Origin of the sequence: Fibrella rubiginis (assembly GCF_017353185.1) — a bacterium.
In the GTDB taxonomy this organism is placed as follows: Bacteria; Bacteroidota; Bacteroidia; order Cytophagales; family Spirosomataceae; genus Fibrella; species Fibrella rubiginis.
In genome coordinates, this window is record NZ_JAFMYV010000011.1 from 230,687 (window position 1) to 274,576 (window position 43,890).

At 53.2% G+C, this 43,890-nt stretch carries 41 protein-coding genes (1 of these 41 running past the window's edge); 17 read left to right on the forward strand and 24 right to left on the reverse strand.

Features of this window, described 5'->3' with window-relative positions; translation table 11 throughout:
* On the forward strand, positions 1-1,429 hold the 3' portion of the coding sequence (locus J2I47_RS20600; RefSeq protein WP_207366492.1) for an IPT/TIG domain-containing protein. The gene continues 623 nt to the left of window position 1, outside the view; only the last 1,429 of its 2,052 coding nucleotides appear in the window; the start codon falls outside the window, past its left edge; the stop codon is at positions 1,427-1,429.
* 134 nt (positions 1,430-1,563) lie between these two features.
* On the opposite strand, the gene J2I47_RS20605 is transcribed toward J2I47_RS20600, so the two are convergent.
* A complete protein-coding gene (locus J2I47_RS20605) occupies positions 1,564-2,892 on the reverse strand; it encodes a vanadium-dependent haloperoxidase (RefSeq protein ID WP_207366541.1) in 1,329 nt (442 codons plus the stop codon).
* A 260-nt stretch (positions 2,893-3,152) separates the two neighbouring features.
* Between J2I47_RS20605 and J2I47_RS20610 the strand changes: the two genes are divergently transcribed.
* The 3 genes from J2I47_RS20610 (at position 3,153) to J2I47_RS20620 (ending at position 5,991) form a co-directional block, all read left to right on the forward strand.
* Positions 3,153-4,097: an alpha/beta hydrolase gene (locus tag J2I47_RS20610; protein ID WP_207366493.1), complete on the forward strand. Its 945-nt coding sequence runs from the start codon at positions 3,153-3,155 to the stop codon at positions 4,095-4,097.
* 85 nt (positions 4,098-4,182) lie between these two features.
* Positions 4,183-4,965: a type III pantothenate kinase gene (locus J2I47_RS20615; RefSeq protein WP_207366494.1), complete on the forward strand. Its 783-nt coding sequence runs from the start codon at positions 4,183-4,185 to the stop codon at positions 4,963-4,965.
* A 321-nt stretch (positions 4,966-5,286) separates the two neighbouring features.
* Positions 5,287-5,991 carry a hypothetical protein gene (locus tag J2I47_RS20620; protein WP_207366495.1) on the forward strand — a complete coding sequence of 235 codons (705 nt, stop codon included), beginning with the start codon at positions 5,287-5,289 and terminating at the stop codon, positions 5,989-5,991.
* Between the two features lie 9 nt (positions 5,992-6,000).
* On the opposite strand, the gene J2I47_RS20625 is transcribed toward J2I47_RS20620, so the two are convergent.
* Complete coding sequence (locus tag J2I47_RS20625) at positions 6,001-6,192, reverse strand: type II toxin-antitoxin system antitoxin (RefSeq protein ID WP_207366496.1); 192 nt, start codon at positions 6,190-6,192, stop codon at positions 6,001-6,003.
* Between the two features lie 105 nt (positions 6,193-6,297).
* Entirely contained in the window at positions 6,298-7,149 is an 852-nt protein-coding gene (locus J2I47_RS20630) for an SPFH domain-containing protein (RefSeq protein ID WP_207366497.1), read from the reverse strand.
* 210 nt (positions 7,150-7,359) lie between these two features.
* On the opposite strand from J2I47_RS20630, the gene lysS reads away from it, so the two are divergent.
* The gene (gene lysS, locus J2I47_RS20635; RefSeq protein WP_229374822.1) at positions 7,360-9,144 is read left to right on the forward strand and encodes a lysine--tRNA ligase; all 1,785 of its coding nucleotides are present in this window, start codon (positions 7,360-7,362) and stop codon (positions 9,142-9,144) included.
* A 196-nt stretch (positions 9,145-9,340) separates the two neighbouring features.
* Here lysS and J2I47_RS20640 read toward each other — a convergent pair whose 3' ends face one another.
* A complete protein-coding gene (locus J2I47_RS20640; RefSeq protein ID WP_207366499.1) occupies positions 9,341-9,538 on the reverse strand; it encodes a cold-shock protein in 198 nt (65 codons plus the stop codon).
* 332 nt (positions 9,539-9,870) lie between these two features.
* Between J2I47_RS20640 and J2I47_RS20645 the strand changes: the two genes are divergently transcribed.
* A complete protein-coding gene (locus J2I47_RS20645) occupies positions 9,871-10,104 on the forward strand; it encodes a PspC domain-containing protein (protein WP_229374824.1) in 234 nt (77 codons plus the stop codon).
* Between the two features lie 111 nt (positions 10,105-10,215).
* Here J2I47_RS20645 and J2I47_RS20650 read toward each other — a convergent pair whose 3' ends face one another.
* Both J2I47_RS20650 and J2I47_RS20655 read right to left on the reverse strand, forming a co-directional pair.
* Positions 10,216-10,731: a DUF2480 family protein gene (locus tag J2I47_RS20650; protein ID WP_207366500.1), complete on the reverse strand. Its 516-nt coding sequence runs from the start codon at positions 10,729-10,731 to the stop codon at positions 10,216-10,218.
* Between the two features lie 84 nt (positions 10,732-10,815).
* On the reverse strand, positions 10,816-11,247 hold the full coding sequence (locus J2I47_RS20655) for a DUF2141 domain-containing protein (protein WP_207366501.1): 432 nt from the start codon (positions 11,245-11,247) through the stop codon (positions 10,816-10,818).
* Positions 11,248-11,406: 159 nt separating this feature from the next.
* Between J2I47_RS20655 and J2I47_RS20660 the strand changes: the two genes are divergently transcribed.
* From J2I47_RS20660 to J2I47_RS20670, 3 genes are all read left to right on the forward strand, one after another.
* Positions 11,407-13,131: a GMC oxidoreductase gene (locus J2I47_RS20660; protein WP_207366502.1), complete on the forward strand. Its 1,725-nt coding sequence runs from the start codon at positions 11,407-11,409 to the stop codon at positions 13,129-13,131.
* Positions 13,128-13,718, forward strand: coding sequence for a gluconate 2-dehydrogenase subunit 3 family protein (locus tag J2I47_RS20665; RefSeq protein WP_207366503.1), 591 nt, complete (start codon positions 13,128-13,130; stop codon positions 13,716-13,718). Before J2I47_RS20660 ends, J2I47_RS20665 begins: the two co-directional genes overlap by 4 nt.
* Positions 13,719-13,811: 93 nt before the next feature.
* Positions 13,812-17,132: a S41 family peptidase gene (locus J2I47_RS20670; protein ID WP_207366504.1), complete on the forward strand. Its 3,321-nt coding sequence runs from the start codon at positions 13,812-13,814 to the stop codon at positions 17,130-17,132.
* Between the two features lie 125 nt (positions 17,133-17,257).
* Here the strand turns inward: J2I47_RS20670 and J2I47_RS20675 are convergent, their stop codons facing one another.
* From J2I47_RS20675 to J2I47_RS20685, 3 genes are read right to left on the reverse strand one after another with little or no spacing between them, the layout of a single operon-like run.
* Complete coding sequence (locus J2I47_RS20675; protein ID WP_207366505.1) at positions 17,258-18,523, reverse strand: hypothetical protein; 1,266 nt, start codon at positions 18,521-18,523, stop codon at positions 17,258-17,260.
* Complete coding sequence (locus J2I47_RS20680; RefSeq protein WP_207366506.1) at positions 18,504-19,076, reverse strand: RNA polymerase sigma factor; 573 nt, start codon at positions 19,074-19,076, stop codon at positions 18,504-18,506. The genes J2I47_RS20675 and J2I47_RS20680 overlap by 20 nt, the downstream gene beginning before the upstream one ends.
* Positions 19,069-20,169, reverse strand: a complete 1,101-nt coding sequence (locus tag J2I47_RS20685; protein WP_207366507.1) for a hypothetical protein — start codon at positions 20,167-20,169, stop codon at positions 19,069-19,071. Before J2I47_RS20685 ends, J2I47_RS20680 begins: the two co-directional genes overlap by 8 nt.
* A gap of 184 nt (positions 20,170-20,353) precedes the next feature.
* Here J2I47_RS20685 and J2I47_RS20690 point away from each other — a divergent pair, with 184 nt between their 5' ends.
* A complete protein-coding gene (locus J2I47_RS20690) occupies positions 20,354-21,133 on the forward strand; it encodes a 3-keto-disaccharide hydrolase (protein ID WP_207366508.1) in 780 nt (259 codons plus the stop codon).
* A 195-nt stretch (positions 21,134-21,328) separates the two neighbouring features.
* Here J2I47_RS20690 and J2I47_RS20695 read toward each other — a convergent pair whose 3' ends face one another.
* Together J2I47_RS20695 and tpiA are read right to left on the reverse strand one after the other, a co-directional pair.
* Entirely contained in the window at positions 21,329-21,835 is a 507-nt protein-coding gene (locus tag J2I47_RS20695; protein ID WP_207366509.1) for a cupin domain-containing protein, read from the reverse strand.
* Positions 21,835-22,593 (reverse strand): triose-phosphate isomerase, encoded by a 759-nt coding sequence (gene tpiA, locus J2I47_RS20700; protein ID WP_207366510.1) that lies wholly within the window; start codon positions 22,591-22,593, stop codon positions 21,835-21,837. Before tpiA ends, J2I47_RS20695 begins: the two co-directional genes overlap by 1 nt.
* Positions 22,594-22,773: 180 nt before the next feature.
* Between tpiA and J2I47_RS20705 the strand changes: the two genes are divergently transcribed.
* Positions 22,774-24,057: an aspartyl protease family protein gene (locus J2I47_RS20705; protein ID WP_207366511.1), complete on the forward strand. Its 1,284-nt coding sequence runs from the start codon at positions 22,774-22,776 to the stop codon at positions 24,055-24,057.
* A gap of 156 nt (positions 24,058-24,213) precedes the next feature.
* Here the strand turns inward: J2I47_RS20705 and rpmB are convergent, their stop codons facing one another.
* Both rpmB and J2I47_RS20715 read right to left on the reverse strand, forming a co-directional pair.
* Entirely contained in the window at positions 24,214-24,453 is a 240-nt protein-coding gene (rpmB, locus tag J2I47_RS20710) for a 50S ribosomal protein L28 (RefSeq protein ID WP_207366512.1), read from the reverse strand.
* A gap of 60 nt (positions 24,454-24,513) precedes the next feature.
* On the reverse strand, positions 24,514-24,684 hold the full coding sequence (locus J2I47_RS20715) for a C1orf53 family protein (protein ID WP_207366513.1): 171 nt from the start codon (positions 24,682-24,684) through the stop codon (positions 24,514-24,516).
* A 110-nt stretch (positions 24,685-24,794) separates the two neighbouring features.
* Here J2I47_RS20715 and rocD point away from each other — a divergent pair, with 110 nt between their 5' ends.
* Together rocD and J2I47_RS20725 are read left to right on the forward strand one after the other, a co-directional pair.
* Positions 24,795-26,042: an ornithine--oxo-acid transaminase gene (gene rocD, locus J2I47_RS20720; protein WP_207366514.1), complete on the forward strand. Its 1,248-nt coding sequence runs from the start codon at positions 24,795-24,797 to the stop codon at positions 26,040-26,042.
* Positions 26,043-26,125: 83 nt separating this feature from the next.
* Complete coding sequence (locus J2I47_RS20725; protein ID WP_207366515.1) at positions 26,126-27,538, forward strand: phosphatase PAP2 family protein; 1,413 nt, start codon at positions 26,126-26,128, stop codon at positions 27,536-27,538.
* Here the strand turns inward: J2I47_RS20725 and J2I47_RS20730 are convergent.
* The 9 genes from J2I47_RS20730 to J2I47_RS20770 form a co-directional block, all read right to left on the reverse strand.
* Positions 27,513-28,520, reverse strand: coding sequence for a M48 family metalloprotease (locus J2I47_RS20730; protein WP_207366516.1), 1,008 nt, complete (start codon positions 28,518-28,520; stop codon positions 27,513-27,515). The two genes, J2I47_RS20725 and J2I47_RS20730, sit on opposite strands and share 26 nt — an antisense overlap.
* Before the next feature lie 151 nt (positions 28,521-28,671).
* The gene (tatC, locus tag J2I47_RS20735) at positions 28,672-29,559 is read right to left on the reverse strand and encodes a twin-arginine translocase subunit TatC (protein WP_207366517.1); all 888 of its coding nucleotides are present in this window, start codon (positions 29,557-29,559) and stop codon (positions 28,672-28,674) included.
* A gap of 102 nt (positions 29,560-29,661) precedes the next feature.
* Positions 29,662-30,966 (reverse strand): serine hydroxymethyltransferase, encoded by a 1,305-nt coding sequence (glyA, locus tag J2I47_RS20740; protein WP_207366543.1) that lies wholly within the window; start codon positions 30,964-30,966, stop codon positions 29,662-29,664.
* Positions 30,967-31,255: 289 nt separating this feature from the next.
* Positions 31,256-31,723, reverse strand: coding sequence for a 30S ribosomal protein S7 (rpsG, locus tag J2I47_RS20745; RefSeq protein ID WP_207334607.1), 468 nt, complete (start codon positions 31,721-31,723; stop codon positions 31,256-31,258).
* Between the two features lie 159 nt (positions 31,724-31,882).
* Positions 31,883-32,305, reverse strand: a complete 423-nt coding sequence (gene rpsL, locus J2I47_RS20750; protein WP_207334608.1) for a 30S ribosomal protein S12 — start codon at positions 32,303-32,305, stop codon at positions 31,883-31,885.
* A 180-nt stretch (positions 32,306-32,485) separates the two neighbouring features.
* Entirely contained in the window at positions 32,486-32,809 is a 324-nt protein-coding gene (locus J2I47_RS20755; protein ID WP_207366518.1) for a DUF3467 domain-containing protein, read from the reverse strand.
* Positions 32,810-33,107: 298 nt separating this feature from the next.
* Positions 33,108-34,712 carry an Rne/Rng family ribonuclease gene (locus J2I47_RS20760; RefSeq protein ID WP_207366519.1) on the reverse strand — a complete coding sequence of 535 codons (1,605 nt, stop codon included), beginning with the start codon at positions 34,710-34,712 and terminating at the stop codon, positions 33,108-33,110.
* Between the two features lie 461 nt (positions 34,713-35,173).
* Positions 35,174-36,040, reverse strand: coding sequence for a tetratricopeptide repeat protein (locus J2I47_RS20765; protein WP_207366520.1), 867 nt, complete (start codon positions 36,038-36,040; stop codon positions 35,174-35,176).
* 76 nt (positions 36,041-36,116) lie between these two features.
* Positions 36,117-36,419, reverse strand: coding sequence for an HU family DNA-binding protein (locus J2I47_RS20770; RefSeq protein ID WP_207366521.1), 303 nt, complete (start codon positions 36,417-36,419; stop codon positions 36,117-36,119).
* 139 nt (positions 36,420-36,558) lie between these two features.
* Here J2I47_RS20770 and mutY point away from each other — a divergent pair, with 139 nt between their 5' ends.
* The 3 genes from mutY to gldE all read left to right on the forward strand — a co-directional run bounded on the left by mutY (position 36,559) and on the right by gldE (position 39,594).
* Positions 36,559-37,674, forward strand: coding sequence for an A/G-specific adenine glycosylase (mutY, locus tag J2I47_RS20775; RefSeq protein ID WP_229374826.1), 1,116 nt, complete (start codon positions 36,559-36,561; stop codon positions 37,672-37,674).
* Positions 37,675-37,740: 66 nt separating this feature from the next.
* Positions 37,741-38,253 carry a single-stranded DNA-binding protein gene (locus tag J2I47_RS20780; protein ID WP_207366523.1) on the forward strand — a complete coding sequence of 171 codons (513 nt, stop codon included), beginning with the start codon at positions 37,741-37,743 and terminating at the stop codon, positions 38,251-38,253.
* A 3-nt stretch (positions 38,254-38,256) separates the two neighbouring features.
* Positions 38,257-39,594: a gliding motility-associated protein GldE gene (gldE, locus tag J2I47_RS20785; protein WP_207366524.1), complete on the forward strand. Its 1,338-nt coding sequence runs from the start codon at positions 38,257-38,259 to the stop codon at positions 39,592-39,594.
* Positions 39,595-39,706: 112 nt separating this feature from the next.
* Here the strand turns inward: gldE and J2I47_RS20790 are convergent, their stop codons facing one another.
* Positions 39,707-41,002: a DUF2851 family protein gene (locus J2I47_RS20790; RefSeq protein ID WP_229374828.1), complete on the reverse strand. Its 1,296-nt coding sequence runs from the start codon at positions 41,000-41,002 to the stop codon at positions 39,707-39,709.
* A complete protein-coding gene (locus tag J2I47_RS20795) occupies positions 40,999-42,813 on the reverse strand; it encodes a glycosyltransferase (RefSeq protein ID WP_207366525.1) in 1,815 nt (604 codons plus the stop codon). Before J2I47_RS20795 ends, J2I47_RS20790 begins: the two co-directional genes overlap by 4 nt.
* A 184-nt stretch (positions 42,814-42,997) precedes the next feature.
* Between J2I47_RS20795 and purU the strand changes: the two genes are divergently transcribed.
* Positions 42,998-43,858, forward strand: a complete 861-nt coding sequence (gene purU, locus J2I47_RS20800; protein WP_207366526.1) for a formyltetrahydrofolate deformylase — start codon at positions 42,998-43,000, stop codon at positions 43,856-43,858.
* Positions 43,859-43,890 lie beyond the last annotated feature (32 nt).

Genomic DNA, 43,890 nt, shown 5'->3' on the forward strand with positions numbered 1-43,890 from the left:
GGAGGTTGTCATCACGGGCCGATACTTTACCGACGGCACCGTGCGGATCAATCGTGCGCTGGTAGACCCCGCCACCATCCGCATTACCGACACTGAGATTAAAGGTGTCATTCCCAAAGAAGCCAGCACAGGCCGCATCTCGGTCACTACGTTCGACAAGCTCATTGGCACCAGCGCCGACAGTATGTACATCGCTAACCAGCCAACCATCACTACTGGCGGTCTGGGGCAAACGGAGGGCATTGTGGGCGATAAATTTCTCATTACGGGCCTGAGCTTCCTCGACGTAACGAGCGTGACCTTCGGCACGACAGCGGCTACGTTCCGCGTAGTGAGCGACACCCAGGTGGAGGTGACAGTGCCTGCCCGCACGCTACCCGGCGAAGTAGCCATCACGCTTAGCGGATTGGGTGGCTCGGTGAGCAGCCAGCCGTTCCTGTATATTTTGCCACCAGCTAACCTGACGTTTTCACCACTGCGCCGTGGTAAAAACAAGCTGGTGTCGGTGACAGGGCAAAACCTCACACGCATCACCCAGGTAACGCTCAACGGCAAGCCTGTGAGCGTTCACACACGCACAGAAGGCACTGATCTTCAATTTTTTGTGCCAACAGATGCCACTTCCGGTCCCATTGCCGTAACGAATCGTGCGGGCACCACCACCTCGACCAAGTCGCTCACCGTGGTGCAAACACCTGTGGTCACCGATTACCCCCGACGGGCGGCCGTGGGGCGGCGGATGGTGCTGAAAGGGCAGAACCTGAAAGATGGGGTAGTGCAGTTTGCCGGTGCCGCCGCCCCTGCCGTCAACGATGGCCGCAACGAGGATACCGAACTATGGGTGATCGTGCCCAACGACGCACAGACGGGTCAGTTTACTGTTACCACCGACGCGCCCGAAGTGTTTCCGTCTGAGTTGTTTACCCCCATCCGGCCCGTGACAAATATTGCCTTCACGCCCGCAAGCGGCAAAGCAGGGGCCGAAATCGTGGTGACGGGTCAGGTGATCGACGACGTGACCGACGTCCGGTTTGGGGGCGGGGCTTCACTATCTGCGTCGTTCCGCAAAGAAGCTACGTCACTGCGGGTGATCATTCCCGCCAACGCCACCGACGGCACCATCTGCCTTACAAACCCGGCCGGGATTGCCTGCTCGGTAGCTAAATTCAACGTGTATCAGTTGGTAAGCGGGCTGGCCTTTACGCCAAAAACCGGCAAAACAGGTACAGAAATAACCTTCACCGGCCAACACCTGTCCGACGTGACAGAGGTACGTTTCGGGGCGGGCAACTCATCTCCCGCTACGTTCCGACTGGTAGGTAACACCCTGGTTGCCACGCTACCTCCCGACGCTACCACCGGCACCGTTTGCCTCACCACCCCCGCCGGCACGATCTGTACGCTGGAGGCATTTGGGGTGACGAATTAGTTTAACGTTTAATGTCTAACGTCTAGGCGACCCCGTCTAAAGTTGGCTGACGCACGCACCTGTACTCTGGCGTCAGCCAACTTTAGACGGGGTCGCCTAGACGTTAGACATTAAACGTTAAACGTTAAACTAATTCATTGCATCGCCTTCCAGCGCAGGGCGTTGATGTTCTGCCCAATAAGGCGTCCTTCTTTCAGGCCGGCTTCGTTGTCCTGCCGGGTGTGAATGCCACCCAGAATGCGCGACCAACCCGACTCTTCGGCGGCTTCCCAGAATGACCGGTAAGACCGTGCTTTAAAATCGGTGTTCCGTTTGGCATCCCGCATCCGACCTACGTGCGAATCGTCGGTGAAGGAGAACGCAGAGCCATATAGGTCGGTAAGCACAATAGCCGTAGCGGCTGACTGCGTTGAATGGCCGGACGAGAATCCCGGAAATGGTGGAGCTGGCCAAAACGGCACCCAGTTGGGGTCGATGGTGCGGCGCACAAAGGTGTAGGGCCGTTCGTTGTTGTAGGCAAATTTGCACTTCCAGCAGGCCACAAACGCATCAGAAACGGCAATACCTACGCGGGCAAATGTTTCGGCCGTTTTGGCCAGATTGGCCTTGTCGGCCAGAACGGCAATGCGGGCCAGGTTGTATGAATGGCCGGGTGGTGTGAAGGTCTCGCTGGGGTCGTCGGCCCACCAAACGGCAATCTCTTTTTCCTCCTGTGTCAGGCTCGTATTCTTGGCATATACCTCCAGATACTGCGCAAAATAGCTCGACGTAGTTAGTGTAGACATGGGCAGCGGTATGGGCATAGGCAGCGTTTGAGTGCTGCTCAGAAATGTCCGGTTCTTACCCCAGTAGGGCTGCATCGGTATTTTACGGCCATTCTCGGTTGGTTGCCAGGCACCCGGATCTGTCGGTACTACATAGTCGGTGGGGAAATTGCGGCTGTAGCCTTCGTGACCACCGTCCGTTTTCGACCAGTCGAACACAGCGGCACCAACGGCTTTCCCATAGGCCAACGAGCGGGCATCCTGTTCCGTATCAGAGCTTTTGAACTGGTCGGTATAGAGCGTTTCCAGCGAGTCGATACGCTTTTTGTAGGCAGCGCTCGTGTTTGCGAACAGCCCGCGCAGCACCTCGGCCTGGGCGGCGTTGGCACTCAGTGCCCAGTTGTAGGTCTTGTTAGCTTCAGTAACGGGCAAACTGGTCAGGCCCTGCAGTTGCCGGGCCAATGACTGGTTGGCCGGCATGCCGGCCACCACGGCTTCGTACATGGCAATACCCGCATACCCAAACGTACGCGAAGCCACAGGTGGCGTAAAGCCGGGGCTGTTGCGAATCAGTTTCAGGTGCATATCGCTCCAGCCAAGGGGCACCTGATTGCTATAGGTGGTAGCGTTCGTTACCTGGGGCGTCACTGGCGTTGTGATTTCACCCGGACGACACGCCTGAAGCACTACCACAGCCATAAGTATGACGGGCAGTGCGCGTTTTTTTCGGGCAACTGACTGAGCAGATGGCCGTAAAGGGAAAGGTGGTTGTTGCGTCATAAAAAGAGTTTGTACGTTGCCTGTGTTCATCGGCAGGATACAGTCAGTCAACTATTTAGCAAAAACGAGGCCAAAAGCAGACTGACCTTCTGCGCCTTTTCTCTTGGACCCGGTAAAAGAAAATACAACGAAAAGGCCTTAATTCGCGCTCTACGTTATCCCTAACCTGCTTTTGCACGATGCTACGATACCTGTTCCTATGCCTGTTGACGGCCTATAGCCTGAGTGGCCTGGCGCAATCACGGCGGCGGTTAAACGCCATGCCTACCGTTACGACCAATGCCCCTGTGCCGGTGATGACGGCTCCGCAGCCACACCTGCTGGAAGGCGTTACACTCAATAGCTCCCTGCTGAACCGGGGCGTGCGCTATTCGGTCATTCTACCCCCAGACTACTACACTTCCAACCGCCGTTACCCGGTGGTTTATCTTCTCCACGGCTATTCGGATGATGAAACCGGCTGGACGCAGTTTGGCGAAGCCGACCACATCATCGACGAAGGTGTGCGCAAGGGGACCCTGCCTTCCATGATTGTGGTCATGCCCGACGCCGGCGTAACCTGGTACATGAACGACTACCAGAACAAGACCCGCTACGAAGACATGTTTGTGACCGAGTTCATCCCGCATATCGACTCAACGTACCGCACCCGCACGAAGCGCGAATTTCGGGGTATATCGGGCCTGTCGATGGGGGGCCACGGGTCGCTGCTGCTGGCTATGCACCACCCCGATCTGTTTGGGTCATGTGCGGCCCTGAGCGCGGCAGTGTTTACGGATAAAGACATCGTGAACACGCCTGAAGACCGGTACAACAACGTATTTAGCTTTCTGTTTAGCGGTCCCGTTACGGGCGAAGCCCGACTGACAGCACACTACAAACGCAACAGCCCCATGGTGCTGGCAGCCTCGGCACCAGAGGGTGATCTTAAGAAAGTGCGCTGGTACCTCGACTGTGGCGACGACGATTTCCTGTCTGCCGCCAATGCGCAATTGCACATGACGCTGCTGGACCGCAAAATTCCCCATGAATACCGCGTTCGCGACGGTGCCCACACCTGGAGCTACTGGCGCACTGGCCTCCCCGACGCGCTGGACTTCATTGGCAAGAGTTTTCACCGGTAAAAAGAAGTAAGAAGCAAGATAGAAGAGCCAAGGCTTTCGTTCAACCCTCTTGTCTCTCACTTCTTGTTTCTTGTTCCTCCTTCCAATGACCCTCACCATCGACATCGGTAATTCGGATATTGTGGTTGGCTATTATGCCGATGATGCCTGGCAACACGTTTGGCGCGTACCCAGCCGCCCGGCTCAGTCGGCCGCGTTTTATCAGCGCCAACTACGTATGTGGCTGCTGGAGGCCGACCTGCCCCTAAGCAGTGTTCACCGGTCGGTGATTAGCAGCGTAGTGCCAGCCCTCACCAGCAACGTGCGCGAAGCTGTGGCCGAACTGTTTGCGGTGATGCCCGTGGTGGTGGGACCTGGCGTGTATCCATACCTACCCGTTGAGGTGGTGCGCCCGCAGGAAGTTGGCACCGATCTGGTAGCCAACGCCGTGGCTGCACTGTCGCAGTTTAAACAGAACTGTGTGGTGGTCGATTTTGGCACGGCATTAACATTTACAACGGTGTCGGCTACGGGCAAAATGCTGGGCATTGCCATCACACCCGGCCTGAAAACGGCTATTCGGTCGTTGTTTGCCAACACGGCGCAACTGCCCGAAGTACCCATTGAAATGCCCGCCTCAGCGTTGGGCACCAATACCGTGCTGGCGATTCAGGCAGGGGTAGTCATGGGCTACGAAAGTCTGGTGCGTGGCATGATTGCCCGCATCCGCGCTGAGCTAAATGGCGACTGCATTGCCGTGGCTACGGGCGGGCTTTCGCAGGCCATTCCAAGTCTGCACAATGAGTTTGTGGCCGTAGTGCCCTCACTTACCCTCGACGGCATACGGCTCATCGGCGACTACGTACCCGCCGAGGGACATCGGGTCTGAGGCATCATCACCTCGTTTGTTATTCTACTACATCGTAGAGATCGCTCCCCAACTACATGATAGACAAGTGTTTAGTAAATTTATTTTGCGCATAGCAGCTTTATTTCTGCCTGGTTAATCAACTGGCTCAGGCCGCACTAAAAGCAGAATTTTAAGCCATAGAGGCCCTTTTTGCCGCACGTTCACAAACTTGTTGGCACAGAGTAGCAGGCCATACAATAAGGTGCCTTTTTGCTGGCACGACTTTCTTTATCCCTGTTGACGTACACCTGATACGATACTACCTCTGGCGGTATCGGTATATAAAAACGCTCAACAACTATGAAACATGTTTTTCTTCTGCTCCTGATCTGGAGCCTGTCGCTGACTGCTGCATGGGGCAGTAATGATGTCTGGAACAACGGCTACGTAACCTTGCCGGATGGCCAGAGAATAGAAGGTCAGCTCAACTACAACTGGAAGGCCGAGGTATTGCGGGTAAAAATCTCCGACGGCACAGCCAAAGCCTACTCGGCCAGTCGCGTTCGTTCATTTGCTTACTTCGATGACGAGCAGAACCTCCTGCGGCGATTCAGCGCCATAGCTTTCGCTGGTCCCGACGATACGCGGCGGTTTGTATTTATGGAAGAATGTACCGTTGGTAAGCTATCGGTGTATCGTCGGTTGCACCACGCGCACGAATTTATCAAGATGGGCCGCCCGTCTCTGTTCGGCAGCGACCGGGAGATGATCAAGGATTATGACAATTTTGACTATATAGTCCTGGATGATACGCAAGTAACAGACCTCCAGCATTTTAGCACGGACCTTTGGCCTCAAATGCAAAGTGAGTTTAGTGGGCCTCTCGGCGATTACGTTAAAACACGCCAACTGGACATTACGTCTACTGTGGCAAAGCTAATGCTCATCAATCAGTACAATTACCTGAAAATCAAGGCCGATGAAAATGCAGTAGCCACAGAGGAAGAAACTCCGGAAAGTGGATCGGTAGAGCCAGCGGCAGGTATTAACAGCGCACAGGAATAGCCCCCCACGTCAACTGGCGGGTTCGTCTTTTTCGGTATCTCTCGTGTCTTTCGGCAAACTCTTTTTGCGCTTCCGTAGGGCCTCAGCCAGCAGGTATTCGATTTGTCCGTTCACACTCCTGAACTCGGCCTGCGCCCAGCGTTCCAGTTCAGCCAGCGTTTCGGGGCTAATCCGCAACAGAAATCCTTTCTTTTCAGCCATAAGTAAAAGAGTGGTAAGCGGTGAGTGATGAACGGTGAGTTTGCTTACGCCAAAGCAATTATGTAGGCGTAAGCAAACTCACCGTTCATCACTCACCACTTACCACTAATAAAGCGATCCTGCATTCACCACAGGATTAACATTCTTTTCGCCGCAGAGCACCACCAGCAGGTTGCTGACCATGGCGGCTTTGCGCTCTTCATCGAGTTCCACCACATTCTTTTCGGCCAGCCGGGCCAGGGCCATTTCTACCATGCCCACGGCCCCTTCCACAATCAGCCGCCGGGCCGATACCACCGCCGACGCCTGCTGCCGCTGCAACATAGCCCCCGCAATTTCGGGCGAGTATGCCAGGTGGCTAATGCGGGCTTCGTGAACCTCCACTCCGGCGCGGGCCAGGCGTTCATTCAGCTCCTGTTCCAGGTATTCGTTGATCTGTCCCGTACTGTCGCGTAGCGTTACCGACGATGTTTCATCTTCCATGTGGTCGTAGGCGTAAGAACCTGCCAGGCTGCGCACCGCCGCTTCGGCCTGAATCTGCACATACTGCACGTAGTTGTCTACGTCGTAAAGTGCCCGCGCCGTATCAACCACGCGCCATACCACCACGGCGGCAATCTCGATGGGATTGCCCATTTTGTCGTTCACTTTCAGCGTTTGCCCGTTCAGGTTGCGCGCCCGCAGACTAATGGCTTCTGCTTTGTAAAGCGGGTTGATCCAGCGCAGGCCCGTTTCTTTCAACGTCCCCACGTAATCGCCGAAGAACGTGGCGGCTACACCCTGATTGGGATAAATGATGCAGAGACCTTTAAACAGAAAAAGGGCCAGTAGCGTTAGCAGGCCCGCTAAAATGACGCTTTCGAGTTGGGTGAACAGGTATATGCCCAGCAAGAGGCAGAGGAGGGCCGCTGCCAAAAATAAATAACCCGAAGCAGAGGTAATCGATTTTTCAGTCATGGTTCAGATGTGTTATCAAAAGGATAGCACAATAGTATTGCTTAACAACAAACTAACCCGCTGATTTTTAGACCAGCGGGTTAGTTTGTTGTTGGACGGTAACAGGAGAGTTACTTCAGGAAATAAGTGCTTTTTCGGAAATCGGGGGTAGCTAACGTACTTTTGCACCCTGATTTTTCGATACTATTGCCGGGGTGCCGGTATCTTTTGATGCTAAGCGAACAAGAAGTAAACAGACGAAACAAACGCGAAGAACTGATGCGGATGGGTATTGACCCCTACCCCGCCGACCTCTTCGACGTGACCCATACCATTACCCAAATCCGCGACGCCTTTGCCGACAAAGCCGGACAGGAAACACAGGGCGGCTACGAATCACACCTCGACTTTGCCGGAGACTCTACCTGGGGGACCGTGCGGCTGGCCGGTCGGCTTATGGGATTCCGCATCATGGGCGCGGCAGCCTTCGCCGAAATGCAGGATAGCACCAGTCGGATGCAGCTCTATTTCAAGCGCGACGACATTTGCCCCGGCGACGACAAATCGATGTACAACACGGTGTTCAAGAAGCTTCTCGACATCGGTGATATCATTGGCGTGGAAGGCAATGTGTTTACTACCCAAACTGGCGAGCTGTCTATTTATGTGCGGTCGTTTAAGGTGCTGACCAAGTCACTGCGGCCCCTGCCGGTGGTGAAAGAAGTAGTGAATGAAGACACCGGCGAGAAAGAAACCTACGACGCCTTCACCGATCCTGAGCTGCGCTACCGCCAACGCTACGTAGACCTGATCGTGAATCCGCAGGTGCGCGAGGTGTTCATCAAACGCTCAAAGCTGGTCAACTCAATCCGGCAGTACCTAAGCGGCAAAGGGTATCTGGAAGTGGAAACCCCCATTTTGCAGCCCATCCACGGCGGAGCTACGGCGCGGCCGTTCCAGACGCACCATAATACGCTCGACATGACGCTGTACCTGCGCATTGCCAACGAGCTGTACCTTAAGCGGTTGATTGTAGGCGGCTACGACGGTGTATTCGAATTTGCCAAAGACTTCCGTAATGAGGGTATGGACCGGACCCACAACCCGGAGTTTACGCAGGTGGAGTTTTACGTAGCCTATAAAGACTACAACTGGATGATGGACACCATTGAAGAGATGGTGGAAAAAGTGGCCATCGACGTAGCGGGCACCACCCAGGTGACCGTCGGCGATAACGTCATCGACTTCAAACGTCCCTGGAAACGATACACCATGTTCGAGGCCATTCAGGCATATACCGGCGTGGATGTGTCGGCGATGAATGAAGCCGAACTGCGCCAAACCGCCGAAAGCCGTGGCATCAAAACCGACGCGTCGATGGGTAAATCGAAGCTGATTGATGAGTTGTTTGGCGAGGCTTGTGAGCCGAACATGATTCAGCCCACGTTCATTACGGATTACCCCGTCGAGATGTCGCCGCTGACCAAAAAGCACCGTAGCAAACCGGGGCTGGTGGAACGGTTTGAGGCTATCTGCAATGGCAAAGAAATCGCCAACGCCTATTCTGAGTTGAACGACCCCATTGATCAGCGGGCACGGTTTGAAGAGCAGCTTGAACTGGCCAAACGCGGCGACGACGAAGCGATGGCGATGGATGAAGACTTTTTGCGGGCGCTGGAATATGGTATGCCTCCCACGGCGGGTGTCGGCCTGGGTATTGATCGGCTGGCGATGATTATGACCAATCAGGCCAGCATTCAGGAAGTACTGTTTTTCCCGCAGATGCGCCCCGAAAAGAAAGAAGACATCTCGACCGAAGCCGATTTCGTGGCGGCGGGCGTTCCCGAAGCGTGGGTGCCGGCCCTGCAGAAGTTGGGTTACCAGACCGTAGCGCAACTCCACACAGCCAGCCCCAATAAGCTCTTCAACGACCTCGGTGGGGTGCGTAAGAAGCTAAAAATGACCGACGTACCCATGCCAAGTATGACGGAGGTACATCAATGGACGGGGCATTGAAGGGGGGTTTAAGGTTTAACGTCTAAGGTTGCTTCGCCCATGTCAGACGGAGCGTTGCTCCGTTTATTCCAGCGTAAAAACGGAGCAACGCTCCGTCTGACATGGGCGAAGCAACCTTAGACGTTAAACCTTAAACCCTTTTAAAAGCAAAAAGCCCCCTACCTTGCGGTTGGGGGCTTTTTACGTTTAGGGCTGCTTAGTCAACCTTACGCACCTTAACGGCGTTGAGGCCTTTTTTGCCTTCAACGACATCAAACTCAACCCGGTCTTTTTCGCGGATAGTGGCACCGTTCAACCCGGTAATGTGAACGAAAATGTCACGGCCATCAGCGTCGTCAACGATAAAGCCGAAGCCTTTACTTTCGTTGAAGAATTTAACCACACCTGTTTGCATGATAATTGGTAGAAATTAAATTGGTAAAAATTGTCAACATAACGACTAACAAAGCACGCGAAACAGGAACCAATGCACACGCAAGACGGCGTACCGGGTAAAACGCACTGAACTTTGTAGAGAAAACGTGTCAAAAACCCTTCGGTTTATTCACGTTGACGAAACACAAACATAAAAAATTAGTTCAAGTGACAAAACGAAAGCTCGCCGAAAATGAGTAGTTTAGGCGAAGCACCGTTGGCCAAATGAGCATACGGTCCTAATAAGCGGCCACCAAGCGCTATTTTTGTACACAATCGGTTTGGCAAGCCAACATCAGCATACCACAGACAATGGATCAGGGAATCAATAAGCTTCGTTATTTCGTCGAGCAGCAGGCCTTCGGTGTTTGCGCCCGGCTGGGTGCGCGGATGAACATTTCCGCCAGCAGCATCCGTCTATATTTTATTTATACCTCCTGCCTCACGCTCGGCTCGCCGGTGATCCTCTACCTGATCGCCGCTTTCTGGCTCGAAATGCGCACACACATACGCCGCAACGCTAATCCTACGGTTTGGGAGTTTTAGAGAGGTTAAGAAGCAAGAGCTAAGAGCTAAGAGCCAAGAAACAAGAGGGGCCTCGCCATGAGACATAATTGTCCAATGGCGAAGCCCCTCTTGTTTCTTGGCTCTTAGCTCTTAGCTCTTGCTTCTCTTAAAAAGCGGCACCGTACTACACGGCTCCCCAAATAATAGGCTCTGCACTACGGGGGCCAGTATCCGCGTGATTTCGACGTAGGCGGCTGTAGGTACGGGTACTTTGCTACAGCCTTTTACGACTACTTTCGCGCCCCGGTACGCCTCGGGATCAATGGTTGCAATGGCATCGAAATAAAGCTTTTCGGCCAGGTCATCCAATGTCCCGTAGACAACAGTATGGGCATGGGGTTGCAGTTGCAGGGTCAGCAGCATATAGGCCCAGGTAGGAATGATGGCGTCTTCGGTGCAGGTGATCGCCACGTTTTTGCCCGCATACTGGCTCCAGTCATGCTCTTTCAGAAAGGCCCGGAAATCTTTTTCCTTTAAAATAAGCCCCATAAAGAGGTTGTCTTTCAGGTCATAGACCACCCGCTCGCCGGGATGATAATAGTCTTCCAGATCAAGCGTGACCAGTCCACTGCTGGCTACCCGATTGATGATAACGTCTGCTTCCATATGCGGGAAACGACGGGGCAAGGGACATTGGTTCGGGACGTGTTTAGCGGAGTGGGCGCACAGCCCGTTGCCACCCGCTAAACATTACAAACTCAACAGCACAATTTTCAGCTCGGTATCTTCGGCCAGCGCGAAGGAGGCGGCCTCAAAACTGGGCGGCCCCATCAGCATCGCGATTTTCGAGAAGCCAAACGGCTCCGTTGGCCTGCTGCCCGCCATATCCATTTGTTTATTGTTGTTAACGTCCTGATAAAGCTGGGCGGCGTAGGTTCCGGTGGGGAGGTTAGCAAACGTGATCGTCACCGGCCCGCTGGCCGGTACGGCCACTATGGTATCTATCTCCGATTTACCCATAAAATTTTCGGCTTTCGTTACCAGGCCTACATGAATCGTACCCTGTCGTTGCTCCAGATTTTTTATGGTGAATGTCAACGTATGGGTTTTTGTCTGGGCCTGAACGGGCTTTGTTAACAGCAGTGATAGCAGGCAACTAAGGATGTAAAGGAGCGTTTTCATGGCAATACGTGCGTTTTTTGGTATGGTTCAAAAATAGACCTGCCCCCCACGCCAGCCAAACCGAAGGGACGAATAGCACGACTTTGGGGTAAACAGGAAGCCTATCCGTAGAAACCACCGTACTTTCCCTTCTGAGTACGTAATCTCCTACCGAATCAAATGGCTAACCTGAACACAACCGTCAACAAAACCCACCGTTACGATGCCATCGTCATTGGCTCAGGCATGAGTGGGGGCTGGGCGGCGAAAGAACTTTGCGAAAAAGGGCTGAAAACACTCGTGCTGGAAAAAGGCCGCATGGTCAATCACGTGGAAGACTACCCCACCATGATGAAAGACCACTGGGAGTTCGAACACCGGGGTGCCCTCAGCCATGACGACCAGCAGAAATACCATATCCAGACCCGCATTGGTTTTGTGGGTGAAGGCACCAAACATTTTTTCACCAACGATCTTGAAGACCCCTATATCGAGACCAAGCGCTTCGACTGGATTCGGGGCAACCACACCGGCGGGCGGTCGCTGACGTGGGGCAAGCACTGCTACCGCTGGAGCGACCTCGACTTCACCGCCAACGCCTGTGAAGGCATCGCCGTAGACTGGCCCATTCGTTATAAAGACATTGCCCCCTGGTATAGTTATGTAGAGAAATTCGTGGGCATCAGCGGCGAAAAACTTGGCCTCGATCACCTGCCCGACGGCGTGTTTCTGCCGCCGATCCCCCTTAACTGCCTGGAAACGCACTTTAAACAGGCCATGGTAAAGAAATACGGTAATCGGCACGTTACGCCGGGCCGGGTAGCCCACCTGACCGACCCGCAACCCTGGCACCTGGAACTGGGCCGGGGACAGTGCCAAAATCGGAATCGCTGTTCGCGGGGGTGCCCGTACGGGGCCTATTTCAGCAGCAATGCGGCCACGCTGCCTGCGGCCAACCGCACGGGCAACTTTGCCATCCGGCCGCATTCGGTGGTGCATTCGCTCATCTACGACGAGAAAACCAACAGGGCTACGGGTGTGCGGGTGGTTGATTCGGAGACGAAAGAAATGACCGAGTTCTACGCCAACCTCATTTTCTGCTGTGCCTCGTCGATGGCGACAACGCAGATTTTGCTCAATTCCACCTCTACGCGTTACCCCAATGGGTTGGGCAACGACAGTGGCGAATTGGGCCATAACATCATGGATCACCACTACCACGTGGGGGCCATGGGCAGCTACGACGGCTTCGAGGATCAGTATTACAAAGGTCGCAAGCCGGCGGGGCTGTTTATTCCCCGCTACGTGAATCTGGATGAACAATCGAAAAATCCGAATTTTTTGCGGGGCTACGACTACCAGGGGGCTGGCGCAGGCCGGGGCAACTGGGGCAGCGGCGTGAACACACCCGGCGTGGGAGCAGCGTTTAAAGAGTCCTTGTTTAAGCCGGGCGGCTGGGGTATGGGCCTGATGGGTTTCGGCGAAGTGCTACCTTACCACGACAACAAAGTGACGCTGCACCCTACCCAAAAAGACCAATGGGGCCTGCCCACGCTGGTTTTCGATGCCGAGTTCAAGCAGAACGAACTGGCCATGCGCAAGCAGATCATGGCCGATGCTGCCGAAATGCTGGAGGCGTCGGGATTCCGGAATATCAGCACCTTTGATTATTCAGGCGGTATTGGCGTGGGCGTTCACGAGATGGGCACTGCCCGCATGGGCCGCGACCCGAAAACGTCGGTGCTGAATGGCAACAACCAGGTCCACGGCGTACCCAACGTCTTCGTAACCGACGGGTCGTGCATGACGTCATCATCGTGCGTGAATCCATCTATTACCTACATGGCTCTCACTGCCCGCGCTGTTGATTTCGCCACCAAAGCCTTAAACAAAACCGACCTATGAACCGCCGCCTCGCCCTTAAAAACGCAGCCCTGTTTATGGGCTATACCGTGTCAGCCTCGGCCTTGACAGAGACATTTGTGGCGTGCTCGAAAACGGCCCACCTGACCTGGAAACCTATTTTTTTGTCCGACAGTCAGGCAAACACGATTGCCGAAATCACAGAAACGATTTTACCCAAAACGACCACGCCAGGCGCCAAAGAGCTGGGCGTGCCGCAGTTCGTCGACAAGATGTTACATGATTTGCTCGGCGAGAAAGACCAGGCTGATTTCCTGACCGGCCTGGCCGCAATGGAAGACCGTTGCGAAGCTGAAAACGGCAAATCCTTTGTGGAGTGCACCCCCGCCCAGCGTGAGGCATTTTTGCTGAAACTGGACCAGGAGGCCCCGCCCCTGCCACCCTCTTTGTGGGGCATCACGCTGAAACCGTCTGGTCCGCCCGCCTTCTTCCGCCGCCTCAAAAGCCTGACGCTGATGGGTTATTACACCAGCGAGAAAGTGGGTAAGACCATCCTGGCCTATGATCCGGTTCCGGGTACCTACATACCCTGTATGCCCCTGAATGGGCAGCATGCCTGGAATGAGTGAGCGCCTTCTACCGCTGATACTATAAGCAAACCACGATTGCGGAAGATGGTGTATTTTCGTTTTTCCTGATAATGCACTTCTCCCTCCGTGTGTATGACCCCCACTTTAGCTTCTTTTGCCCGTCGATCTCTGACGCTGCTTCTTGGCGTTTTGCTATCAGGTTACGCTGTAGCTCAGGCCACTGATGAGACCCTGTTGCTACGGCAACCCAGCCTGTCTAAAACCCACATAGCCTTTAGCTACGGTGGCGACCTCTGGGTAGCCAACCGCGACGGGTCGCAGCCCCGCCGCCTCACGGTGGCCCCCGGTCCCGAAACCGGTCCCTTGTTTTCGCCCGATGGGCAGCAGATTGCCTTCACTGCTACCTACGACGGCAATACCGACGTGTATGTGGTTGGCCTGAATGGCGGCATGCCTCGTCGCCTGACGTTCCACCCCAGCGCCGACGCAGTCAAGGGCTGGTCGGCCGATGGGCAGCGGGTCTTGTTTGTGTCCAATGCGCAGTCGGCGGTGGCGCGGTCGCCCAAGCTGTTTACCGTGTCGCTCAACGCCGAACTACCACAGGCCCTCCCTGTGCCGATGACGGGCAACTGGGCCAAACTATCGCCCGACGGCAAGGAACTGGCCTACAGCATCATCACCGACGCTTTCGGTACCTGGAAGCGCTACCGGGGCGGCATGACCACGCCTATCCGGCTGCTGAACCTACAAACACTTGATTTTGAGCTTATTCCGCACGAGAACGCGTCGGATGTGCAGCCTGTGTACGTAGGCAACACGGTCTATTTTCTCTCAGACCGTAACCGGACCATGAACGTCTTTGCCTACGACCGCGCCACTAAACAGGTACGACAGGTGACAAAGCACGATGATTTCGACGTAAAAAACCTGGGCACAGACGGGCAGCAACTGGTCTATGAACAGGCCGGGCGGCTGCACATGCTGGAGCCTGCAACCGGGCAAACACAGACCCTGCGCATTGCCATTCAGCCCGATATGCTCACGATGCGGCCCAGCTGGAAGCCCGTTGGCAGCATGGTTCGGGCCATGCACCTCTCACCCACGGGCGTGCGGGCGGTGGTGGAAGCCCGCGGCGACATTTATACGCTACCCTCGAAAAAAGGCGATTGGCGCAATCTTACCGGCAGCGATGGTGCCCACGACCGCAACCCGCTGTGGTCGCCCGACGGTAGCCGCATTGCCTACGTGTCTGACCAATCGGGCGAATACCAGTTGATGCTCCGCGATGCCAAAGGCGACAAACCGTCTGAAGCCATTTCGCTGGGCGACCCCTCGTTTTATACCCTCGACAAATGGTCGCCCGACGGAAAGAAGCTGCTTTATCAGGACAAGAAGCTGAACCTCTGGTACATGGACATGACCACGCGCAAGCCCGTTAAAATCACCACCGATACCTATGGTCCCAATTCAAGCATCGAAGCCGATTGGTCGCCGGACTCGAAATGGGTAGCTTTTTCGCGGAAAATGGATAACTACCTCAACCGCGTTCACCTCTATGAACTGGCGTCGGGTACCACCACGCCCGTAACCGACGGGGCCAGCCATACCGACGGTCTGGCGTTTAGTCGCGACGGTAAGTACCTGATGTTCACGGCCAGTACCAACGTAGGTGCTTCTTTTGCGTGGCTCGATATGGCTGGGCTTGACCGGCGCGGCCTGGTTACGCAGAGTATTTATGCCGTGGTGCTCAACGCCAAAGACCCCAGCCCGTTTTCGCCCGAATCGGACGAGGAAAAGGGAAGCGATACCCCCGCCAAACCCGCCGGCGACACCACGCTGAAAGCATCGAAAGCCAAAACCGCTACCCTTGCGGCACCCACCTCGGCCACAACCAGTGCGGTGGTAAACGTGCCCCGCACGGTGATCGATCTACCCAATATTGGTCAGCGGATTGTGGCCCTGCCGGTGCCAGCAGGCAGTATGGGCAAACTGACGGCCGCCGACGGTAGCAAACTCTTCTACGTTGGCTACACCCCCGCCGCCGCCAAACCGAGCCTCTACCGGTTCGATTTTAAAGAGCGCAAAAACGAGCTGCTGATGCCCGAAGTGGCTGATTATGTGGTCTCTGCCGATGGCAAAAAACTGCTCTACATGGCCGGCACAGACAAATACGGCATCATCGACGTGACGGGTAAACCCGCTCCCGGCGACGGCAAAGTAGACATGACGTCGTTGCAGGCCCTTATTGACCCCCGCCACGAATGGGCGCAGATGGTGAACGAGTTCTGGCGCATTGAGCGCGATTATTTCTACATGCCCAACTACCACGGGGCCGACTGGCAGGCGGTGAAAACCAAATATGCTCCCTTCCTGCCCCACGTAGCGCACCGCGCCGACCTGAACTACCTTATCGGCGAGATGATGGGCGAAATGGTGGTGGGGCATAACTACGTGCGCGGCGGCGACATTCCCGACAGCAAACCCGTTCCCGTTGGCATGCTGGGTGCTGACTATGAATTGGTTAACGGAAAATACCGGTTCAAAAAAGTGTTTAACGGCGAAAACTGGAACCCCTCCCTCCGTGCGCCCCTCACCGAACCGGGTGTGGGCGTACAGGCAGGCGACTACCTGCTGGCCATCAACGGGCGGCCCCTGTCGGCCACCGACAATGTGTATCAATTTCTCGAAAACACCGTAGATCGGCAAATGACGCTGACCGTTGGATCCAACCCCACCGGGGTGGGCAGTCGGCAGGTGACGGTAGTACCTATTGCCGAAGAAACTGGCCTCCGGTTGATGGATTGGGTGGAGGGCAACCGCCGCAAGGTGAGCGCGGCCACGGGTGGCAAAGTAGCCTATGTGTATTTGCCCAACACAGGTCAGCAGGGCTATGACTACTTCAACCGCTACTATTTCAGTCAGGTCGATAAGCAGGCCGTGATTGTCGACGAGCGGTTCAACGGCGGCGGCTTTGTGGCCGACTACGTGGTCGATATGCTAAACCGGCCACTGCTCAGCTACTGGTCGTCGCGGGAAGGCAAGCCATTTACCAGCCCTGCCGCGTCAATCTACGGGCCGAAAGTGATGCTGGTGAACGAATATGCCGGGTCGGGTGGTGATGCGCTACCTGCGTTTTTCCGCCGCCGGGGTTTGGGCACGATCATCGGCAAACGCACCTGGGGCGGTCTGGTGGGCATTTCGGGTTACCCTACACTAATGGACGGCGGCTCGGTGACGTCACCGAGCTTTGGTATCTACAGCCCCGACGGAAAATGGGAAATTGAAAACGCCGGCGTGGCTCCCGACATTGAGGTGGAGATGTTGCCCAAACTAAGCCAGAACGGTGCCGACCCCCAACTGGAAAAAGCCATCGAGGTAGTGCAGGCCCAACTCCAGAAAGCCCCTGTGGCCGGACTCCCCGCCCCCAAGCCAGACCGGAGAGCGGTGGAATAAAAGGGATTTTGGATTGCGGATTTGGGATTTCGGATTGTTGCTTACGCCCCCGACTGGAACCTGCGCTACATACGTTCGCGCCAGCAACAATCCGAAATCCCAAATCCGCAATCCAAAATCCCTTTTCACAGCCTCACCCCCAGCACCCGGATTGGTCTGCGTTCGAAATGGGTTTTCACGAAGCGGTTTTTGCGGGGGCTGTAGCGGTAATAATACTTGCCGACGCGGACGAATGTGCCCCTGGAGACCTGGCTGGGTTCGACATCGTCGTCCAGCGTATGCACCGAACCACCGGTTTGTCGGGCTATCTGGTATTGATCGTCCTGGAAAGCATGAGCATTATTGAGGGGCGGGCCACAGGCAATGACGTGAACAGGCTTGGTCAGGCCGGGCAGCAGGGGCATATCTTTCACGCCGCTGCCATTGTCGGCCAGCAAGATCAGGTGTCTGCTTTCGGGAAAGGTGCGTTGCGCATAGCGTAGCGCTTCAACTACGTTCTCGTCGCTGTTGCGGTTGTTCTGCGTGTTGCGGGCTGCCGCCAGCAGAGTGGGCAGCGCCGCACGGGGGTCCCGTTCACGAGTGGTGAAAAACGCACCCGGTGGGCCATTGAGGCGGGTTTCCTGCCCCAGGCTGTCGCAGTCGGTGAAGAAGACCACACCCCGTACCTGCGGGTTTTTGGCGTTGCGCCGAAACCAGGCATAAATCTGGGCGGCGTAGGGGTCCATACTAGTAGTTAAGTCGCAGACAATAACCGAGTTGGGCCATTGCCGAAGGTTACGCGACAACGCAGCAAACACCGTCGAATCGGCTTCAATAACCCCGGAAAGCAATTTGTCTTCCAGCGCCTGTTCAGGCGGCGACAAGGTTCGGTGAGCTACAGTTGGCCATTCGTGTGCTGCCGTTTTCACCATCCGAACACCAGTTATCTGCCCAACGTCGGCTGCAACGTAGGTTTCTTTTACCGCTATTTTTTCGGGCAGATTGGGTTGTTCAGGCTGTACCGAAACATCGGTATCAACTACGCGCCTCACCGTTTGGCGACGGATCACAACGGCCTTTGATACCGGTACTTTTTGAGGCACACTGACTGTTGCTACAGGTAGTGAATGGTCAGGAATTAATGTTCGTTCAGGAACCGAAACGGGCTTTTTCAGGACTACAGGGCTTATTTCCGGCCGTTTGCCAATTAACCCATACCAACCCAGGCCACCCAGCAGCCCAATCAATACCAGTGTCCAGAACCAGACCAGGGGCCGTTGTCGGTGCGGAAACAGTCGGGGACGAAGCAGCCGCCAGTCAACGGTTAGCTCGTCGATATCAATGTTGGGTTCGTAGTCGTCGAGCAACCGCCGCATCCGGTCGTTAAGGGGCTTATCGTTTAGCTCGTTCATGGCTTAGGTTCGTTTGAGAAGCCAGGGCGCGGCGTAGCAGTCGGTTGGCTTCGGTGAGGTGGGCGCGGGAGGTGCTTTCGGTGATGTGGAGTTGTTCGGCAATGTCACGGTGGGCGTAGCCGTCCAGCACGTTCAGGCTGAACACCATGCGGTAGGCCGGGGGCAGCGTGTGCAGCACCGCCAGGATATGATCGGCAGATAATTGCGCCAAAATAGCCTCGTCGTTCTGATACGGCTCGGCCACCGTTTGTTCAATCTGTTCGGTCGACACGGTGGTAGGAAGCTTCTTTTTTCGGTAATGGTCAATAGCCGTGTTGACCATGATTTTTCGCAGCCACGGCTTCACTGACGCTTCATTTTTAAGGTCGCTTATTCGACCAAAAGCCTTCAGGAAACCGTCGTTGAGTAGTTCGCGGGCATCTTCGCGGTCGTTGGCATAGGCCAGGCAAACCGACAGCGCGTACCCGTAGAACCGGGCGTAGAACGCACTCATAGCCGCCTCCTGCCGACGGCGACACCCTTCAATCAGGCTGGATGTGGTTGCGTTAGTCACAAGCGCCGTCGTAAGTATAGGTCTGCGTGTTCTTGCGAATGCGGGGTGTTGGTGGCACGGGGTAGCTGTTACGCTGGGTATCCGTTGTTTCTGCCAACTGCGTATATCCTGCTCCCGTCAGCTTATACTGCGTCTGGGCATCGCTGGTTAGGTAGAAGGTAGAGGTATTCAGATCATAACGCCAGTATGTTTTATAACTAGCCCATGCTGCTCTTTCCCCGTTTGGATTTGTTATGATCGGAAATCCTTTCATAACGGGCAACGACTGCGTCGTCAATTTCGCTGCCGACGGAACGTATTCGGTGTAATATTTCAGCTTGCCATTTTGCCAGTATTCGTCTTTGATAACCCGCCGTTGGCTGTCGTAGGTATATACGCTGGCGGAACCCGACAAGTCGTTTTCTGCCCGTGTAATCAGGCCGTTCTGTAGCGTATAGGGCCGCTTTTCAATCCCACTGGTCTTCAATACGTAGTCGGCGGCCTTGCCGTCTTTGTAAGTCCAGGTCGTGCTATAGCCGTCGGGATAGAGCGTTTGTTTTCGCAGCGAATCGGGCAGGTTCGGGTAGGTAGTCTGCTCAAGCAGTTGGGTAAGCTGACCACTAGCATCGTAGTTGTACTGACGCGTTATCTTCGCTTGTGAATTGTTGGGTGCCGTAACCATCCGTACCGATTGGCTCAATCGACCGGCTTCATACACATACGTTGTGCGTTCAATAATTTCTCCGCTATCGTACTCCGTTTTCCACTGTGATTTCGACAACTGGGTGATGGCATACCCCTCCGCATCATAGGCATAGCTCTCGTCATACGAGTAGGTGTTGATCACCTTCTTGCTGTCGCGCTGCTCATAATTGATCAACTGCTGAGCAAGATCGCCGTTGGCCGTGTATGCATAGGTGGTGCGGCGGGTGTTTGTCTGGAGCGTTGCTGCGCCTTCGGTGATCGTTTCCAACTCGTCTACCATTTTTATTCGACACAGCCCGTCGGCTTTCTTATCTACTGTTTGTTGTGTGCACTGGCTACCCAGACCAATGACGCACACAAACAATATAACCCGCTGAATATCAATTAGTGATTGCTTCTCCCTGTTCATAACACAGCCTTCTTAATTTGCTGCTGACTAAGACGCAAGTGATGGCGAAAACGCTGGGGTTAACCACGTAAACGTTGTAATGAATTTAAGTCAGCGTATTATAAATGCTTTAGTCGTTACTTTCACCTTCATAAACTAGCCACACAGGCCAGCTATAGATCCGTTTACCAACGCCTTTTCGCATATGAAAAAAGCCACTGTTTCCTCATTATTCGCCACTGCCCTTGCCCTCACGGTGACACTCACCGCCAACGCCCAGGTTGGCCTTGGTACCAAGGCCCCAAAAGGTGCTAAAGTTTACTTCGACGGCACGCGCCAAAGCCTCGACAAAAACTGGATGTATTGGCAGGGGCCGGGTTTTGCCGCCGCTATGCCCATTAAATGGCAGATCGTGAAAGACCCCGTTGATGGTGGTTCGGCCATGAGCAGTAATGACCCAACCTCGGCGGGCGGCAAATATGGCTCAGCCGATATTGTCACGAAAGACGAGTTTAAAGACGCCCGCATCCACGTTGAATTCCTGGTGCCCAAGGCAGGCGGCAACAGCGGCGTATACCTCCAGAACCGCTACGAAATTCAGATTTTTGATGGTGACACCACCACCCATGGTCTTGGCGCGGTAATTAATGAATCGCCCTCACCCTACTACGCCTACGCTGGTATAGGCAAGTGGAATGCCTATGACATCGTATTCCGTGCCGCCCGCTTCACCGATGGTAAACGCACCGAACCGGCGCAGGTGACGATGTATTTTAACGGCAAGAAAGTACACACCAAACAGACCATCAACCAGGTATGGGGAGGACCAAAATCGGGTGTTGATGGGGGTAATGACGGTGGCAAAGGCATCACCGACGCACCAGCAGGCCTTAAGCTACAGGCCGAAGGGCATGATGTAATGTACCGCAACATCTGGATCAAACCGCTGGACCTGAAGCAGAACAACACGGATATTGCGTTTTGATGATGCGGTGAAGTAGGTGAGTTAACTACTGCGGTGAGCCTCGCGCTGGTGTGGGCTGACGCGAGGCCCTTCGACAAGCTCAGGGTGACACCGACTTTGAATCAACTCAAGAGGATTGTCCTAGTGACCTGTCACCCTGAGCTTGTTGAAGGGCCTCGCGTCAGCCCACACCAGCGCGAGGCTCACACCTTTATATTACCGGAGTAACTGGATCACCCCACTATGTTGCGGATACTGCGCCAGCATAACCTCTGGCTCAGCCAACTCAAAATCGGCGAAATCGAAGCCGGGGGCTACTGTGCAGCCCACCAAAGAAAATGGCGGCGCATCGACGTCACCAATGGGTTTCGAACCAAACCAGCAACCTGCCGGTACTACAGCCTGAAACACCTCGCCCCGGTCCATCCGATTGCCCAGCCGGATCGTGTTTAGCTCACCCGTTTTGGGGGTAATGACATAAATCTGTAACGGACCACCGGCATAGAAATGCCACACCTCGTCGCTCTGAATTCGGTGCAGGGTAGACCGGTTATGGTTTTCGAGCAGAAAATAAATCGCCGTACTGAACGCGCGGTCACCACCAAACCGACGGGGCAGGGCCTCACGCGCCATCTGTTCAGTAGCCTGATACGTTTGCGCGTAGTAGCCGCCTTCCGGATGCGGTTGCAGGTTTAGCGCGGCGATATAACCGGCCGCAGTCATCAGGCGGCCTTCACTACCGTCAGAAAATCACGCGATTTCAGCGACGCCCCGCCAATAAGGCCTCCATCCACATCGGGTTGACCAAACAGTTCCTGGGCGTTTTGGGCGTTGGCGCTACCGCCGTAAAGGATGCTGGTGTTTTGGGCTACCTCATCACCAAATTGGCCTGCTAGGTGCTGCCGAAGCGCAAAGTGCATATCCTGCGCCTGCGCCGATGAGGCCGTTAACCCTGTTCCAATGGCCCAAATGGGTTCGTAAGCAATCACGACGTTGGCCATCTGCTCGGCCGAGAGGTGGAACAGGCTTTCGGTAAGTTGGTTTTTTACAAAGCCCACATAATCACCCGTTTCGCGCATCTCCCGCGACTCACCGCAGCAGAAGATGGGTATCAGGCCGTTTTCCAGCGCTATGTTTACTTTCTCGGCCAGTTGTGCATTGGTTTCGCCGAAATACTGCCGCCGCTCGCTGTGGCCCAGAATTACGTATTGTACCCCCACCGATTTCAGCATGGGTGCCGAAATTTCGCCCGTATACGCGCCCGCTGCTTTTTCGTGGCAGTTTTGGGCACCAAGAGCCAGTTTGTCGCCGGTCAGGTACGATTTGAAGGTAGTTAGGTACAGGGCTGGTGGACACACGACCACCGTAACCGGGGCGGTCACTTCAGCGCTGACCATATTTACCACTTCCGACACCAAGGCCAAACCTTCGTCGGCTGTTTTGTTCATTTTCCAGTTACCGGCAACAATTTTCTTCCGCATGTGGCTAAAAAAGCTAAGTAAATCTGTAGTTCATTCGCCCGGCAAAAGGGCCTGGGGTGGGCGAAAATACGTGTTTTAGTCCGAACCTGATAAAGCCATCTAAATCAGTAGAATACAGTGCAACTTTTTGTAGATTAATCTGATTTTTAATAGTAAATTTCTGGTATATATAAAGGAATCATGAAACGGGTCGGTTTGCTGCTGATGATGCTGGTCGTCTGGGGAATAGCCCAGGCAGGCAGGCACTCATTTGCTCCCCGCAAAGACCGCCCCGATCCCGACGTTGAGCGATTTGGGTACTACCTCGCCAAAGGCCATTCAGTAGTTCGGCTACCATTCGAATTACACTCTAACCTGATTATCCTGAAAATGCGGGTCAACGATTCAGACACGCTCAACTTCATTCTTGATACCGGTGTCAGCAACACCATCATTACCGACCCCCTTGCCCTACGCCGCCAACCTTTGAAGTTGACCCGGCAGGTAAAGCTCAGCGGTGTAGGCGAAGGTGTCCAGCTTACAGCCTCTGTCTCTATCGACAACCGGTTGAGTATGGGCATCCTGCGGGCCGCCCATCAGAACCTGGTTATTCTCAACGACGATGTGTTGCGACTGTCGGAGTACGTGGGCATTCCTATTCACGGCATTTTTGGCTATGAACTTTTCAGTCAGTTTGTGGTCACCATCGATTTCCGAACCCGCGAGCTGACATTGACTGAACCCAAAAAATACAGCTACAAAAAACGCTTCGGCGACCGCTACCCTATCCTCGTTCAAAATACCAAACCCTACCTCGACATTACCGCTCAGCTCAGCGGCGACCGCACCGTGCCTCTGCGTGTGGTCCTGGATACTGGCGCAGGCCACGCCCTTATGCTCGACGGCCAACAGCGGGAATGTGCCTTGCCCCGCCCCGAAAAAGTGATCCGGGCGCAACTGGGCCGGGGACTCAACGGGGTTATCAACGGGAGCCTGGGACGCATTGAAGGACTGAAACTAGGCCGACATCAACTGGTCGATGTCATTGCGTCGTTTCCCGACAGTGCTTCTTTTGGTATGAAGCTCGTGAACACGACCGACCGGCAGGGTAACATTGGCTGCGAGCTGTTACGGCGTTTCCGGGTTACGTTCAATTACCCCGAACAATACATCGTGCTAAAACCCGTCAGGAGCCTGCTACGCGAACGGTTTGAACACGACATGAGTGGACTGGAGCTAAAGGCCCGCGGCAATGATCTTCGCACATACGTCATTGAAAAGATTGCCAGTCAATCACCCGCCGAACTGGCTGGTCTGCAGGCAGGCGATGAACTATTGTTTGTAAACAGCGACTTAGCCGCTACACTGAGCATCAGCGATATCTACAAGACCCTGCAACGGGGCGAAGGCAAGGAAGTAACCATGGTGGTGCGCCGTTCGGGCCGGATTGTGGTGGCCAATTTTGCCCTGAAACGCATTATCTAATGATTAATGGCTAAGGTTTAGCGTTTGAAGTTGGCTTGCGCAGGCGTATCCTCGCGCTAGCCAACTTCAAACGCTAAACCTTAGCCATTAAAAAAGCCCCTTTCTGATTAGGAAAGAGGCCTTATTGGACGTGCACCATGCCGGTGCTACGGTCGCTTAGAGCGACAATGTGCCCTTTTTGTAGGCATCTACGAGCGTTGCTTCCAGACCTTTCTTGTTGATAGTCTTGATGGCCGACGTCGCAACTTTCAGCGTGATCCACTCCCCAGTCGATTCAACGAAGAACCGCTTCTTTTGAAGGTTGGGGAAAAATTTACGCCGCGTTCTGTTGTTGGCGTGCGACACGTTGTTTCCAACCTGCGTCCGCTTTCCGGTGATTTGACAAACTCTGGCCATAACTGTACTCGTTTTCCTTATGAGGGTGCAAAATTGCGGAAAAGGCTGTAAATGTGCAAACTATTTTTCCCTTTTAAAGCCGTACGGACAATGACGGCACCCGTTCTTACAGCAATAGCCACGCTTGGTGTGGTAAGCTGCTGTGAACACCACAAAGCCCGCTTCAGTGAAATAATAGTCCTCATCGGCTAACCCGGGCAGTTTTTGCTTCTTCTGCTGCGATTTGGTCATCTTGTACGGTTACGTTAAATTGGGTAATTTCAACCAGTCAACAGGCTGTTTATGACAATGGTTTTGACAAATTGGCTACACCCGGCATTTCCCCTCAAGAAATTTTTAGTATGACGTTATTCACGCCCACTTCCGTGGCCGAACAGGCTATTCAACTTGAAGACCAGTACGGTGCACACAATTATCATCCACTGCCCGTTGTGCTTGCGCGGGGTGAAGGTGTCTTTGTCTGGGATGTTGACGAGAAACGTTATTTCGACTTTCTGTCGGCCTATAGTGCTGTCAGTCAGGGACATTGCCATCCGCGCATTATTGCGGCCCTCATGCAGCAGGCTCAACGCCTTACGCTTACCTCACGGGCCTTTCATAACGACCAGCTTGGGCAAACCGAGCAGTACCTCTGCCAGTATTTCGGCTATGACAAAACATTGCTGATGAATTCGGGCGTGGAAGCGGGCGAAACGGCCTTGAAACTGACTCGTAAGTGGGCTTACAAAGTGAAAGGCATTGCGCAGGACCAGGCCGTTATGGTCTTTGCAGAAGGCAATTTCTGGGGCCGTACCCTGGCTGCCATCTCGTCATCTACCGATCCCAGCAGCACCAACGACTATGGTCCGCTGCTGCCTGGCTATCAGCTTGTACCCTATAATGACCTTGCCTCGCTGGAAAAAGCCTTTCAGGCTAACCCCAATATTGCGGGTTTCATGGTCGAACCCATCCAGGGCGAAGCAGGGGTACTAGTTCCCGACGAGGGCTATCTGCGTGGCGTACGTGATCTATGCACCCGTTACAACGTGCTCTTTATTGCCGACGAAGTACAGACTGGTATTGGCCGCACCGGTCGCCGCCTGGCGTGTGATCATGAAGAGGTAAAGCCCGATATATTGGTGCTCGGAAAAGCCCTTTCCGGGGGTGTCATGCCCGTTTCGGCGGTACTGGCTTCAGATGAAATCATGCTCACGATCCGCCCCGGCGAACACGGCAGCACGTTTGGCGGTAATCCGTTGGGCTGTGCTGTGGCCCGTGCCGCACTCGATGTCGTACAGGATGAGCAACTGGCTGAAAACGCCGAAGCCATGGGGCAGCTTTTCCGTCACCGCATGAACGCGCTTCGCGCCGACACCGATCTGATTCAACTAGTGCGTGGCAAAGGACTGCTCAATGCCGTTGTGATTAAGGAACGCCCCGAATATGGCGAAGAAACCGCCTGGGAATTGTGCCTGCGCTTCCGCGACAATGGCCTGCTCTGCAAACCTACCCACGGCGACAAGATTCGCTTCGCTCCTCCCCTGGTGATTACCGAAGCACAAATGAATGAAGCGTGTGACATCATTGAGAAGACAGTAAAGGGATTTTAGCCTAGAGTGAGGCAGTGTAACACCTTTACTGGCAAAATTTTTGCTGTTTAACGTTGAACACACGTATTCGTTTATGGTATAGTATGTCAACGTATACTCGCCAGATTGGACTTATTGCCATTTGTTTTGGCTGGTACCTTGCCAGTGCAACATCACCGAAGCCCAGCGCCACCCGCATCCTTTCCGACGCGTCAGTGGCTACAAGGTGGGCCGACCTGACAATACAGGTGGTCACGAAGGCGCCCCAAAATACGCCTACCTACTGCTCACGGGCGCTGGGGTATCTGGGGCTGACTATGTACGAAACCGTCGTGTATTCGTCAGCAACCCATCAGTCGGTCATCCGGAGCGTAGTAGACACGCTGGCGCTCCCCAAACCAAACTTGAGCAAAGACTACTGCTGGGAACTGGCCCTAAATGCCGGTCAGGCATTTATGCTTAAATCAATGTATGCCTACACCAGAAGAGCCCCACTCATTGACTCCCTGGCCGGCGTAATTCATGAGCAGTATGCAGCCTCATTGCCACCCGACGTGGTAGCGCGGTCAGAGCAGTTCGGACAGGCCGTGGCCGCCCGAATTTATGCATGGTCAGTGAGTGATGGCGGCCATCAGGGATGTGACAGAAACTTCCCCACCACCTATAACCGCCCAACTGGAACAGGCTTATGGGTGCCTCCAATCATAGGCCAGTCGAATACCAAAATACCCATGCATCCTGACTGGGGCAATAACCGCACCTTTTCCCGGCGCAACAGCCTGTTGCCATTGCCTAAACCCCTCACCTACTCAACCGACAGTAGCAGTGCCTATTACCGTCAGTATAAAGAGGTATATACCTGCCACAATACGTTGACAGAGAGTGAACGAAGCATGGTGATGTGGTGGGGTGATGACCCTACCCAGACCTGCACCCCTCCAGGCCATTCATATAATCTGGCAACGATAGCCATCCGGAATGGTAAGGCCGATTTGGTAAAAGCAACCGAAACCTATGCCCGTGTGGGCATGGCCGTGGCGGATGCATTTGTATGCTGCTGGAAAACAAAGTTCCATTATATGGTTGAGCGGCCCTCCTCGTTTATTCAGGCTAATCTGCACCTCAATCAGCTGACAGGTAAGTGGCTTCCGTTCTTTTTGGAACCGCCCTTTCCTTCTTTTTATTCAGGCCATGCGGTTCAGTCGGCTGCTACCGCCGCTGTGCTTACTGCGCTTTATGGAAAATCATTTTCGTTTACCGACGATACACACGCAAATCGGCCCCCAACTGACTACTACGTCCTTCGATCACTGACTGAGAACCCGTATTACCCAACTTACAACCAGAGGTTTGTCACCTACGAAGCACGTCATTACACCTCCTTTTGGGAGGCAGCCAAAGAATGTGCCTACTCAAGACTGCTAGGCGGTATACACACTCGCCACGACAATGAAGTAGGACTGGCCGAAGGCACCAAAATCGGCCACAACATCAACGCTTTTCGCTGGAAGCGGTAACCACTACGTCATTCACGTAATTTCCTTCTTCCTCTACGTCACCATCGGCGGTAAACAGCGTACCGAAGCCGGTGCGTTTGCCATTGCGAAACGTACCTACAAACCGGTCGCCATCGGCAAAGTAATAAGTGCCCTTACCATGAGGCTGATCATAGGCAAATTGCCCAGCGTAGCGGTCGCCGTTGGGGTAGTAATAGGTGCCATAACCCGTTCTTAGGTTCATAAGCACCCCACCCTTGTATTTAACCTGACCATTTTCATACCGTTGCGTTACCAGTGTGGGCACAATGCCGGCCACGGATTCAGCACCGCTTTTTCTTGGTTCTGATGATTCTTTGGCAGTTGCCGGTGCTGCCAGGCGACTGGGCGTCACTGGTTTGGTACGTGGATAAATGGCATCGGCCTCTGCCCACCCTTTCTGGATGGCCTCCAGTCGTGTGGCACGGGCAGGGTGTGTAGCTGATGCATATACAGCACCAATGGCCCGGATAGCTACCAGCGATTCGTCGAGCGTGGCGCCAAGCTGGTGCAGAACAAAGCCCGAAAACCGGTCTGCCTCCAGTTCTTTCTGGTGCGTGCTGCCGCCTGTGGTGAGGGTGTGGCCCTGCAAATGGTGTCCAATCTCATGCGCCATCACGCTGGTAGCAGTCCAGTCGGTTTCGGTGGCGTCTTCCAGTTGCTGCATAAACGCAGCATCATAGATGATGTAGCGCTGACCGTTTTGCACGGCGGCAAAGCAGTTTTGCGTATTGGCACATTCCATGACTTTGAAATTGCGCATCAGCCCGATAGGCTTCAAAATACGGTCTACCACCCGTCCGGCATGGGCAATGCTGGTCGCTTGCGGATCATAGCTGCATTCAATTGACGGGGTTCGCACACCCGTATAATTACAGACGAAAACGGTGGGTTGCGGCTTATTGGGTTGCGCCACAAGTAGACTGTTAACCAGTGTCAGCAATATCAACAAGGTATACTTCATGAATGAACGTTTTTTCGTCGGGTATACGTACCCGTATAGTAAAAACGAAACTTGCCGCTCGTTCATTATCGACTGATAATGGGTTTCGCCAGAACAAAAAAAGGGTCAGCAAACTCCGTTTGCTGACCCTCGGAAACAAATAAGTTGCCGACTAGCTGTTCATCAACTCTTGTGATTCTTTCAGCCGTGCCCGCTGAATAGAGGCTGACACCAGAATGCTTATTTCGTAAAGAATGACCAGCGGGAAAGCAACCAACAATTGGCTATACACGTCGGGCGATGGGGTGATGATGCCCGCCACGATTAGGATAACGATCCAGGCATGTTTGCGGAATGTGCGCATGAACGCCGGCGTCAACACACCCACTTTCGACAGCACAAAAGCAATCATGGGCATCTGAAACATCAGAGCACAACCCAGCGATAGCGTAGCCAGAATAGAAATGTAAGACGTGATATCGTACTGATTTTTGATCTCCGGCGATAGTTGCCAGTTGGCCAAAAAATTGATTGCCAGTGGCGAAGCAACGAAATAACCGAAGAGAAGGCCCGTCAGAAACAGAAAGGATACATAGAAAACAGCACCACGAGCAGCGCGTTTTTCGGTGATACGCAATCCCGGCTTAATAAATCGCCAGATTTCCCAGAAGGCATACGGAAAAGCAAATGCCAGACCAATGATAAACGAGATTGTGATGCCCATCGTGAAGTTGTCAGACATACCCAACGCCTGCAACTGGAAGTCCAGTTTTTTCACGCACAGATCAGCATAACCTGTCAAATCAGACAGGCGGCAAAGTTGGCGATACGCCCAAAAGTCGGGCCGCGACGGGGCCAGGATGACTTTATCAAAAATCTCGTGGATATAAATAAACGCGATGATAGCAAAAACGAAAATGGACGCAAATGCACGAATCAGATTCCACCGAAGTTCCTCCAAATGTTCAAGGAACGTCATTTCGGTACCATCGCTGCTTTCGCCCGCCTCGTCTTCGTCCTCGTCGTAACCCCGTTGGTCAAATGCCTGATCTAATGCCATAACTAATGAGTGATTGAGTGAATGAGTGAATGAGTGAATAGTTCGGTCTGCTGCGCGAGCCTTTTTTATTCACTCATTCGCTCATTCACTCATTCGCAATTATTACGCGTATAACGGAAATGCCTTCATCCAGGCATTAATTTCTGTCTTAATGGTACTGATTTTGGCCTCGTTATCGTGGTTAGTCAGTACCTCATCAATATAATGCACAATTTGGGTCATGTCGGTTTCTTTCATGCCCCGTGTAGTCATGGCCGCCGTGCCAACCCGCATTCCCGATGTAACCATGGGCGATTTGTCGTCAAACGGCACCATGTTTTTGTTGATCGTTATGTCGGCTTTGATCAGCGTGTTTTCGGCCAGTTTGCCCGTCAGGTTCGTAGCTTGTCCGCCTTTCGTTCGCAGGTCGATCAGCATCAGGTGGTTGTCTGTTCCACCCGAAATAATCTGGTAGCCTTTCTCCACAAATGCACTCGCCATGGCCTGAGCGTTGGCTTTCACCTGAACAGCATACTCGTAAAACTCGTCGGTCAGGGCCTCACCAAACGCAATAGCTTTCGCCGCAATAATGTGTTCCAGTGGACCACCCTGCGTGCCCGGAAACACCCCTGAATCGAGCAGCGACGACATCATCCGCAACTCACCTTTAGGCGTTTTGATGCCAAACGGGTTTTCGAAATCGTTGCGTAACATAATCAGGCCACCCCGCGTACCGCGCAACGTTTTGTGCGTGGTAGTAGTTACAATGTGCGCATGAGCCAGCGGGTCGTTCAGAAGCCCTTTGGCAATCAGCCCCGCCGGGTGGCTTACGTCGGCCAGCATAAGTGCCCCTACTGAATCGGCAATAGCACGCAGACGTTCGTAATCCCAGTCACGACTATAAGCCGAAGCACCACAAATGAGCATTTTGGGCTTTTCGCGGTGGGCGGTTTCTTCCACCACATCGTAATTGATAACTCCTGTTTCACGCTCTACACCGTAGAACGTTGGCCGGAAATATTTACCCGAAATGTTCACCGGCGACCCATGGGTCAGGTGCCCACCGTGGCTTAGGTCGAAGCCCAGAATGGTATCACCTGGCTTGAGAGCAGCCAGAAAAACGGCCGTGTTGGCGTTGGCACCAGAGTGCGGTTGCACGTTAGCCCACGAAGCGCCAAACAGTTCTTTCACCCGATCAATAGCAACCTGTTCTACCTCGTCAACTACTTCGCAGCCACCATAGTACCGCTTACCCGGTAGCCCCTCGGCGTATTTATTGGTCAACACACTGCCGGCGGCTTCCATCACTTGTGGTGATACAAAGTTTTCGGAGGCGATCAGTTCAATACCCGACTCCTGCCGGTGCTGTTCTTTGGCAATCAGATCAAAAATCTGGGTGTCGCGGGTACGAGAGGTAGTGGTTGTCATCTTTTGCATGAGTTTACAGTTTTCAGTTTGCCATTTTCAGTTTGCCATATCGACTATTTTTGCCTGGCTGCAAACGAACTGAAAACTGTAAAACTACAAACTGAAAACTGTTTCAAAGGTACGGCGTTTCGGGCAGATGCGATTTGGCCGGTATGAAAAAAGGCCTCTCGTTCATAACGAGAGGCCTTTTTGAAATGATACACTGCTTTGGTTCAAGTACGTGGCCAAGGGGTAAGACATTAGCAACAGATAACTAGCTGACTGCCATGTCTTTGGGCCAGTGTATTGACTAGAACCGGAAGTGTGAGAACGCTTTGTTAGCTTCGGCCATACGGTGCGTATCGTCTTTCTTTTTAACGGCAGCACCTTCGCCCTTGGCAGCGGCAACGATTTCGGCAGCGAGCCGATCAACCATTGTCTTTTCACCGCGTGAACGCGCAAAACGGATCAGCCATTTCATGCCTACCGAGACTTTCCGGTCAGCGCGTACTTCGGTAGGTACCTGGAAGGTAGCTCCACCAACACGACGGCTCTTTACTTCAACCGAGGGCATTACGTTGTTCAATGCTTTCTTCCACACGTCGAGGCCGTTTTCGCTGGTGCGTTTCCCCACCACTTCCAGGGCATCATAGAAGATTGCATACGACAGCGACTTCTTGCCTTCGTACATTAAGTTGTTAACAAATTTGGTTACCAGCACCTCCTTGTATTTAGGATCGGGCAATACGTAACGCTTGGGTGGTTTTGACTTTCTCATTTGTATGTCTTCAGATTGCTCTTACTCTGCCGTACTCTTGCAACGGGCAGTGGAAAAATTTACGACTTACGATGTACGAATTACGATTTGTTGCTTACGCCTGAGCTTACTTGCGTAAGCAACAAATCGTAATTCGTACATCGTAAGTCGTAAATCCCTTTACTTCTTCTTCTTAGCTGGAGCGCCTTTTTTGGCAACCGGAGCCTGACCTGGCTTGGGCCGTTTGGCACCGTACTTCGAGCGGCTTTGCAGACGGCCGCTCACGCCAGCCGTATCCAGGGCACCCCGAACAATGTGGTAACGAACACCCGGAAGGTCTTTCACCCGGCCACCGCGAATCAGCACGATCGAGTGCTCCTGCAGGTTGTGGCCTTCACCCGGAATGTAGGCGTTAACTTCTTTCCCGTTCGACAAACGAACACGGGCAACTTTCCGAAGAGCCGAGTTTGGCTTCTTTGGGGTGGTGGTGTACACGCGCGTGCATACACCCCGGCGCTGTGGGCAGGCGTCCAAGGCTGGTGATTTCGATTTGAAATCCAGCTTTTCGCGGCCCTTGCGGACTAACTGTTGTATGGTAGGCATTACTGTTTGTTTATAAGACTTGCCAGACGCAACCCCTTGCGCCTATCCCGAAAAATCGGACTGCAAAGGTAGCAAAAAAAGTTGGCAGTAGGCAGCGGCAATAAGCAGAAAAGCTGACGCAAGCCAATTCACGCATGCATAGATCTTTTCTGCCCACTGTTACTACCTATTGCCAACTTTTTACGCTTCCCCTACCGGCCCCCCGAAGCCGCCGCTGGGAAAACGAAATGTATCGTCGGGCTGGCTGATATTGCCGAAACTTTCTTCGTACTTACGAATATTTTCTTTCAGCGCCAAGAGCAAGCGTTTAGCGTGTTCGGGCGTCAGAATAATGCGTGATTTTACTTTAGCCTTCGGTACGCCGGGCATCAGCCGTATAAAATCGACAATGAATTCGCTATTTGAATGGGCAATCATGGCCAAATTGGCATAAACGCCTTCGGCAATTTCTTCGCTTAGCTCAACGTCGATTGAACCGTCGTTGTTAAAATTCTGCTGTTCCATCAGTCAAAAATAAGGTATAAATACCGGCAATAAAATAACCCTGACACCAGGGGTGTCAGGGCTGACCTTTACAAGTGGGGAAGGTTGAAACTATAAACAAGGAAGGCCAGAGCACAACCATTGTTTTCACATGAAAAATACTTGATATATCAAGTATGGTAACAAAGATACAAAATACTCGTTGAAGCACCAACGGCGGCACTCCGTTTTGAGGTAGCGGTAAGCCCGCAGTGATAGGCAGGCTTTTTCACACAAAAAAAGGAATCTGGTTAGGATTCCTTTTTTTGTTATCGCCTTTTTAGGCGTCCACCTGCGCTGGTGCAGACGTCATAGGAGCAGGAACAGCCGTACCTGCCAATTCAATCTCGTCGCCAGATTTATTCTGGAACTTAAATTCGGTGATTCCCAGCGAACTGTCCTTAACAAGCGTAACCCAGGTTTTGTATTTTAAAAACCATTGCCGCTGTTTTGAAAGCAACCCTTTGGTGAAATAGGCGTGTAGGAAAGGGTGCAGGACGATCTGAATGCCCCGCTCGTTTTGTTTAGTCAGGATATAGTCCAGGTTACCCTCAATTACATCCGTAATGAGTACACTGGCCTGAATGGTACCTGTACCGCCACAGGTGGGGCACACCTCCCGCGTCACAATGTTCATTTCGGGCCGCACCCGCTGCCGGGTGATCTGCATCAAACCAAATTTGGTTAGGGGCAGAATCGTAAACTTCGACCGATCGCCTTTCATCTCTTCGCGCATAATGTCGAAGATCATCTTCTTGTTATCGGCTTTCTTCATGTCGATGAAGTCGATAACAATGATCCCTCCCATATCGCGCAACCGAAGCTGACGGGCAATTTCGCGGGCGGCTTCGCGGTTCACGCTGATAGCAGTAGCCTCCTGATCTTCTTCCGAGTTGGATTTATTACCGCTGTTGACGTCGATAACGTGCAGCGCTTCGGTATGCTCGATGATCAGGTACCCACCACCCGGCAAACTAACCGACCGGCCGAAGAGCGACTTGATTTGTTTTTCCAGCCCAAGGGCCTCAAACATTTTTGTCTTGCCCGTAAAGAGTTTGACAATTTTCTCTTTCTCCGGGGCAATTGTATGGATGAACTCGCGCGTTTGATTGAAGCTCTCCTGCGTATCAACGGTGATACTGTCAAAGGATTCGTTCAGCATGTCACGCAGGATCGACGAGGCGCGGTTCATTTCGCTCAACACCCGGTCACGGGGTTTAGCGTCGCGGAGGGTCTGCATGGCGCGGTCCCACTTGTCAATCGAATTCTGAAGGTCGCTATCGAGTTCCTCCACCTCTTTTCCCTGCGCCACCGTTCGCACGATGACACCGAAATTTTGGGGTTTGATAGACGACATCAGTCGCAAAAGGCGGTTTCGTTCGCCCCGGTCGGTTATTTTCTTAGAGAGGTTTACCCCGTTTGAAAAAGGCACCAGAACCAGATACCGACCGGCAATGGAAATGTCGCATGAGAGGCGTGGTCCTTTGGTTGAGATGGGTTCTTTTACCACCTGCACCAAAATGGGCTGCCCTTTGGTCAATACTTTATCGATCTTTCCGATCTTTTCAATGTCCGGCTCCATGTCGAAACCCGACAGCCGACCCGTATTGACACGTTTGGCGATTACGTCTTTAGTTAACTTGTTTAGGGAGTTGATGTGCTGACCAAGATCCTGATAATGCAGGAACCCGTCTTTTTCGTGGCCCACGTCGACAAATGCCGCGTTGAGGCCTGATGACAACTTCTTAACGGTACCTAAATATAGATCGCCAACCGTAAAACTGCTTTCCGACTCATCGAGGTGGTACTCCAGCAGGCGCTTATCCTGCAACAGAGCAATCCGATCCCCTTTTTGAGTCGAACTGATAACTATTTCGTTGCTCACAAGCTGATGGCACGGTTAGAATGGCGTATAATAAAACAAAGAAGCCACGCACGCAAAAGACGGCGGGGCTTCTTAAAAGGGAGTTTACAGTTTTCAGTTCAGCGTTTTCAGCGGTCCACCGCTGCGGTTGCTCCGCCTGAGGACAGTGCTTACCTCAGCGAAGCAACTACAGCGGTGGACCGCTGAAAACGCTAAACTGAAAACTGTAAACTACTTCTTCTTGTGCCGATTTTTTCTTAGCCGTTTCTTCCGCTTGTGAGTGGCAATCTTGTGCCGCTTCCGTTTCTTTCCGCAAGGCATAATGCTGTGGGGTTAATATGTTAAACTAGGTGTCGGCCAGCCACTCGGCAAGCCCTATTTTTTTGAGTTTTTGATTTTCCAGTTTGGCGTTTGTATTTGGCTTGCGCAAGCAGGCTCCTACGCAAGCCAACTATAAACGCCAAACTGGAAAATCAAAAACTCTATTTTACCCGTTCTTCCAACTCCTTGATTGCCGCCTGAATTTGCGGATCCTTTTCGTTGGCTTTTACGTCGGCTAATACTTTCCTGGCCTCCTCCTTTTGATTTGTTTCTACCAGGCTTACGCCCAAATAAAACTGGGCTCGCCGATTGGCAGGATCATTAACCAAAATTTGTCGAAACCGATCAATGGCTTTACTGTATTGTCCTGAGCGCATGGATAGCATACCCAGGTTAAATAAAGCCAGTTCATTGGTTGGGTCCTGTTGAAGCACTTCGCGTAGCAGCATAATACCCTGCATCGGCGTTTGCGTGTTCACATAGGTCATTGCCATATTGGCTTTTGCCGCCAGCAGATTTGGGTTCTTCTCAAGGGCTTTTTGGTAAAGCTCCCGCGTTTTCTGACCCAGATAAGCTACTTTCTTCTCGTCTACCGCAAACCCGTATGCTTCGAAGTACTGATCCCCAGCGCGCAGAAGGTTCTGTTCAGTAGGTGCTAGCTGCGCGATAACGTCTGTGTAATGAGCGGCACTATCGAACCGGCTAACTGACCGAAAAAAAGCGACTAAGCGTTGGGCAGCGCCCTGACGAACATTGGGCGTTGCGGTGGCATAAGCCTGTTGCAACCCTTCTACCTGCTTCTGTTGAACAGGTGTGAGCGGCTGATTGTGCTCAATAGACGATTCATCTTTGGTACCCGTATTGGCTACCACGTTCATAGAATCGGCCACGGGCGTACCAGTTGAATGTCCGCCTGGTGCATTGCCTATCTGCTTGGTTTTGTTCTGCACTACCCAGCGGGGCAGGCTATACAGACCAGTAGTTAAGCCAACCGTAGCTACCAGCACATACAGTGTGGATGCTCTCATACCTCTAGCCTGGCTTTCAGCTTAAAATTAGTTGGTTGGGCTGACAGAAACCGTTGCCCAACCAACTAATTGATAGTTACTCAGCCGATACCTTGGCCTTGTCGCTGGTTTTTACCTGCTCTACGAAGATTTTAGCCGGCTTAAAGCTGGGGATAAAATGTTCGTCGATTACCATAGCGGTATTCTTCGAGATGTTCCGGGCAACCTTCTTTGCTCGTTTCTTATTGATGAAGCTGCCGAAGCCCCTCACATAGATGTTCTCTCCTTCGGACAGCGAATTTTTGATGACCGCGAAGAATGTCTCCAGGGTAGAAGTTACATCTGCCTTGTCAATTCCGGTTTTATCTGAAATCTCGGCGATTACGTCTGCTTTCGTCACGACTTTACTAAACTTTAGCGTTTACTTAAATGTTGATTTTCTGGCACCCAAAAAGGAGTACAAAGGTAAGGCTTTTCAATTGAAAATGAAACCCTTCGCTCCTTTATTCACAGCTAACGCCAAAACTCAGCGCTTTATTTTGAACTGGCAATCAGACACAAACGCATCGGAAACCTCCGAAGCCCTCACCCACTTTGCCCCCACCCTTGAACGTTGGTATGATCATCACCGGCGCGACCTGCCCTGGCGACATACTACCGATCCGTACCGCATCTGGCTATCGGAAATCATACTTCAACAGACCCGCGTAGCCCAGGGAATGCCTTACTACCTCCGCTTTGTTGAGGCCTATCCTACCCTGTCTGATCTGGCACTGGCTGACGAGCAGGCACTGCTCCGGCTTTGGCAGGGATTGGGTTATTACTCTCGCGCCCGAAACCTCCACCAGACCGCCAAATATATACACTCTGAATTAAACGGGCTATTTCCCACCACCTATCTGGCGTTACTGGCGCTGAAGGGCATTGGCACTTATACGGCGGCGGCAGTGGCTTCATTTGCTTATGGTGAGCGGGTACCGGTAGTGGATGGTAACGTATACAGGGTACTGGCAAGGGTGTTCGGGGTCGATGAAGACATCATGAGTACCGGGGCAAAAAAAACGTTTGCCGCCCTGGCCGCGCGACTCATGGCGCACGCGGTTGATCCAGCTACCTACAATCAGGCAATCATGGAATTTGGAGCTATTCAATGTACGCCCGTGGCTCCTGACTGCCTTATCTGTCCTGTTCAGCAGCAGTGTGTGGCCTGTCAGACAGGACGGCAGCGAGAGTTACCTGTGAAGAAGAAGAAGGCAGCCGTTCGGGATCGTTTCTTTCATTATCTGGTTTTTTGCACCCAGCATAATGGAGAAGCAGTAGTTGCGATGCACGAGCGAACGGGGCGCGATATCTGGCAGAATCTGCACGAGTTTTACCTCATAGAAACCGACGAGCCTAAGGCTGATTTCCGCGATTTAGATCTGGACAAACCGCTGAACGATTTGGTAGAACAGGGCGTTTTGACTACCTCACCAGTAGCCAGTAATCAGTTGCTCTCGCACCAGCGAATTAAAGCGTTTTTTTACCGGATAGACCTGCCAGAAAGTGTCAAAAATGACCTCCCAGAGGGTTACAGCTGGTATACGAGGCAGCAGATCAGCCACTTACCGAAACCAGTACTGATTGCTGACTATTTCGAGAAAGGGCTTGGATAAATCGACAGATTTTAGTAAATTTAATCTCTAAACCACCTAACAAAACGCTTTCTAAACACAGCAAAAATGGCAAGTTTGAACAAAGTAACGCTGATTGGTAATCTGGGTGCCGATCCTGAAGTTCGCTATCTGGACGGCGGCGGTGTTGTCGCCCAATTCAACGTGGCAACCACCGAAAAATATACCAATCGCAATGGTGAGCGTGTTGAACAAACCGAATGGTTTCGGGTGGAGCTGTGGAATGAACAGGCCAAGGTTGCCGAGCAGTACTTGCGTAAGGGAAACCCCGTCTACATAGAAGGTCGGTTGCGGACCGAAACCTGGACAGATAAGGAAGGGAAAGAGCGTTTTTCTCTTCGGGTTCGGGCCAGCACGATGCAGTTGCTGGGTAGCCGTAATGACGAGGCCAACGCTAATCAGGAGGCGGCTCCCCGTCAGCAGCAACAGGCTGCTCCGGCGCAGCCCCCCCGGCCACAGGCAGCCCAACCTGCCGCGGCAACCCGGCCCGCCGCCAAACCTGCTCCGGCACCTGCAGCTTCGTTTGATAGCAACGGTGCCGATGATGATCTGCCCTTTTAACTTATGGACCCAGGCGACCCGTCTTCCACACAGGTGCTCCCAGTCGGCAACGATTGGGGCACCTATTTTAGTTTTTATGGCCCCTATGTGGCTGTAGTGTTGCTTTTGCTTATTCTGGCCGCGCTGGCCTCTGCCGCCGAAGCTGCTTTTTTCTCCCTATCGGCGCAGGATAGACTACGGTGTCGCGACAGCGAAAACCCCGCTGAGCAACGCATTGCGGCGCTGCTTGACCGGCCTAAGCGTTTACTGGCTTCGCTGGTCATTCTCAACAACTTATTCAATATTGCCATTGTCCTCATCGTCACCTATGTGACCTGGATGGTATCGGGCTGGGCGCATGGCTCTGGTTGGCTGCTGACGGGCGTCACGCTGGCAACCACGCTTATGATTGTGCTTTTTGGTGAAATGGTGCCTAAAATTTATGCCTCACAGCATGCACTAGCCATCAGTAAGCGTACGCAGTGGCTGGCTCAAACTGCTTTGGTCGTATTTGCGCCATTGGCAGTTCTGCTGGTTAATATGAGCAATCAAATCGACAAGCGGATTCATCGGCGGGGCTACAAACTGTCGGCTGAAGAATTGAGTGAGGCCGTTGAACTAACAGGGTCCGATGCCACCGAAGAAGAAAAGGAAATCCTGAAAGGAATTGTGAATTTCAGTAACCTTGCGGCCCGGCAAGTAATGCGGGCCCGAATGGACATTACGGCGTTTCCGAACGATCTGACGTTTACGGAACTGCTGGCCCAAATTAACGAAGCGGGCTACTCGCGGGTACCTGTCTACACCGAAACCATTGATCAGATTGACGGTATTTTGTACCTGAAAGACCTGTTGCCTCACCTCAACGCTGACGATTCATTCGATTGGAAATCGCTTCAACGGCCCGTTTTTTTCATTCCTGAAACCAAAAAAGTAGACGATCTGCTCCAGGATTTTCAGAAAAAGCGGGTGCACATGGCCATCGTCATCGACGAATATGGCGGTACGCGGGGCCTAGTTACGCTGGAAGATATTATCGAAGAAATATTTGGCGATATCAACGATGAGTTCGACGAGGAAACGCCGACGGGCTATCAGCGAATAGACGACCACACGGTCATTTTTGAAGGTCGCACCCCACTCACCGACGTTTGCCGGGTGCTCGACGTAGACCCGACTACCTTCGACGATGTACGCGGCGACAGCGAGTCACTAGGTGGTCTGCTGCTTGAACTCTTCAGCCGCCTCCCCCGCCCCGGCGACGAAGTAAACGTCGAATCATTTACCTTCCACGTCCTTGCCGCCGATGATAAACGCATCAGCGAAGTGCGCGTAACGCAGCAGGATCTGACAGAAAAGTGAAGGGATTTACGATTTACGATGGACGAATTACGATTTGTTGCTGACGCCAGCGCAGGTTTACTCTGGCGTCAGCAACAAATCGTAATTCGTCCATCGTAAATCGTAAATCCCTTCACTCCCGCACCAGCGCCATGCCGATCTGGCAGTTTAAACAGCGTTTGGGCGTGCAGAAATTAGTGTAGAGTTCGATGGATGCCTGTGAATCAAAAGCAGTTCTGACGTTCAGGCCAACGCTATCCCAGAGACGAATAATGCGGTTGTCTTCAGCGGGGAGTTGCTCCAGCAGACTAATGGCCCGGTCCAGCAGATCGGGTTGGTCTTTGCGTTTGGCATAGGCCGCCAGTAAGGGAACAGCCACGTTGATCAGTAAACCCGTGGCGGTGGCTTCGCCCAGCGAGGATGATACTTTGGCACCGGCTTTCCCAAACCGGTAGTGCGTTTGCCAATATGCAGAGGGCATTATTTGCAACAGAGCCAGCAACGAAGGGGCGTCGGCGGTGCCTACCAAGAGTGAAAACAGGCTACCGTGATCATGTATCAACCGGGCTAACTGCGCTATCCGCATGGTGGGAAATGCGGCAGGCCGAAGTTTTCCCCATTTCCAGATGTGAGTTGGTAGCTGGCCAGTTGTCAGGGCATATTTTGTGGCCAGAAATTGGTTCTCACGGCGAAGAACCGTCAGGTATTCATCAGCTTCGGCATCTGTTGCCTCCAGCAGCCCCGCCGTCCCAAAAAGCAGTGCTTCCAGTTGGGCGAGGTTGTTGCGGTGCTTGTGTAGTAGTCGAAGCGGCACCATCCGGGTCAGTTGCTCCATCGGGTCGGCGTTGACTTTGCTGCCCAGGTGCATAGCCAGCAGTCGATAGGCGGTTTCTTCCCAATCCTGCCCGGTTGCCTCGTAAAGAGACTGAACATCAGTTGCTTTCCGTTCGAGGCGTTCCAGCAGCGCCTTGTCGAGCATGGCGGTCTGACGTAGGGGCTTCACCATCCGAAACTGCCCGGCACAGGGAATAACATCGGCGTTGGTAGTCAGGCTGCCATATCGACTCAAGAGGTTGTCAGACGTAAGTGGGGCAAGTTCAAGCGTTGGCAACCGGGTACCGTCGGGGCGGGGTACGGGCCGGTCATGGTGCCAGACAATGTGCAAAATGACGTTGTCGTAGGCCTTATCGCTCTGATGCCGATGTACCAGCCAGTCTGATGTTTTAACATGCGCTTCTACCGTACCTACCCATTCTACCCCCGCAATACGTAACCGGGCATTCAGAAAATCAGGCCCGGCATTGCCATTCCGAAAGCCGGGATGCAGCACGTCAACAGTTTCTCCGTCGGTAGTAATAAGGGGCTGATTGGCAACGTATTGAAACTGCCAAATAAAATAAATGAGTTCTTCGGTGATGGTATGCGTCATGGTTTCCGCCGTTTCAACGACAGGTCATGGGCGGTGTCGTAATAAGAACGGAGGTTGGTCCAGTCGAAAACTTCGGCGATGCTCTCTACGCGATTTCGCTGCTGAATTCGGTCGCGCATGTTCATCCGTACGAAGCGAAACAGAATGTCGGCGAGTTGATTGGCGGCCTCGTCGAAGGTTTGCGTTTTACGGTTTACGACGTAGATGCCCCGGTTTTCGTAGTCGCGCATGATTTGCATAATAAAATCGCCGAAGCCCGATTGGTCGCTCGTGACGGTGGGAATACCCCGTACCACGCATTCCAATGGCGTGTATCCCCAGGGCTCGTAGTAGCTGGGAAACACGCCGAGGTGGCACCCCCGAACAAACTGGCTATAATCAAGGCCAAACAGCGGATTGGTCGACGCGATAAAGTCGGGGTGGTACACGATTTTCACGCGGTCATATTCGTTGTTGACCAGGTTTGCCTGCCGAATAAACCGCGTCATGTCGTCTTCCTGTAAGAGGTCGTGCGTAACAAAGCGGGGTAACTGCTTCGTTCGCCAGCTTTGAATGGTCCGTCGTAGCCGTAGCCGCCAGTATTCGTCTACAAACTTATTGAGGTCGGGTAGGTTGGTTTCCTGCCCCGATGCTGAGGCCAGAAAGAGCCGGTCGCCAACCTGTTTTTCAATGGCCTGACTTGTCTCGCGGATCTCGTCGAGGAGCGCGCGTGTGTGGAGTACTTCGGGGTTGATGGACCGGTAGGGCTGTTTAGTGACCATAAACATGACCACGGTGGTGTCCATGTTGGCCTCGCGCATCCGCCAGTTCAACCGCGCCAGGGCCTCCAGGGTGAGGTCGTAGCCTTTATTGGTAAACTCAAACCGCCCCGACGTGAAAAAGTACAGCGTCTTGTCGAGGTCGAAGGAATAGTTTTGGAAGAAATGGCCCATCACAAACTCATGGATGCGCTCTTTGAACTTCACGTGTAAGTTCTGAAACTCGTGGGCAGCGGCAAAACGCGTCACGTTGAGGCCGTTGGGCAGGACCAAATCAGGATTTCGGCCCAAAAACACCTCACATTCGCGAGCGGTTACGTCGCTTACGGTGGTGAATACATGGCATTGCTGAGCGGCCAGCCGTTCAACAGTGGCCTGCGCTTCAATGCCATAATGACGAGCTTCTGCCTGCCAGTTGAAAGTAGGCAACTTCTGGTAAAACCCTTCTTCATTCTGGGCCAGATACCGTCCCAGCATGGTAGCGTGGGTGGTGAACGTGGTGGCTACACGCACATTGTCGCGACGCAGGTCGGGCAGACCAGAGGCGGCCATCCATTCGTGGAAATGCGCGACGAGATCAACACGCCGGGCATGGTCGGCGGCCAGCAGGGTAATAAATACGCGCACCATCTCACCAAACAGTAACGTCTGGTTCACCAGTTCCTCTACGTTGAGGGTGGGGATCTGATGCCGCTCCCACAGGCCCGCTTTTAAGGCATCTACCTGACGGGCAAGGCTTTGCACATTAAACATAACCACCCGTGGGCGACCCGTCACCAGCCAGTAGCCGTATTCAACGTCGTAGCCCATCTGGCGCATCTTACGCACGGTCTGGCCAATCTCAGTCTCGTCAGGATCGGTGATGGGCTCGTATTCGGCGGCAGCTTTTTGGGGGAAATAGGGCCCCAGCAGTACGTAATTATCGTCCCACTTCTCGACCATTGCCGGCACTTTCGAGCGGATAACGGTATAAATGCCGCCCACCTGATTACAGACTTCCCAGGCGATTTCGAGTAAGAGTTTGCGTTTGGACGTTGAGAAGAGTGATTCCACGGCGGAGGTTAGGTTGGGGTGGTTTTGTCAGTAAGGAGATTTCACTGTGCAAGTAAGCAGTTTACAGGCATGAAAATCGGTGCTTATGTAAGTTTACTCGATTCAATTTATCTTGCACGAGCGGCCCTGCATCCACAAACAGCGTTTTTACGCTCCACATTCTGCCTACACACCTACCTTACCTATGACCAAACACATTCTGCTGATGGATGGCCCCGACGGGCCGGGCCTGATTCACTATGTCACGGGTGTGCTGTTCCGGCATGGCCTTAACATCATCCGCAACGACGAATACGTTAGCCCTGACGGACAATTTTTTATGCGCACTGAGTTTGAAGCCGGGCCACGACAGGCCGAAGGCACGCTCGGCGAACCTGACCCACAACAAATTCTGGAAGAGCTGCGTCAAACCCTGCCCGACGGAGTGAGCCTGCGACTGAATCCAAAACAGAAAAAGAATGTAGTCGTGTTCGTTACCAAAGAACACCACTGCCTGGGTGAGTTATTAATCCGGTACGGGTTCAATGAGTTAGGTGCCGATATTCTGGCTGTAGTGAGCAACTATGCCACGCTGCAACCGCTGGTGAGCAAATTCGGCATTCCGTTTCACCATATTTCGCACGAAGGAAAAACACGCGAAGAACACGAAGCCGCCATATTACGCACCCTGGCTATCTACCAGCCTGACTACCTCGTTCTGGCCAAATACATGCGTGTACTGACCCCCGATTTTGTAGCCCACTACGACAACCGGATTGTGAATATTCACCATTCGTTTTTGCCTGCTTTTGTGGGAGCCAACCCCTACCGGCAGGCCTATGAACGGGGCGTAAAAATCATTGGTGCTACGGCCCATTTCGTCAATAACAACCTCGACGAGGGACCCATCATTGCCCAGGAAACGCAGGAAGTAGATCATCGCCATACCGCCGCCGACATGGCTACGATGGGCCACGATGTGGAGAAAATAGTGCTCTCACAGGCCCTGAAGCTCGTTTTTAACGACCGCGTCTTCATTCACCAGAACAGGACGATTATTCTTTAATGAGTTCAAGGTTTGATGTCTAACGTCTAAAC

What these genes read in the sequence shown, in the direction of transcription:
- J2I47_RS20705 (WP_207366511.1), top strand. Translation starts at nt 22,774, where the DNA reads ATGAAACGGGTCGGTTTGCTGCTGATGATGCTGGTCGTCTGGGGAATA.
- J2I47_RS20640 (WP_207366499.1), bottom strand. Translation starts at nt 9,538, where the DNA reads ATGCAAACAGGTGTGGTTAAATTCTTCAACGAAAGTAAAGGCTTCGGC.
- J2I47_RS20630 (WP_207366497.1), bottom strand. Translation starts at nt 7,149, where the DNA reads ATGACTGAAAAATCGATTACCTCTGCTTCGGGTTATTTATTTTTGGCA.
- J2I47_RS20610 (WP_207366493.1), top strand. Translation starts at nt 3,153, where the DNA reads ATGCTACGATACCTGTTCCTATGCCTGTTGACGGCCTATAGCCTGAGT.
- J2I47_RS20765 (WP_207366520.1), bottom strand. Translation starts at nt 36,040, where the DNA reads ATGAGAGCATCCACACTGTATGTGCTGGTAGCTACGGTTGGCTTAACT.
- tatC (WP_207366517.1), bottom strand. Translation starts at nt 29,559, where the DNA reads ATGGCATTAGATCAGGCATTTGACCAACGGGGTTACGACGAGGACGAA.
- J2I47_RS20730 (WP_207366516.1), bottom strand. Translation starts at nt 28,520, where the DNA reads ATGAAGTATACCTTGTTGATATTGCTGACACTGGTTAACAGTCTACTT.
- J2I47_RS20690 (WP_207366508.1), top strand. Translation starts at nt 20,354, where the DNA reads ATGAAAAAAGCCACTGTTTCCTCATTATTCGCCACTGCCCTTGCCCTC.
- purU (WP_207366526.1), top strand. Translation starts at nt 42,998, where the DNA reads ATGACCAAACACATTCTGCTGATGGATGGCCCCGACGGGCCGGGCCTG.
- J2I47_RS20790 (WP_229374828.1), bottom strand. Translation starts at nt 41,002, where the DNA reads ATGACGCATACCATCACCGAAGAACTCATTTATTTTATTTGGCAGTTT.
- J2I47_RS20650 (WP_207366500.1), bottom strand. Translation starts at nt 10,731, where the DNA reads ATGGAAGCAGACGTTATCATCAATCGGGTAGCCAGCAGTGGACTGGTC.
- rpmB (WP_207366512.1), bottom strand. Translation starts at nt 24,453, where the DNA reads ATGGCCAGAGTTTGTCAAATCACCGGAAAGCGGACGCAGGTTGGAAAC.
- J2I47_RS20670 (WP_207366504.1), top strand. Translation starts at nt 13,812, where the DNA reads ATGACCCCCACTTTAGCTTCTTTTGCCCGTCGATCTCTGACGCTGCTT.
- J2I47_RS20620 (WP_207366495.1), top strand. Translation starts at nt 5,287, where the DNA reads ATGAAACATGTTTTTCTTCTGCTCCTGATCTGGAGCCTGTCGCTGACT.
- J2I47_RS20755 (WP_207366518.1), bottom strand. Translation starts at nt 32,809, where the DNA reads ATGGAACAGCAGAATTTTAACAACGACGGTTCAATCGACGTTGAGCTA.
- lysS (WP_229374822.1), top strand. Translation starts at nt 7,360, where the DNA reads ATGCTAAGCGAACAAGAAGTAAACAGACGAAACAAACGCGAAGAACTG.
- J2I47_RS20675 (WP_207366505.1), bottom strand. Translation starts at nt 18,523, where the DNA reads ATGAACGAGCTAAACGATAAGCCCCTTAACGACCGGATGCGGCGGTTG.
- J2I47_RS20655 (WP_207366501.1), bottom strand. Translation starts at nt 11,247, where the DNA reads ATGAAAACGCTCCTTTACATCCTTAGTTGCCTGCTATCACTGCTGTTA.
- rpsG (WP_207334607.1), bottom strand. Translation starts at nt 31,723, where the DNA reads ATGAGAAAGTCAAAACCACCCAAGCGTTACGTATTGCCCGATCCTAAA.
- J2I47_RS20725 (WP_207366515.1), top strand. Translation starts at nt 26,126, where the DNA reads ATGTCAACGTATACTCGCCAGATTGGACTTATTGCCATTTGTTTTGGC.
- J2I47_RS20715 (WP_207366513.1), bottom strand. Translation starts at nt 24,684, where the DNA reads ATGACCAAATCGCAGCAGAAGAAGCAAAAACTGCCCGGGTTAGCCGAT.
- rocD (WP_207366514.1), top strand. Translation starts at nt 24,795, where the DNA reads ATGACGTTATTCACGCCCACTTCCGTGGCCGAACAGGCTATTCAACTT.
- J2I47_RS20780 (WP_207366523.1), top strand. Translation starts at nt 37,741, where the DNA reads ATGGCAAGTTTGAACAAAGTAACGCTGATTGGTAATCTGGGTGCCGAT.
- J2I47_RS20605 (WP_207366541.1), bottom strand. Translation starts at nt 2,892, where the DNA reads ATGGCTGTGGTAGTGCTTCAGGCGTGTCGTCCGGGTGAAATCACAACG.
- J2I47_RS20685 (WP_207366507.1), bottom strand. Translation starts at nt 20,169, where the DNA reads ATGAACAGGGAGAAGCAATCACTAATTGATATTCAGCGGGTTATATTG.
- rpsL (WP_207334608.1), bottom strand. Translation starts at nt 32,305, where the DNA reads ATGCCTACCATACAACAGTTAGTCCGCAAGGGCCGCGAAAAGCTGGAT.
- J2I47_RS20660 (WP_207366502.1), top strand. Translation starts at nt 11,407, where the DNA reads ATGGCTAACCTGAACACAACCGTCAACAAAACCCACCGTTACGATGCC.
- J2I47_RS20625 (WP_207366496.1), bottom strand. Translation starts at nt 6,192, where the DNA reads ATGGCTGAAAAGAAAGGATTTCTGTTGCGGATTAGCCCCGAAACGCTG.
- gldE (WP_207366524.1), top strand. Translation starts at nt 38,257, where the DNA reads ATGGACCCAGGCGACCCGTCTTCCACACAGGTGCTCCCAGTCGGCAAC.
- J2I47_RS20615 (WP_207366494.1), top strand. Translation starts at nt 4,183, where the DNA reads ATGACCCTCACCATCGACATCGGTAATTCGGATATTGTGGTTGGCTAT.
- tpiA (WP_207366510.1), bottom strand. Translation starts at nt 22,593, where the DNA reads ATGCGGAAGAAAATTGTTGCCGGTAACTGGAAAATGAACAAAACAGCC.
- J2I47_RS20665 (WP_207366503.1), top strand. Translation starts at nt 13,128, where the DNA reads ATGAACCGCCGCCTCGCCCTTAAAAACGCAGCCCTGTTTATGGGCTAT.
- J2I47_RS20695 (WP_207366509.1), bottom strand. Translation starts at nt 21,835, where the DNA reads ATGACTGCGGCCGGTTATATCGCCGCGCTAAACCTGCAACCGCATCCG.
- glyA (WP_207366543.1), bottom strand. Translation starts at nt 30,966, where the DNA reads ATGACAACCACTACCTCTCGTACCCGCGACACCCAGATTTTTGATCTG.
- J2I47_RS20645 (WP_229374824.1), top strand. Translation starts at nt 9,871, where the DNA reads ATGGATCAGGGAATCAATAAGCTTCGTTATTTCGTCGAGCAGCAGGCC.